This is a genomic window from Nesterenkonia lutea (assembly GCF_014873955.1).
GTDB lineage: Bacteria > Actinomycetota > Actinomycetes > Actinomycetales > Micrococcaceae > Nesterenkonia > Nesterenkonia lutea.
In genome coordinates, this window is sequence record NZ_JADBED010000001.1 from 2466457 (window position 1) to 2522500 (window position 56044).

Genomic DNA, 56044 nt, shown 5'->3' on the forward strand with positions numbered 1-56044 from the left:
GTGGGTGCCGTGAACTCTGGCAGCCCGAACCAGCCCGCGGAGCCCACGGTGGAGAAGTCCACCTCGCCGCGCAGCACGGCCACCACATACCCGATCACCACGCCGACCAGGATGGAGAGCCGCCCCAGCAGTCCCTTGAAGAGCACGCTGGCCAGCAGCATGGAAACGATCGTCACCGCGGCTGTGACGGGGGCTTCATTGACGTTGTTCCATGCGGCGGGGGCGAGGTTCAAACCGATCAGCGCCACGATGGCGCCGGTGACCACCGGCGGCATGATGCGCTGGATCCAATGACTGCCGGCGAAATGGACAAGGACGCCGACGCCGACCAGGCCGAGCCCCGCGAGGAAGATCCCGCCCAGGGCACCGGACATGCCGTACTGCGCGGTGGCGGCGCCCACCGGGGCGAGGAAGGCGAAGGAGGACCCCAGATAGCTCGGGATGCGCCCTGCGGTGATGATCAGGAACAGCAGGGTCCCGATGCCTGAGAACAGCAGAGTCGTGGAGGGCGGGAAGCCGGTGATCAGGGGGACCAGGAACGTGGCGCCGAACATCGCGACCACATGCTGCATCCCCACTCCGGTGGTCTGCAGCCAGCCCAGGCGCTCCCCCGGGGTCACCACTGCGCCGGGTCGTACAGTCCTGCCGTCACCATGGAGCGTCCACCCGAACCCGGGGAAGCGGCTCTTCCTCTGCGTAGTCATTCCAGCCACAGTAGCCGCAGCGGCGCACAGACACGCTGTGCGGCTGACGTGCCCAAGATCACCCGTCGTTCTTTACTCATTGTTTGATGAGATCACATGATGATTACATTCATGGCAATTGTGGGAAGAGAGCAGGACGATCGATGCTGTGCCCCGGCACGCATGGTCTCTGGCGGCACTGCTATCCCTGGCGCTAAACTCCAGAGGACACCGCTGACCGCTGTTTCACCGGGTATTCATGCAGTCCCCAGTTGAATCTGGGAACCAGCTCACTACTCTGGAGAACGATGCCTCACACTGCAGACACCCCTGCCCAGAACTCCGCCGAGTCCTCCCCGGCCTCGGAACGAGTTGAGATTCGCACGCCCACGGTCGCCGATGGCGCCTCTCTGTGGCGGCTCGCCGCCGGGACCGGCGTCCTTGATGTGAACACTCCCTACGCGTACATCCTGTGGACCCGAGATTTCGCTGAGACCTCGGTGATCGCCGAGGTCGAGGGGGAGCCTGCGGGCTTCATCTCCGGCTACCGCAGACCCGAGGACCCCCAGACCCTCTTCATCTGGCAGGTCGCCGTGGATTCTCGATTCCGCGGGCGACGCCTGGCCTCCCGCATGCTCACCACGCTGGTGGAAGCCGTGGCGCCGCAGCGGCTCGAGACCACGATCACCGCGGACAACGCCGCATCCATCGCACTGTTCACGGGCCTGGCCCGCGACAAGGGCGCCGAGATCACCACGACGAGGTTCTTCACCGAGAAGGACTTCCCCTCAGCCGAAGAATCAGGGGAGCAACACGCTCCCGAGGACCTCTACACCGTGGCCCCCCTGGGCCCGAACGCCGACTGAGCGTCGCAGCGAACTTCCAGCACGACTTCCCCGGAATCTAAGGACAGAAACGCACTATGCCGACAGACATCTTCGAAACACGCGAATCTCAGGTCGCCAGCTACTGCAAGAACTGGCCAGCCACCTTCGCCAAGGCCTCCGGCCCCTACCAGTGGACCGAGGACGGCACCCGCTACCTCGACTTCTTCTCCGGAGCAGGTGCGCTGAACTACGGCCACAACCACCCCGAACTGCGCGACCTCGTCGTCGACTACGTCGCGAACGACGGCGTCACCCATTCGATGGACATGAAGACCCCGGCCAAGCGCCACTTCCTGGAGACCTTCGAACGACTCATCCTCGAGCCGCGCAAGATGGACTACAAGGTCATGTTCCCCGGTCCCACAGGCACCAACACGGTGGAGGCTGCGCTGAAGCTGGCCCGCAAGGTGACCGGCCGGCAGCACATCCTCTCCTTCACCAATGCCTTCCACGGCATGACGCTCGGCGCACTCTCCGTCACCGGCAACTCCATGAAGCGTCGCGGTGCCGGCATTCCGCTGACGAACTCCTCGAAGATCCCCTATGACGATTACTTCGATGGGGACATGCCCGACTTCCTCTGGCTGGAGAAGATCCTCGAGGACTCAGGCTCGGGCGTGGACAAGCCCGCCGCCGTGATCGTGGAGACCGTCCAGGGCGAGGGCGGCCTCAACGCCGCACGCATGGACTGGCTGAAGTCCCTCTCTGCCCTGCTGCGTCGGCATAAGATCCTGCTGATCGTCGACGACGTCCAGGCAGGCTGCGGGCGCACCGGCAAGTTCTTCTCCTTCGAGGAGGCCGGCCTCTACCCCGACATCGTGTGTGTCTCGAAGTCGATCTCCGGCTATGGCCTCGCCATGGCGCTGACCCTGTTCAAGCCCGAACTCGACGTCTGGGAGGGCGGGGAGCACAACGGCACCTTCCGCGGGAACAACCTCGCGTTCGTGACGGGCGCGCGCGCCCTGGAGCTCTTCTGGTCGGATGACAGCTTCCAGAAGCAGCTCGGCGAACGGATCACAGAGCTCAAGGACGGTCTGGTCAAGATCGCCGAGCATGTCCCCGACTCCACCATCCGGGGACGAGGCTTCCTGACCGGCATCCACTTCCAGAACCCCGACACCGCCGGCAAGGTCGCTGCAGAGGCGTATAAGCGCAACCTGCTGGTGGAGACCTCGGGGCCCCAGGATGAGGTCCTGAAGCTCATGCCGCCGCTGAACATCGAGTCCGAGGACCTGCAGAAGGGACTCGGCATCATCGAGGAGTCCCTTCTGGCCGCCACGGGCCAGCTCGGCGAGCCCTCGCGTCTGCGCGCACCCCGCTGAACCTGTTCCTCAGTCACTGATTCCAGTCACTGATTCCCCCGCTACTGACAGCCACTGATCGGAGATCTGCGTGTACACCTTGAACATCGACGCCCTCAACGGCACTGACCGCGACATCCAGCAGGAGAACTGGCGCTCGCGCCGCATGGTGCTGGCCAAGGAGAAGGTCGGGTTCTCACTGCATGAGACGACCCTCTACACCGGCACCACCAACGAGTTCTGGTATGCCAACCACGTGGAGGCGGTCTACTGCGTCGGTGGCAAGGGCACGCTGACCGACCTCGAGACCGGAGAGAAGTACGCGATCACCGACGGCTTCCTCTACATGCTCGACGGACAGGAGAAGCACCGCGTGGAGGTCGAAGAGGAGATCCGCGTGGTCTGCGTGTTCAATCCTCCGGTGACCGGCCGTGAGGTCCACGACGACAACGGCGTGTACCCGCTGATCATCGAGGATGAGACCGCCTGATCGGCTAGCTCACGCAGCGCTCGACGGCGCCCGTTCACCTGTTGCTCCAGTCACCCTCTGGAGCAGGTGGACGGGCGCCGTTCTCGTCTCCAGACGCCGACTGCTGCAGCGACACCCGTGAAGCGGGGCGCGAGAGGTTTGGACTTCTGCGGTCGGCTGTGATGTGATCTCCATGACATGTGACCCACGGCACGCGGGCTCCATGTCACCACAATCACCTTCACAACGGATCGTCGGGCACGTACCTGCCCGTGAAAGGGACATATCACCATGGCCTCAGTGACCTATGACTCCGCCAGCCGCATCTACACCCCCGGCGCGCGGCCTGCCATCAACCAGCTTCACCTGGAGATCGCCGACGGCGAGTTCCTCGTCCTCGTCGGACCCTCCGGCTGCGGCAAGTCCACAGCACTGCGCATGCTCGCAGGCCTGGAAGAGGTCAATGAAGGGGCCATCCGAATCGGTGGCGAAGACGTCTCCCACGTCTCCCCCAAGGACCGCGACATCGCCATGGTCTTCCAGAACTACGCGCTCTACCCACACATGTCCGTGGCCGAGAACATGGGCTTCGCGCTGAAGATCGCCGGCGTCTCCAAGGAGGAGCGCGCCGAGCGGGTCAAGAAGGCCGCGGAGATCCTGGACCTGGTCCCCTATCTGGACCGCAAGCCGAAGGCTCTCTCCGGCGGCCAGCGTCAGCGCGTGGCCATGGGGCGCGCGATCGTCCGCTCCCCCAAGGTCTTCCTCATGGATGAGCCCCTGTCGAACCTCGACGCCAAGCTGCGCGTGCAGACCCGCACCCAGATCGCGGCACTGACGCGCGAGCTGCAGACCACCACGGTCTACGTCACGCACGACCAGGTCGAGGCCATGACCATGGGAGACCGGGTGTGTGTGCTCAAGGACGGCGTGCTCCAGCAGGTGGACTCCCCCCGCAACCTCTATGACACGCCCGCCAACGTGTTCGTGGCCGGCTTCATCGGCTCACCCGCGATGAACCTCTTCCACGCCAAGATCCAGGGCGAGGGTCTGGTGCTCGGAAATGACATCATCCCGGTCACCGGCGGCCACCTGGCCAAGAGCACCCGGGACGAGGTCGTCCTGGGCGTGCGCCCCGAGGACATGGAGCTCACCACAGACGGCACCGGGCTGCCGATGACCGTGGACCTGGTCGAGGAGCTGGGCGCAGACGCCTACATCTTCGGCTCCCCGGACGGCATCTCCACCTTCCAGCCGTTCATCGTCCGCGTGAACGGACGCCGTCCCCCCATGCGCGGCGAGCGGGTCTTCATCAAGCCGAACCCGGCGCATCTGCACCTGTTCGACATCGAGAACGGACTGCGCCTCAACGGCGAGGTCCCCGCCAACACCCCCCATGCATCGCTCTCCGACGTGGAAGCCCTGGCGGACTCCGAAGACTGATCACGGGCTGCATCACTGCAGGTCAGCGTTACGCAGAACCAGATTGAGCATGATGTGCTCGGCTTTCGTCCAGGAAGTGACCAGGAAGTCCCCCGTAGAGTGAAGAGCATCGCTGACGGGGACCTGTCAGCCCATGGCGGACTTGGTCTCTACGCGAAACAGACGTAACGACAGAAAGGTACGGGTACATCATGCATAAGTCAGTACTGCCAATCAGCTTGACCACAATTCTGCTTATCGTGATCATCGTCATCCTGGTGACCTGATTCGATAGACCAGCAAGAGGAGAGGGCGGGATCCGAGTATTCGGATCCCGCCGTCTCTCTGTGTCTCGCGCCGCGCCGTCTCGCACCCCGCGCGCCGGACGCGGGTCAGTCCGCGCTGGAGCGGGTCAGTCCGCGCTGGAGCGGGTCAGTCCGCGCTGAGTCCCGCGGCCGGCTCCACCCTGGAGAGCGCCCGCGCCGGGAGCAGCGCGGCGAGCGCAGCGGCGACCAGGGTCACCGCCCAGAGTCCAGCGATGCGCAGCCACGGCATCTCCAGCACCACGGTCCAGTCCGGGCGGGCCACGAGTGAGGCGACCCCCGCCCAACCCAGGAAGGCGCCCAGTGCGGTGCCGATCAGCAGCGCCACCCCGGCAAGCAGCAGCGCCTCGATGGTGATCATCTGTCCCACCGAGCGACGGTTCATGCCCACCGCCCGCAGCAGCGCAGCCTCGCGGCGACGTTCCAGCACCGAGAGGGAGAGCGTGTTGCTGACCCCGATGATCGCCACCAGGACCGAGGCCCCCAGGAGCACAAGGACGATCAGCAGCACCATGTCGATGGCCTCCGTGAAGCTGGCTCGCATCAGCGCGCCGGCGTCGTTGTACTCCTCGGAGTACTCCTCGAGCAGCGGCGCCAGACCGTAGGACTGGTCCGGACCGAGCCCCTCAGCGGCTCGGATCAGCGTGAGCCCGTTCTCCGGGCTGAAGGTCCATGGGGACTCACCCGGGGCCGTGGCCCCCTCCGGCAGTGAAGCCTCTGAGACCAGCACCATCCCGGCCGGCAGCCAGGAGACGACCGTGGCATCCACGGTGATCGACTGGTCTGCGGCCCCGGAGGTGGCGGTGCCGTAGGGCATCAGTTCCAGTTCAGCGTCATCGCCCTCGAAGATCGTGTCCTCTGCATTGAGCTGTGCCGCGGCTATCGCCTCACCGGCGCCCGGCGCCATGCCTTCGGTGCGCGCGACTGAGGCGAAGGTCCCTTCATCGACCAGGATCACACGTCCCTCGACGCTGCCCCGCTCCCCCGTGATGGTGGCAGAGGCGCCGGGGGCGGAGGAGAACGTCTCCACGAGCTCACTCTCGGAGAGCTCCGCTTCAAGGTCCTCGTCCATCGCGCTGACGCTGGCTTCCACCGGGTAGCTCTCGGCGAGCTCGTCGTAGAGCACCGTCTGCGCCGTGGCGGCTCCCACCATCATGGTTCCGACCAGGGTGACACCGACCAGCAGCGCTGAGGCGGTCGCCGTCGTGCGTCCCGGCACCTGCCGGGCGTTCTGACCGGCGAGCCGTGCATTGACCCGCAGCCCGGGCAGGAGCCCGAGCAGTCGTCCCCCACGGGCCACCAGCGGTGGCACGACCAGCCGTGCCAGCACCAGCACGCCGGAGAAGCCGAGGATCGCCCCGGCCACCCCGAGCATCGGAGCGGGCAGGGAGTACTGCTCGCCGGAGGCGGCCCACCGCGTCGCGCCGATGACCGCACCAAACCCGCCGAGCATCAGCACGGCCCCGATGATCAGCCGGGTCATGGAGACCCGCTGCGTGGCGGGGCCGAGCCCCGCGGGACGCAGGGCAGCCATCGGGGAGACCCTGCCCGCCTTGACCGCTGGGGCCAGCGCGGAGACCACGGTGACCACCAGCCCGAGGCCCAGTCCGATGAGGCTCGCCAGCAGCGTCGGGCCAGCCAGCGGCAGATCGGGTGCGAACGTGGCCCGGGCGATCAGCGAGAAGCCCAGTGCCACGCCCGTGCCCAGAAGCACACCGGCGGCCCCGCCGAGCAGCCCCAGCACCGCGCCCTCCTTCAGGGTGGCGCGCTGGAGCTGGGCGGAGGTGGCTCCCACGGCTCGCAGCAGCGCCAGCGTGCGCTGACGAGAGGCGACCAGGACCTGGAAGGTGTTGGAGATGACCAGCGTGGAGACGAACACGGAGATGGCGCCGAAGCCGATGGCGATGTACGCCAGGAAGTTCGCGTCTCCGGTCTGCTGAGCCAGCCGCGCCTCGACGATCTCCTCGGTGGTCTGCACCTGCAGGCTCTCGAGATCTGCCGCGCGGGTCTCGCTCAGCGTCTCAGCTTGGACCCTGATCAGATCCTGGATCCGTTCCTGGACCTCTTCGGCAGAGACGGTCGAATCGGGGTTGAGCACGATGCGAATCTCCGCCGGGCTCGCGTCGTAGGGAAGTCGCTCCACGCCTTCTGTGGTGAGAAAGGCCCGGGGCGGGCCCTGGCCCTGCACCACACCCACGACGGTGTAGTCCTCCTGCACGACGGTGGGTTCCGTGCCGGCACCTGCGTCCTCGTCGAAGACATAGTGCTCGGCGGTGAGCGTGGTCCCCAGCTCGATGCCCTGTCCGGTGGCCGCGGCAGAGCTCACCACGACCTCATCCGCGGCCTGCGCCTCGCGGCCTTCGCTGATCTCCCCGGTCCGAGTGCTGGACTGCTCACCGGCCTGGAGGCCGATGGTGGAAGAGCCGTCCTCAGCGATCTGGCTCAGGTAGCCGCTGCTGATCGCGTCCGCCACCGCTACACCGTCGAGCTGTTCGATCTCCTCCGCGAGGGGGATGTCATCGCGGAGGTAGTCCTCCGTGTCCTCATCCGAGCTGAGCAGCATGGAGGTGTCGATGATCAGGTCAGTGCCGGAGGCCTCGGCCTCCAGCTCCTGGGTCAGCCCGCGGTTGAAGGAGTCCACCATCAGCATCCCCGCGACGATGAACGCCACCGAGATCGCGACGGCGGCCCCCGCCGCGAACAGCTTCTTCCCGGCTGAGCGCAGGTTGACCTGGAGCACAGGATCACGCCTCATGAGCCGGCCTCGATCAGCGCGGCGGCGAGCTGGGACGCGGTCGGGTTCTCGATGGTCCCCGCGACACGACCGTCGGCCAGCAGCACCGTCCGGTCCGCCTGTGCGGCGGCGTTGGCGTCATGGGTGACCATGATGACTGTCTGGGCGAATTCATCCACGGCGGTGCGCAGCAGCCCCAGCACCTCGGCTCCAGAGGTCTGGTCCAGGTTGCCGGTGGGCTCATCGGCGAAGATCACGGCCGGTCTGGAGACCAGGGCGCGCGCCACTGCCACCCGCTGCTGCTGTCCGCCGGAGAGCTCGAAGGGACGGTGACTCAGCCTGTCTGCCAGGCCGAGGCGATCGATGACCTGCTGGTAGAAGTCCCGGTCCACGGCATCTCCGCCGAGGTTGGTGGGCAGCAGGATGTTCTCCTCAGCGGTCATCGCGGGGACCAGGTTGTAGGACTGGAAGATGAAGCCGATGCTCTCCCGGCGGACTCGGGTCAGCTGCTTCTCGTTGAGTCCGGTCAGCGTGGTCTCGCCGCGCGGGGAGGAGAGGGTGACCTCGCCGTCGTCGGCGGTGTCCAGGCCCGCCAGCACATGCAGCAGCGTGGACTTGCCGCTGCCGGAGGGGCCCATCACCGAGGTGAAGCGGGCCGCGGGGAAGTCGATGCTCAGCGAGCGCAGCGGGTGGACCGCAGCATCTCCGGATCCGTAGGTCTTGTTCAGGTCCCTGGCGCGCAGGGCGGGGGTCAGTTCAGTCATCATGCTCTTCAGCCTACGAAGGGGGCACACGCTCCCACATCGGTCCCCAGGCCGGTCTGTCCCTCATCCTGCAGGATGAGCTGACCTGCGGGAACCGGGTTCAGCCATGCGAGTCTGTGGGGGCGGCGCGGTCATCCACGGCGGTCGTGGTGGCGTCGATGCGTTCGATCGCGCGGTCCAGCTCTTCGACCGTGGCCCAGAGCTGCGGGTGCTGCTCGCGGACCTCGTCCAGCGTGGAGCCGGAGGACCTCAGCGCGGCGAGGTCGAAGCTCGCGTTCGTGCGGGCACCGGTCACGGCGGCCCGCAGTGCGCCGAAGGCGACGACGACATCGGCGATCAGCGCGCGATTGCCGTGCTCTGCCAGCCAGGACAGCGCATCGATCGCCTCGATCGCGTGCTCGCCCAGGACCGCCGATGACCTGGCGGCACCGAGCGAGGCGTCACGTATCGCCTCATCGCGCTCGGCTCCGCGCTCCAGAGCGAACGCCTCGCCGAAGGCGGCGGAGGCGGAGGCGTCCTCGTCGGCGAGCTGCAGGGCGATCCGGCGCAGCTCATGGGCGGAAGCGCTGATCCGGTCGAGATCCTCCTGCTGGTCCGCTCCGGTCTCGGTGTACCCGGCGACCATGGCGGTCAGCGCGGCGGCGATGGCCAGCATCACCCCTGCCCCGGCCCCGCCACCGGGGGCACCCACCGGTCTGCTCAAGGCATGCGTCCACTCCTCGAGCGTCGAGTCCTGGGTGGTGATCTCTGCTGAATCGGTCATGGACCAAGTCTGTCCTACACCGGGGAAGATCGGTACCGAGGTGGGCCGGACCGGGCCTCGCTCTGCCTGCTTCAGGCCACCAGCCCCGTCTCGTAGGCGAAGACGACTGCCTGCACGCGATCGCGCACCTCGAGCTTGGCCAGCACCTGGCCCACATGGGTCTTCACCGTGGCTTCGGAGACGAACAGCCGCGCGGCGATCTCGTTGTTCGAGTCACCGGTGGCCAGCTCCAGCAGGATCCCCCGCTCTCGGTTCGTCAGTCGGCTGAGCTTCTCCTGCTGCCGGGCGTCGGGAAAGCGTCGCCGAGCCCCGGCACCCCCGCCGAGTGTCGCATCGAGCAGGCGTCGGGTGGTGGTGGGCGCGATGACGGCACCGCCCGTGGTCACTGTGCGGATCGAGTCCAGCAGGGTCTCCGGCTTCACGTCCTTGAGCAGGAAGCCAGAGGCCCCGGCGCGGAGGGCCTCCAGGGCGTACTCGTCGGTGTCGAAGGTGGTCAGCACAATGACCCGGGTGTCGCTCAGCGCGGGATCCTCGGTGATCAGCCGGGTGGCTTCGAGTCCGTCCATGATCGGCATCCGGATGTCCATCAGGACCACGTCGGGCTGCTGCGCCCGCGCGGCGGCGAGTGCGTCCTGTCCGTTCCCAGCCTGATCCACGACCTGGAGATCGGACTGGGAGTCGATCACCATGGCGAAGCCGGCCCGCAGCAGCGCCTGGTCATCGGCGAGCAGGATGCGGATGGCTCGGTGTTCAGCGCTCACGCCGCCTCGCCTTCTCTCGTGGATTCGGCCGGCATCTGTGCGCCTGCGGTCGTCGTCTCGCCGCCCAGGGGGAAGCGCGCCAGCACATCGAATCCTCGCTCGTGGGCTCGGGTCTGGACCGTGCCGCCGTAGAGCCGGGCGCGCTCGACCATGCCGAGCAGGCCGGAGCCCCCGCCGTCGCTCGTCACAGCGGCCCCGTGGCCGGTGTCGCGGATCTCCAGCATCAGGGCCGGACCGGACTCGGCGGCCACCGCGACCCATACCTCGGCGCGGGCCTGCGGACCCCCGTGCTTGAGCGTATTGGTCAGGGCCTCCTGGACGATTCGATATGCGGCCAGACCGACTCCTTCGGGGAGCCGTGGAATGGACTCGCTGAGCATGTGCAGCTGCACCTGGAGACCCGAGGCGGTGACATCCTCGACGAGCTGCGGCAGATCCTGCACACCGGGTGCCGGCCGCTTCTGCAGGGCTCCGTCGCCCTCGCGCAGCACCCCGAGCATCCGGCGCATCTCGGTGAGCGCCTCCCGTCCGGTCTCACTGATGGTCTCGAACGCCTGCGCGGCGCGCTCCGGACTCTGCTGCAGGACATACCGTCCGCCGTCGGCCTGGGCGATCATCACTGACATGGAATGTGAGATCACATCATGCATCTCGCGGGCGATCCGCATGCGCTCAGCATCGGCTGCCAGCCGCGCCTCCTGGTCCCGTTCGCGGATCAGCAGCTGGTTGCGTTCGGAGATGGCGGCGATCTCTCGACGACGACGCCCGGCAAGGTGCCCCGCCAACCAGAACACCACTGCGATGGCTCCGGCGAAGCCTCCGGTGAGCGCGGCGCTCCCCAGCGTGCGAACAGGCAGGCCCCAGAAGGTCTCCTGGGTGACCCCGGCCTCCTGGTACTGGCTGGCATACGTGAGGTCGATGAGCACGAAGTACACACCCAGCGCCGCGGCTCCCAGCAGCGCCAACGCCAGACAGCTCCTGGAGACGCGGGGACTGCCGTATTTGGCACAGGCGTAGACCACGAAGGGCACCGAGAAGGCTGAGACCCCCGGAGCCGAGCCGGTGATCAGCTGCGCAGCGCAGAGGGCTGCCATGGTCCCTGCCGCGGCTCCGGGATTCGTCCGCGAGAAGGCCAGCGACGCCACGGTGAGCACCTCGATGAGCACTGCCACCGACCAGGGCACCGGCCAGCCGATCTCACCCATGGCTCGCTGCCCTCCGACGTGGGAGAACAGCAGCAATACGAGCAGCGGCAGAACCTTGACGAGGGTGTCGATCAGCCGCTGACGATTGCGGCTGCTGGCCTCACCGACATCGGTCAGCGCAGACATGCGCTACTGAGCCTGATCGGCATCGCGGACGTTCTGCTCCCCGCGCCTGGCGGCGTCCCGGTGCTCAGCGGCCTCCTCGGGAGCGTACTTCTCCACCGGGCCCTTCTCGTGGCGGCCGTGGGTGCGACGATGCTCGATGGTGCTCCAGCCGAGATAGGCGGCGGGACCGAGGATCGGCAGCGCGAAGACGAGGAAGCCCCAGAGCACCCGGCCGCGCCCAGACATCTCCGTGTCCTGGACCAGCACCATCAAGGCCGCGATCAGCAGTCCGATGGCGGTGACCGCGAGCGCCCAGGCCCAGACGGCATTGTCTTCGGCGAGAGGGCGGAGGACACCGGCGATGACTGAGGGATTCACGCCTCCAGTCTAGAAGCCGCTCTCGACCCTGTCCTCATACTGTGGGACCAGATGGCTCCACTCCTCCAGGGCAGTTGAGCTTTCCGGTGGGGACGTCGGGACCGGATTGCTCAACTGCCCAGGAGGGATCAGCGCTGCGGCCAGACTGAGCGCTGGCGCATGACCTCGGCGAGCGCCTCGGCGTCGTCGGTCATCAGACCGTCCACCCCCATGTCCAGCAGCTGGTGCATCTGGGCGGGCTCATCGACCACCCAGACATGGACCTGCAGGCCGGCCCGGTGGCAGCGCTGCACGAAGCGCGGGGTCACCACACGGATCCGCCCCTGAGAGATCGGCACCTGAACACAGTCGATCTCAGCGATCCGACCAGTGAGCCGATTCATCATTCCCAGCGGACCCAGGAGCAGGATCAGCGCCGTGGCCGCCCACCCTCCGGAGGTGGCGATCGGACGGCTGAGGCGCCCTCGGACCCGGTGTCGTCGCGCGTCGTTGAAGCTTGCGGCGAGCACGCGATCGTGGGCTTCGTGCTCTTCGACGAGGCGGACGAACTCGGTGACGGATTCTCCATCCTTGAGGTCCACGTTGAGGTGGACGTCGTCCCAGGCGGTCAGGAGCTCCTCGAAGCGCACCATCGGCTCGGTGAACTCCTCTCGGGCGCCGACCCGGAGCTGGGAGAGCTGCTCCCAGGTCTTCTCGCTGAGCTTCCCGGCGCCGGTGGTGGCGCGGTCCAGCTCCTCGTCATGGAAGACCACGAGCGTGCCGTCGGCCGCGGTGCGCACATCGATCTCCAGGTACCGGTAGCCCAGCTCCACCGCCCGTCGAAAGGCACCCATGGTGTTCTCTCGGCCCGGGTCCGCCCCGCGGTGGGCGAAGGCCAGCGGACTGTGGTGCAGCGGCCCGGCACGGGAGTTCAGCAGGTATGGGACCTCGCGGTAGACATGCCGCCGGTAGGGCCTGGTCATCAGAGCTCTCCGGCGAGCAGCTTCTCGATCACCTGCGCGACGCCGTCGTCGTCACACGAGGCGGCCATGTGATCCGCGGCGGATCGAGCCAGCGGATGTGCCGAGCCCACCGCCCAGGAGGTGCCGGCCCAGCGCAGCATCTCGATGTCGTTGGGCATGTCTCCGAAGGCGATGACGCGTTCGCGCGGAATCTGATGACCGGCTGCGTATCGGGCCAGCCCCGAGGCCTTGTTCACTCCGCTGGCGGAGAGCTCCAGCAGACTCACCCCGGGGGCGGAGTGCGTCACGGTGAGCAGATCCCCGACCTCATGCTGGACCCGGGCGAGGAACTCGTCTGGGTCCATGGCATCGGTCTTGCACAGCAGCTTGACCACGCGGTCGGTCACGTGGGCGCGGGTGACATCGCTGCCCGGTGTCTGCGCAGCGTTGGTCAGTCCATCGCGCTCCAGGGTCTCATCCAGCGGGCCGAGCCGCAGCTCCTCTTCGGTGACCCCGGCGGCACGCCGTCGATCTGCTTCGAAGAAGAGGGATCCGGCGATGAACGGCTCCTCCATGTGAAGGTGCTCGAGGGTCTCGGCGGCGAAGGATGCCTGCGGGTCGATCTCGGTGATGATGTCCTTCACGGTGAACAGGGCGGCGGAGTCCAGCGCGTTCTCATGCAGGACCCGGTCGGCGGCGAGATCGTAGGTCACCGCTCCATTGGAGGCGATGACGGTGCCCAGGGCACCGATCATCTCGCTGATGTGCTTGAGCCAGCGCACCGGTCTGCCCGTCACCAGCACCACGCGTATGCCCGCGGCCTGGGCAGCGTGGAACGCGTCCACCGTCCGAGTGGAGACGGACCCGCTCTCGGTGTGGGTGTAGCTGAGGATCGTGCCGTCGATGTCGCTGGCGATCAGCTGCACGGGACCGCTGGCGAGCGTGGGAGCCGAGGTGGGGGCGGAGAGCTCGGTCACGGGTCAGTCCCCGAGTGCGTGGTCGAGCTCATCCGCCGTCGGGGGCTGGGCACCGAAGCGGGAGGAGTTGATGGCGGCCGCTCGGGCCGCCGTGCGCAGCACCGTGGCCAGCTGTTCGGGGGTGATCTCGCGCAGCGCCGGGCGCCGGGAAGCGCCGAGGAGGTTCATCCCGCGCAGTGTGGAGAGTGTGGCCGCCATGAAGGAGTCCCCCGCGCCCACGGTGTCGGCGACCTCGATGGAGAAGGCCTCCTGCTCAGCGAAGCCTGCACGGGTCAGCCCCATCGCGCCGGAGGGCCCCCGGGTGACGGTGACCAGGGAGGGTCCCAGCTCGAGCCAGGCGTCCATGGTCTTTCGATGGCTGCGCTCCGGGTAGAGCAGGTCGAGGTCATCGGTGGAGGCCTGGATGATGTCGGCCCGGGAGATGAACTCCTCCGCCTGCCGCCGCGCGTCATCGCGGTTGGGCACCAGCGTGGGCCGGTAGTTCGGGTCATAGGAGATGGTGGCGACGGCGTGGGCGCGGTCGATCACGCCTTTGACGGTCTCGGCGCCCGGCTGCAGCATGGCGCCGATCGAGCCGGCATGCAGATGCTCCAGCGGACCGGAGCCGTCGACGCCGAGGTCCTGCTTGGCCTGTCCGGCAAGGGTGCAGAACTTCTCTTCGAGCTCATCGGCGCTGGGCAGCGTCCAGTCCAGGGTGAACTCGTAGCTGGCCTGTCCGGTGGGATCCAGCGTGGCGCGTGCCACGGAGGTCGGGGAGGCATCGGCTTCGAGCAGGGCGGTGATGCCCTGGGCCCGCAGGCTGCGCGCGATCATCCGCCCGTAGTCGTCGTCACCGCGGCGCCCCGCGAAGACGACGTCGTGCTCCAGCCGAGCCAGACCCACTGCCACATTGAACGGTGAGCCGCCGACGTGCGCCTTGGGGGCAGATGTCTCCGATTGGACGACATCGACCAGGCACTCGCCGATGACCGCTAGGTATGCACTCACCCCACTAAACTACCGCACCGCTCCAAGCTCAGAGCTGCTTATAGAGCTCGTATCCGCCGATGAGGTTGCGCAGCTCGGCCTCCGGGTGGCGCTGGCGCAGGGCTTCCAGCGCCCGGCGAGAGCGGACCCCGATCTTGCAGTACAGCACCACCGGCCTTCCGGAGTCCTGATGGAGTCCCGAGACGGCGGCGTCGTCCTCTCCGGGATTCCCCAGCAGGTCGCCCAGCGGGATGTTCACGGCGCCCTCGATGGTGCCCATCTGGTGCTCCCAGGGTTCCCGGACATCGACGATGCCGCCGATCAGCCCGGACGCCATGAGCTCGCGCAGCTGAGCAGGGGTGAGCTCGTCGTCGCGCTTGGGCTCCCCGGTGAACGGATTGAACTCGGGGTCCTCGACGACGGGCTCGGGTTCGGGAGTGAAGCCGCCGAGGCCGCTGACATCGGCACCGATGGTGGTGACCGGCGTGCGCTCGGGGTCCGGGTGCAGGGTGATCTCTCGGAAGCTGGAGTTCATCGCGTCATAGGTGAGCACCCGTCCCAGCAGGGTGCGGCCGATGCCGGTGAGGAACTTGATGGTCTCGGTGGCCATGATGGAGCCGATCACTCCGGGAAGCACGCCGAGCACCCCGGCCTGGGCGCAGGTGGGGACCTCGCCGGCGTCGGGCGCCTCCGGGTAGAGGTCGCGATAGGTCGGTCCGTGTCCGGCCCAGAAGAGGCTGACCTGCCCGGCGAAGCGCAGGATGGAGCCGGAGACCATGGGCTTGTCGGCGATCTCGCAGGCGTCGGCGACCACGTAGCGGGTGGCGAAGTTGTCCGAGCCGTCCACCACGATGTCTGCTTCGGCGATCAGCTCGAGCGCATTGGCGGCGGTGATCGGTTCCTGATGCTCGTGGATGATGATCTCGGGGTGCAGCCCGCGCATCACCGCGGCCGCGGAGGCGGTCTTGGGCTGCCCGATGCTGTCTTCGGAGTGGATCACCTGCCGGTGCAGGTTGGAGCGGTCGACCACGTCATGGTCGATCACATCGATGGTGCCCACGCCGGCGGCGGCCAGATAGGTCAGGATCGGCGCGCCGAGCCCGCCGGCGCCTATGACCACCACGCGGGAGTTCAGCAGCCTGGTCTGAGCCTCGATGCCGAAGCCGTCCAGGGAGAAGTGCCGCTGGAACCGCTCCATCTGGGAGCGGGAGTACTGGGAGAGATCGTTCATCGGTGCACAGGTCCTCAGGTGAGTTCGTCGATCGGGGAGATCCGTCCAGCAAAAGCGGAAGAGGCCTGGGCGTGTTCGCGCCGCGGGATCCGGCCGGCGCGTGCGGAGCGATAGCCTGCCTCGACCGCCAGGCGCATGGCCGTGGCCATATCGGTGGGGCGCTGGGCACGGGTCACTGCGGAGGCGACCAGCACGGCATCGCAGCCCAGCTCCATGGCCAGCGCGGCCTCGGAGGCGCTGCCGATGCCGGCGTCGAGCACCACCGGAATCCCGGCACGGGAGGTGATGAGTTCGATGTTGTGCCGGTTCAGGATGCCCAGGCCGGTGCCGATGGGCGCGCCCAGTGGCATCACTGCGGCGGCCCCGGCCTGTTCCAGGCGCAGCGCCACGGCCGGGTCGTCTGAGGTGTAGACCATGGGGACGAAGCCGCGATCGGCGAGCTGCTCGGTGGCCTCGAGCGTCTCGATCACGTCTGGGAGCAGCGTGTGCTCATCGGCGATGACCTCCACCTTGATCAGATCGGTCTCCAGCGCCTCGCGGGCCAGCTCGGCGGTGAGCACCGTGTCCTTGACCGTGTAGCAGCCGGCGGTGTTGGGCAGGATGTCGATGCCCAGGCGTTCCAGCATGGAGAAGACGGAGGTCTTCGTCTCGGGGCTGTACCGGCGCATGGCCACGGTGGTCAGCGTGGTGCCCGAGGCCACCAGGGCGCGTTGCAGCGCGTCGAGGTCAGTGATGCCTCCGGTGCCCATGATGAGCCGGTTGGCCAGGGTGTAGTCACCGATCTGCAGGGCGGGAAGCGCCTCTGTCTCGGTGCCGTGTGCTGGGTTCATAGGTCTCTCTTCTCAGCCGCCTTGGACGGCGGTGACGATCTCGATGTCCTCGCCGCCGGTGAGCGTGGTCGCTGACCAGCGGCTGCGCGGCACCACGGACGCGTTCAGGGCGACGGCGACGCCGAGCCTCCCTCCGTCGGCGGGGGTGCCGTCGGGGTTGAGGCTGCGACCGATGGTCTTCGCGACGGCGTCCACCACAGTGGCGTTCTCGGGCAGCTTCACGTGTTCTTCATTGATGCGGACGGTGAGCATGATTCTCCACGTCATCAGGTGCGGGTGGTCTTGGCACAACACGGCGCGGGCCGGGTGTGTTCCTGGTCCGATCCAGGCCTCGGGCCGGCGAGCGCGGCCGTGACCAGTCTAGTGAGTCGTCACCGGTGCCGGGTGAGACTCATCCGCCGCAGCAGCTGTCGATCTTCTGCGGTGAGGGCAGCCGTACCGGGTTCCGGGTCGGTCAGGGAGCTCTGCAGCAGAGCGGCACCGAGCCGGGCGCCCAGCGGGGCGAGCAGGATGCCGTGGCGGGAGTAGCCGGTGGAGACGACGAGTCCGGGCCGCAGCTCACCGAGGAAGGGGCGCTCGTCCGGGGTGCCCGGGCGCGCCCTGGTGGTGATCTCGATGAGTTCCATGTCCTTGACCCCGGGCAGCACGGTCACGGCATCGGTGAGCAGCTCCTGCACCGAACCCGCGTGGATGCCGCTGAGGCTGTCCTCCCGAGAGGAGGCGCCGATGACCAGGCCCCCGTCGGCACGGGGCACGAGGTAGACCGACCGGCCGTTGACCTTCGCGCGGACGGTGGCGTCGAGGATATGGGTCTCTGCGCCGCGGAGCTGGGCGGGAGTCACACGCAGCCGCAGCACGTCGCCGTGGATGGGCCGCAGGTCCAGCGGGCAGGTCTTGGGGAGGCCGCCGATGGCGGGGTAGCCGAGGCCCGGGACCAGCACCGCGGCGGAGAACCGGTGGGCGTCGTCGTCGGTGGTGATGATGAAGCGGTGAGCTGGGCCTGAATCGTGCGAGGCGGGCGCGGGGGCCTCTTCTCTCGGCGACTTGTCCTTCGGGAGTTCTTCCACGGAGGTGACGGTGGCGGTGAGCCATCGTGCGGGATCCCCGGCGCCGGGGAACTGCTGCGGGTCCAGCTCCGCGTCCAGGGCGGCACGGACGGCGAGCACGAGCTGGCGCGGGTCGATCTGGTGATCGCTGGGGACGTCCCAGCCCTTGGCGAGTCCTGGGGCCAGGGCCGGCTCACGACGTCGCAGGGTCGAGCTGGTGAGGGCGGTGACCTCCATGCCGTGCTCCTGCTGGATCGCCGCGAGCTCCGCGACGGCGTCACGGTCGGAGCGGTCGGCGGCGATCAGCAGAGTGCCGTTCTCGCGGTATCCGGTGGGGACCGCCGTGGCGCGGGAGAGGGTGGCGAGGAACTCCGGGTACTCGGCTCGGGAGGCGGTCATGATCGGCCAGAGATCCTCCTGGCCGTACTGGACCTCGCTGATCGGCGCGAGCATGCCGGCCGCCGCATAGGAGGCGTCCTGGGCGACGTCGGGGGCGATCAGGGTGACGTCATGGCCTGCCAGACGCAGCTGCCAGGCGGTCAGCAGCCCGACCACGCCCGCGCCGATCACTGCCGTGCTCGCGCTGGTGCTCACAGGAACTCCTCGTCAGCCAGGCGTGGCTCGAAAAACTGGACATCGACAGGATATCCGTTCGGCTTCGGGCAAGAAGAGCGTGACCCTCAGAGCTGGATCAGTGGTCCCCGGTCCCCAGGGCGGCGATCACGCCTCCGCGACGAGAGTCGAGCCCGGAGAACGATTCAATGACGTCGCACCGATCAGCTGTCGCACCGCATCCTCGCTGCCGGACACGCGGACGTTCGGAAGCCGCTCCAGGGCGACACCGCCGATCACGCAGGCTTTCCAGTCCTGCGTCGTGGCAGATACCTGGGCATCGGTCGGTTCCGGCTCCAGCGATCGAACCACCGTCGCAGCTCGCGTTGACATCCGCGCGACGTAGGTGACCGGCTGGGCCCCCTGACGGCGGGAATCCGTGAGGCTCAGCTCAACACGTCGTTCGCTCGTGCACTCTGGCACCGATCGTGCATGCGCGCGCATCGCCAGGACCACCGTGTCGGGGCTCATCCCCGCTTCAAACGGCATGGTTGGTGAACCTACGGCCCACAACGACAATGCAGTGTTCACGGCCTCCAGCCCGTAGCCCCATTCGGTGAGCTCGTAGACGTCGATGTGCCCGAGTCCGGGCAGGCGCCGTCGTCGTGCGATGCCATGGGACTCGAGGTCCTGCAGGCGCTGGGTGAGGACGGCGGGCCCGATGCCGATCACATCCCGCTGGACATCGGAGAAGCGTTTGGGGCCCAGGAGAAGCTCCCGCACGATGATCAGCGTCCACCGCTCACCGACGAGGTCAAGGGCGTGGGCAGCGGCGCAGCCATCGTCGTAGGAACCGTAGGACCGTCGAGACACCATTGACTCAGCCTACTATTCTCACAGTAGTATTCACTTCAGAAAGAATATCTCCATGGTCTGTCGGCTCGTCTGGCCGCGGACCCATGACCTCACCAGAGAACGGCCCGGTATGCGAACCTCATCAGGAGAGACCTGGCAGACCGTTCACGCCGAGAGGCGACGGCTGGCCGCAGATCTCTCGCAATTGCGCGCGGATGAGTGGTCTCTGCCTTCTCTGTGCCCGGGCTGGGATCTCCACGATGTGTTGGCGCATCTGGTCGACACCGCCCGGACCACTCGGCTTTCCTTCGTCCGTGACCTGCTCGGAGCACGCCTGGACTTTGATCGCGCGAATGAGAACGGCATCGCCCGACACAAGCACCGGGATCCGCGAGATACGCTCGCTGCCCTTGAGGCAGCGGCCGACCTGACCCGGACACCGCCGGCTGCCCTGGCAACACGTCTGGTGGAGGCCATCGTGCACGGAGAGGACATTCGACGGCCTCTGGGCATCGCCGCGACGTATCCGGAGTCAGCGATCCACCAAGCACTCGCCTACCAGCTGCGCACGCCCGTCTCCTTCGGAGGTGGACGCGAGCGTGCTGTGGGCCTGCGCCTGATCGACCGCAGGACCGGAGCGAGCAGAGGGCAGGGCGAGGACGTCGAGGGAGACGCCATCGATCTGCTGCTCGCACTCTCCGGGCGTCCCGTGGACCCGGAGAGGCTCACCGGAAGCGGAGCACCTCGCCTCGCCCGTGCCGCGACGTCCACTTCGGTCCCAGACAAGCCGCGTGACCCGTGAGGAAGCGACCGATCAACATGTCAACAAGTCAGGACTCCCGCCTGTGGTCATTGATGCACGACGAACGCCAGGCACTGGCAGATGACCTCTCGACCCTCAGCACAGAGCAGTGGGGGCACGACACCCTGTGCGGAGAGTGGGACGTCGAGCAGGTCGTCGCCCATCTCACAGCGGCCGCCAGCGTGAACCAATGGCAGTGGCTGCGCAGCATGATCGGCGCGCGTCTTCGTCCCCACGTGCACAACCAACGTCGGCTCATCGAGCACCTCGGTGCGACCCCCGAGGAGACGCTCAACCGGTTCCTTGCCGTGATTGGCAGCACTACCGCGCCGTCCGGACACACCCCGGCATACCTCGGCGAGGTCCTCGTGCATGCTCAGGACATCCGCTGCCCGTTGGGACTGTCCAGCACACCAAGCATTGAGGCACTGACACCCGTGGCCGCCTTCTTTGCCCGACGAGACTTCACCGTGGCCAGCCGCACGCATGTCATCGGACTCCACCTGTCAGCTGACGACGGACCCTTTGCAGCCGGCTCCGGCCCCAAGGTCACCGGTTCGACCCTCGCCCTGGTGATGAGCATGGCCGGTCGCGTCGCCTACCTCGACCAGCTCGACGGACCAGGGGTCCCGACCCTGCGGAGCCGCCTGCACAACACTGCATCTTGAAGCCGTCGCTGCTTCGGAACCTGTGATCCACGCAGGACCCAACAACCAGGAAGAACGCCATGACCGACCTGCCACAGAACCTCGACCACACCTTCACCGCGCCGATCGGAGTCGACGTCAAGGGCGAGATGTGGTCGTGTGTCGAAATTCCAGGCTCGGCCGAGCTCTTCGAGACCAGGAAGAGCGTGCGCGTGGACGCGACCGTGGATGACATAGCTATGCAAGATGTCGGGCTGCTGGTCACCGGTCGCGGCGGACATATGCTCTCGCTCAGCGCCGCTGTGCGAAAACGGCTCGGCGGCAAGGAGCTCGGAGACGAGGTCGTCGTCTGCCTCCAACGCCGCCTTCGCTGAGGCACCTGCCGCAGTCGCTGGAGCTTCGGATGACACAGATAGAGCCCCTGTTCCACGTCGGGGAGGGGCTCTGATCAGCGGTTCTGCGTCTTTGACGACCCAGGGTTCGACCAACACCAGTTCCGGTGTTCACGGAGCGGGCGACGGGAATCGAACCCGCGTCGTCTGCTTGGGAAGCAGAAGCTTTGCCATTAAGCTACGCCCGCATCTCGGCCTCCGGCTCAGTGCTGAAGGACCTGCCCCGAGATTACCAGGTGCGCTGGCCAGGGCAGGACACCGCAGAGGCATCAGACCGAGGGAGCGCCGGTGAAAAGCTAAAGTGACGCCATGAGGCATTCCCGGTCACACCGCCAGCGGCGTCGCAGACGACTGCTCCCACACACCCTTCCTGCACTGGCCGGGGCGGTGGCGGCCGTTCCGACCGCGGCGGCCGTCTCCGTGGTGGCGGTGGACCTGATCAAGCGACGGGGGCGCAGGACGCGCCGCGCGCCCCGGCCGGGAACGTTCCAGGCGCGGGCCGAAGAGTCGCAGCTGAGCATCTACACCGATGGCTCCTCGCTGTACGACGACATGATCGAGGCCATCGACTCGGCGCAGCACTCCATCTTCATGGAGACCTACATCTGGAAGAACGACGAGGTGGGGCAGCGGTTCATCGACGCGTTCAACGCCGCCGCTCGCCGCGGCGTCGACGTCTGGATCATCTATGACGGCTTCGCCAATCTGGTGGTGCCCAGCTCCTTCTACCGGCAGCTGAGCGACTCCGTCCACGTCTTCCGGCTGCCCGCGATCGGACGGAAGGTCTGGAAGGGGCCGCTGCGCTACACGGGGATGAACCATTCGAAGGTCATGGTGGTCGATGACACGACCGGGTTCGTCGGGGGGTACAACATCGGCGCCCTCTTCGCCAGTGAATGGCGCGACACCCACCTGCGCGAGACCGGACCCGCCGCCTGGGGTCTGCGACAGACCATCGCGCGGAAGTGGAATGAGGACCGGTCGGCCGAGGAGCAGATCCCGTGGATCCCGCCGACCAGCTGGAACCCCACGGTGCGGGTTGCGGCCAACCTGCCGGTCGATCTGGTCTACCCGATTCGGAACATGTACCTGAAGGCCATCGAGAGGTCACAGCGTCACGTGTGGATCTCCACCCCGTACTTCATCCCGGATCAGCAGATCCTGCGCGCGCTGAAACTGGCCGCCGAGCGGGGCGTCGACGTTCAGGTGATGGTGCCCAAGGCGTCCAATCACGTCCTGGGCGACTGGGTCTCCCGGGGCTTCTATGGACAGATGCTCGACTCCGGGATCTCGATCCTGCTCTACGCCACATCCATGATGCACTCGAAGACGGCAACGATCGATGGCGAATGGTCCACCATCGGCACCGCCAACATTGACCGGCTCTCCCTCTCGTTCAACTACGAATCCAATGTGGAGATCGTCGACGAGGGATTCGCCGCGGAGATGGAGAAGGTCTTCCGCAGCGATGCCGAGCACTGTGAAGCGGTGGACCCCCGCCGGTGGCGGGACCGCAATCCCATGGCTCGGGCGACGGAGTTCGCGCTCATCCCGTTCCGGCCCGTGCTCTGAGGCACGTCCCTCGCCGCGCGGGAAGATCGCCAAGGTTGACGGTGTTGGCCTGGAGGGACGTGACCCACCGCCTTCGGGCGCTGATCTACTGCGAACAAGGAGCACCTATGCCGACAGCGACCGCCACTGTGGACCGCGAGACGATGCACCAACTCTTCGAGGGTCGGCACACCACGAACCTCTTCTCGGCCGGTGAAGTGGATCTGGAACTCATCCAGCAGGCCTACGAGGACGCACGCTGGGGACCCACCTCTATGAACAGCCAGCCGATGCGCCTGACAGTGCTCAGGCCCGGGCCACGCCGCGACGCCGTCGTCGAGCACTTCAAAGGGGACAACGGCAAGAAGACCGCGGCCGCGCCGATGACCGTGGTGGTCGCCTATGATCCGGACTGGCATGAGCACATGCCTACGCTCTTCCCCCACGTGGAGGGCCTGCGCGAGAAGTTCTCCGGAATGGAGGAGTTCCGCAGGAGCATGGGTCGCGACAACGCCTTCCTGCAGGCGGGCTACCTGATCGTGTCGCTCCGGGCGCATGGGCTCGACGTCGGCCCCATGGCGGGCCTCGACGCGCCGGGCGTGGACGCCGAGGTTCACGCCGAGACCGGATGGAAGACACTCATGGTGCTCAATGTGGGCCACGGTCCCAGCGAGCATGAAGGTGCCCAGTACCCGCGTGGCGCGCGATTCTCGTTCGACGAAGCGGCGCAGGTCCTCTGACGCCCCTCGGTTGCGGCGGCGGTCCAGCCCACGTCAAGGAAGCGCCACGGCAATCTTCAGCGCCCCGCCCTAGATTCGACGGGTGCACACGGCCCTAAGGGCCCGTCCTCGATGACAACGAACAGGAGCATCATCATGGCTGAGAACTTCCCCCAGATCACCGGAAAGACCATCGCAGTGCTGGTCACCGACGGCGTCGAGCTCCCGGAGCTCACGGAGCCCCTCGCCGCCATCAGCAGCGCGGGCGGGACAGCGAAGATCATCTCCCCCAACGAGTCCTCGCTGCAGGCCATGGAGGGCGATTGGAAGCACTCCGATCATTTCGACGTGGATGTGCAGCTCAGCTCCGCGTCAGCCGGCGACTTCGACGCTCTGGTCCTGCCCGGCGGCACGCTCAACGCCGACAAGCTCCGGATCAACGAGGACGCGCAGAAGTTCGTCTCCGCGTTCTTCGCCGCGGAGAAGCCCGTGGCCGCCATCTGCCACGGACCGTGGATCCTCACCGAGGTGGACCAGGTCAAGGGGCGCCGCGTGACGAGCTTCCCCTCGCTGAAGACCGACCTCACCAACGCCGGCGCTGAGTGGGTCGATGAGGCCGCCGTGGTCAGCAACGGACTGGTCACCTCCCGGACCCCGGATGACCTGGACGACTTCAACCACGCGTTCCTGACGCTGGTGTCGCAGGGCTGACCCAGCCCGAACCGCAGAATGAGGCGGCCAGGACCTGTTGAACAGGTCCTGGCCGCCTCTTCGTCCGCTCCGTATGGAGTCCGAGATCCAGCGTGAGCAGCACTCGTCACCCGCGCCTATACTCTCCATAAGCTGAGCAGCTCAGCCTCCAGAGGGTTTCGACGCCGCCTGACGAGCATAGGATTTCAGGCTGAAGCCCGGAGCGGCAGCCTCGTCCGGCGTAGGTCCAAGGCCTCCGCCCAGCAGCTTGCGGGCAGACATGTGATCGGCGGGAGAGTTCACGGACTCGACCGCCGCCAGCTGCCCCCCGCGGAAGCTCAGCACGGAGAACTTCCCTGCCCCGGGGTCTCCAGTCGCCACGGTCCAGTCATCCTTCGACGACAGGCCGGCGATCTGAAGCCGAAAGGACCCCTGCGTGCTCCAGAACCAGGGAAGATGGGTGTAGTCCGTGGTCTCCCCCAGTATTGTTCGGGCCGCATGCTTTCCCTGATCCGTGGCGTTCTGGACGGACTCCAGCCGGGTTCTCGTGCCGGAATGCACATTGGGGAAGTTTGCGCAGTCGCCGACGGCAAGAACGGCGGGATCCGAGGTGCGCAGTGAAGCGTCGACCACGATCCCGTTCTCCGTCTTCAGCTCAGCGGCGGCCGCCAGGGCGTCGTTGGCGACGACACCGATGCCCACGACGACGAGATCGGCGGGGTATCGGCTGCCGATGGTGGAGACTGCTGCCCGTACACGTCCCCGTTCATCGCTCTCGAAGTGCTCGATGCCTTCACCGAGTCGAAGCCGAACACCGAGCTCAGCGTGCGCGGAGGTGAACCAGGCTCCCGTCTCCTCACTCACAGCGCGCCCCATGGGCTGCGCTGCGAACTCCAGCACGGTGACACCGCAACCGTGTGCTCGCGCAGCCGCGGCGAACTCAAGTCCGATGAATCCAGCCCCTACGACGACGACGTCCTGCGCAGCGGCAAGCTCACGGTGGAGTCGCTGCGCGTCGACAAGGGTCTTGAGCCCGAAGACCCCGTCGAGATCAGCGCCGGTGCAGCTCAGCCTGCGATTGCGGGCTCCGGTGGCGAACACCAGGTGGTCGTAGGTGAGCTCGGTCCCGTCGTCGAGCGCCACGGTTCGGGCGGATCGATCCACGGCGAGCGCCGTCGTGCCCTGGCGCAGGTCGATGTTCTTCTCCGTGAAGAACGTCTCCCCGCGCAGAGGAAGCGGAACGGGATCGGCCCCCGGGGTGAGATAGTCCTTCGAGAGGGGAGGACGCTGGTAAGGGAGCCCGTGTTCCTCAGAGATCACGGCAATGGGTTCTTCATAGCCGCCGCTGCGCAGCGAGTCTGCGACCTGCAGGCCTGCTTGACCTCCGCCGATGATGACAACTCCCATGGGTCAGACCTGATCGCTGGGAACGTCGACGACCATGCCGTCCAACTCGGGCGTCGCAGGTATCTGACAGCCCAGGCGTGAACGCTCTGTGCGTTCCGCCGTGGTGCATTCGAGCATCTCCTCTTCGTCGTCGGCGATCTCCGGAAGCGCCGCAGCGAACTCGGGACGCACGTACACGTGGCAGGTCGCGCACATCGCCTGGCCCCCGCACTCTCCCACGATCCCCTCGACGCCGTTGGTCACGGCCGCTCGCATCAGCGACGTGCCCTCCTCGACAGTGATCGCGTCGGTGGTGCCCGAGGGCTGGGTGAAGATGATGGTACTCATAGTTCTCCTCTGATCAGGTGAAACACGTTCAGTTCCAGCGGACCGGCATCTTGGTCATTCCGCGGAAGACCCACCCTGCGTCGACAGCAGGATCGGCCGGGTCCAGGCGGAGTCCGGGCAGGCGCTTGAAGACGCTCGGCAGGGCCACCTGGGCCACCTGAGCGCGAGCGACCCACGTGCCGGCACAGAAGTGGGCTCCGCCGCCGAAGCTCAAGTGGGGCTTCTTCACTCGATGGATGTTGAAGGCCTCTGGATCCTCGAAGACGTCGGGATCACGATTGGCCGCTCCGATCACCACGCCTAGCCGAGCACCCCTGGGAAGCTGGACGCCCTCCAGGACGGTGTCCCGAGTCGTCTCCCGCGGATACATGCCGATGGGAGCGACCCAGCGCACAGACTCCTCGAACGCCACCGCATACCGCCTGGGGTCCTCCTCGACAGAGGCCAGCTGTTCGGGATGGTTCAGCAGGGCCCAGACTGTGGTGGCCAGGACGTCGCGCGGCTCGTTGAGGCCTCCTCCGATGGTCATCTTGAGGTTGGCGCGGATGGCTTCCAATGGAATGGGCATGGAGGCCAGCCCGGAGAGCAGAGAGTGGTCTGGATTCTCTGCGAGCAGCGGCAGCATCTCGTCGATGGCCGCGTCGACCTCAGCAGAGGACTGTGCGCTCTTGGCCCACACCTCGGCGTCATCGGCGTAGTTTCCGGTCCCGTCGATCATCGTCTGGCTCCAACGCTGCATGTCCTCCTGCGTAGCGTTGTGGAAACCGCAGATCAGGCGCAGATTCTCGGCCGCATAGGGCGCTGCATAGTCCCAGACGAAATCGGCCCCGGGGCCCTTGGCCTGCAGTTCACTCAGGTACTTCTCGTTATTGGCCTCGAAGATGGCGTTCCAGTGCTTCTTGATCGTGCCAGGGCGCAGCGTGCTGCCATAGGAGTCACGGTCAACCTTGTGCTCAGGGTCATCCTTGCGCAGCATCGAATGGCCCATGGACCGCTTCATCAGGGAATCTGTCTCATCGGCCGAAAAGGTCTCCGCGTCCTGTTCGATCGTGTGACAGGCGGTGTAGCTCGTGACCATGTATCTGTTCACCGCCGGCACCCAGTGCACCGGTGCCTCTCGGCGCATCTGCTGGTAGATGGGAAACGGGTCCCGGTGCAGGTCGGGAATGGTCACCCATGCCGCGTCCGGCACTGCGCGGGGGAAGGTCCCCTCACTCACGGTGTCTTGTGCTCCCACAGTGGTCATCGCCGATACCTGCTTCCTCTGAATGTCTGCGTGTGCCACCACAAGTGTGTCTGCAGTCACATACTCGGGTAAAGTACATTAACCCGTCCTATATCCACGTTTTCATCGAGGTACAAGTGGCAAGCTACACATTGCGGCAGCTCGAATCTTTCGTGGCAGTCGCGGAGAACGGCAGCATCGCCGGGGCCGCCGAGGCCCTGCGCGTCTCCCAGTCCTCCATCGCTGGGGCTCTCAACAATCTGGAACGTGTCTTCGACGCTCAGCTGACCATCAGACGGAAGGCTCACGGGGTCACTCTCACTCCGAACGGCCGCTTCGTGTTGGAGCGCGCCAAGAATCTGCTGAACCAGGCAGAGGACCTCGAGCTGCATGCCGACGCCGCCGGAACCGAGCTCCGAGGTTCGCTGAAGCTCGGCTGCTACCTGACGCTCGCCCCGACCGTGCTCTCCCGCCTCATGGACCACTACGGGAGGCGATACCCCGGGGTCGAACTGGACTTCTTCGACGGGGCTCAGACAGAAGTGCACCGAAGGCTGGCATCGGGCGAGCTCGACGCCGCGATCGCCTATGACATGGCGCTGCCCTCGGGGCTGAGTCGAAGACGGCTCTATCACGCTGAGCCCACCATCGTGCTGGCGGCGGATCATCCGCTCGCACCGCGGGCCGAGCTCAGCCTCGCTGACGTCGCTGCGGAGCCCATGATTCTCCTGGATGTCGACCCCAGCCGGGAGAACACCACCACGATGTTTGAAGCCGCAGGCCTGGAGCCCAACATCCGATTCCGCACGACGGACTACGAGGTCACCCGATCCCTGGTGGGGCGAGGGATGGGCTACGCCATCCTCGTGCAGCAGCCTGCCGGTGATCAGTCCTATGAAGGGCGCCGTCTGGCGGTCAGACCAATCTCCCCCTCGGTGCGCCACGTACCGGTGTCGATCGTCTGGCCGGAATCCGTTCGGCTCTCCCAGGCGACCACCGCGCTCATCGACCTCGCCAGCGAACTTTATCCCGCGAAGCCCAAGGCCTAACCACGATCAAACCGTGGAGTATGGCCGGAATAATGTACTTTACCCGGACATGTGATGCAGGACACACTGAGGTCTGGTTGAGCGCTCACTGAGGCCCCCACGGCCGGCTCCCTTCACAGCGGTCCCACCTACGACTTCGCACCGATCTGCAACGAAGAGGAATGGAAGTCCCGTGATGCACACTCTGGTTGATCATGCTTCAACGACTGAGGCCGTCCACTGCGACCGTGCGGACTCTCTGGAGGAGTGGCGCCAGGTGGCGGCGAACAGGATCACCCCGGTCAGAGTTGCGGCCGCAGAGGGGTTCAGCGGCCTCATCCGATGGCGAACCATCGAGCAGACGTGCCTGAGCGAGATCACCGCCGACGCACACACCGTCCGGCGCTCCCGGGACTTGATCGACAAGGACAGTCGGCAATACATCAAGCTCAGTCTCCAGCTGGAGGGAACCGGAACCGTCAGCCAGGGGGGTCGCCTCGCGACGCTCCAGCCCGGTGATCTGGCGATCTACGAGACGTCTTACCCCTACACCCTCGACTTCCCAGAAGCGCTGCGATGCATGGTGATGGCCTTCCCGCTGAAGAGCCTGGACGTTCCTCTCGCATCGGTGCGCCGCGTGACCGCCGTCTGTCTCCCGGGGGACAGCGGACTGGGGCAGATGGTGTCCCCGTTCATGCGCCACTTGTCCGAGAACCTGGACCAGCTCTCCGGAGTCACGGGAGCGCGGATGCTGCGGAGCACCTTTGACCTGTTGACAGCGTTCGTCTACACGCACCTTCCCGATGAAGACGACCAGAGGACAGGTGCACGGCGAGATGAGCTGCAGGCTCTGAAGCTCTACATGGATGAACACCTGCACGATCCTGAGCTCAACGCCGACGCCATCGCGCGTGCCCACTTCGTCTCAGTGCGCTATCTGCAGTATCTGTTCAGCCAAGAAGACATCACTGTCTCCGGATACATCCGAGCTCGTCGCCTGGAGAGGTGTCGTCTGGATCTCCTGGACCCAGGTCAATCGTCACTCTCCGTCCTGCATATCGCCCAAAGGCGCGGTTTCACTGACGCGAGTCACTTCAGCAAAGTCTTCAAGCTGCAATTCGGCGTGGCCCCCCGAGACTTTCGCGCCGCACACCTGCCCGTCTGAGCCTCCGTCGACCTTCTGGTGACCATGCGCTGGTGACCGAGTGGGGTGCACCTCAGCACAAGGCCCTCACGTGCTGCGAGGGCAAGACTGGCACGTGACAGTCCGGACGAGGCTGGATCAGCGAGTGCTGTCGGCCCAAGGCATCAGCACCTATTGAAAGGACACCCGCACCATGGTTCTCAAAGATGAGCTCTATACCGCCGGGATCGAGCAACGACGTCACATGTTTGGTCAGGCGGGTGCCGAAGACCAGACCGACCATACGACCCCGCTCAATGACAAGATCCAGGACTTCGTGACCAGATACTGCTTCGGTGACATCTGGCAGCGGCCGGAACTCTCCAAATCCGACCGCAGCAAGGTCACCTTTGCGATGCTGGTCGCCACGGGCAAACCTCATGAGACACGCATTCATGCCCGCGGTGCACTCGCCAACGGAGTGTCCGCCCTGGAACTGCGCGAGATCGCGGTGCACGCGGCTCTTTACTGCGGGATTCCCACTGCGGTCGAAGCGCTGCAAGCCCTCGATGAAGTCTTCACCGAGAAGGGCGTCACGCTTGAGCCCCTCGCCGAATCCGCCGGAGAAGCTCGATGATGCGCGCAGGAACAGAGAAGGTCGCCTTCATCGGCCTGGGCACCATGGGCGGACCGATGGTCGCCAATGTCGTCAAGGGCGGTTTCGAGGTCTACCTCTATGACGCGGACCCGGAGCGGGCCTCCATTCTTGCAGACCAGCTGGACACAGGTGCTGAGACACGAGTCCACGCGGCTCGGACCCCGGGAGACCTCCAGGACTGCACGGTGGTGGTGCTCATGCTCCCGAACAGTGCGATCGTTCGGTCAGTTCTTCTCACGCAGGACGGTGGGCTGCAGCTTCCGCTGCAACCGGGCAGCGTCATCATCGACATGAGCTCCTCCGACCCCACTGAGACGGTGAGCACAGGAGCAGCTCTCTCGACCCACGGCCTCTCCATGATCGACGCCCCGGTCTCAGGTGCGAAGGCGCGAGCCCTGGATGCAACATTGGCGATCATGATGGGCGCCGACGACGAAGCCGCTGCGCAACGCGCGATTCCGGTGGTCGACACCATGAGCCGCAGCATCTATCGGACGGGAAAGCTCGGCACCGGACATGCCATGAAGGCCCTGAACAACTTCGTCGCCGCGGCATCGTTCGCCGCAGCCTCGGAAGCGGTCACGGCCGGCGAACGATTCGGACTCGATCCCGCGCTGATGGTGGACATCCTCAACGATTCGACGGGCCAAAGCTTCATCACCAGTCACGTCCTCGGGCCTCACGTGGTGGAGGGACGATTCGCCAGCGGCTTCGCCCTTCCGCTGCTGACCAAAGACGTCCGCATCGCCGAGAGCCTCCAACGCTCCGTCCACCACGAGTCGCCGGTCTGTGACGCGGTGAGCAGACAGTTCGGAGCCGCACTCGAGGAGCTGGGGGACGTCGACCACACCGAGGCCTTCAGCTACTGGAACACCAACTGACGTGACGTCGACACAGGCGGTGCCCACGCATTCGCGTGGGCCGAGAGGAGCTTGACATGGAGCGTTTGGTTGTAAATCTGAGTCGCGTGATGGGGGTCATCGCCGCCCTGGCGATAGTCGTGCTCATGGCCGCGATCGTGACCGATGTGGTCACGCGATACCTGACCGGTTCGAGCATGCCGGCCATGGTGGAGCTCTCAGAATCCGCGCTCGTGGTCTCCATCTTCTTCGGGCTGGCGTGGGCGGGCGCCTCCGGGGCGCATGTGTCAGTCACCCTGGTCACCGACCGCCTCTCGGCGCGGTTGAACCGGCTCCTGGCTGTCACGGTCTGGGTGCTCACCACCCTCTTCGTCAGCTGGTTGACCTTTGCGACCGCCGGCAGGGCGATGAACGCCACCGGCAGGGGTGAGACACGCATGGGCATCGTGGAATGGCCGACGTGGCCGCTTCGGTGGGTGATCGTGGCGGGCTTCCTGGCGCTGCTGCTCGTGTCCCTCGCCAATCTCGTGCGGGCCCTCCGTGGCCGTGACATCCTCCCGGCCCAGATCGACGAACTCCCCCGACGTGACACGGTCGCTGAGACCGGCGAGCACGCGAGCCTCTGACCGGAAGAGAAACTGCCCAATGGAGATCTATCACGTCGTCCTGCTCACCCTGGTCCTGCTGGTGGGGCTGCTGTGCATCAAGATGCCCGTAGCCCTGGCACTCGGTCTCGCCGGTGCTGTCGGACTGGTGCTGCTGCGCGGGTTCGACTACAGCACGAGCACCCTGGGTTCGGTTCCTTTCGCTGATACGGCGAGCTTCACCCTCACCATCATCCCCATGTTCATCCTGATGGGGATGTTCGCGGTGCGGGCCAATATCGCCGTCAATGTCTTTGCAGTGGCGCACTACTTCACACGAAGGGCCCCTGGAGGCATAGGAGTCGCGACCGTGATGGCCTGTGCCGGGTTCTCCGCCGTGTCCGGCTCCTCCATCGGAACCGCCGCGACCGTCTCACGCCTGGCAGTGGGTCAGATGCGAGCCTCTGGGTTTCCCGCGAGTCTCGCCACCGGAATCGTCGCCATCGCCGGCACGCTCGGCGTCATGATCCCGCCCTCCACCTTTCTCGTCCTCTATGCGGTGCTGGCTCGCGAGTCTGTGGCCGCACTGCTGGCGGCAGGAATCATCCCCGGGATCCTCTCCGCGCTGAGCTATATCACCTACATCATGATCTTCGGTCAGCGTTCTGTGCGGAAGGAGCTGGCGCGACGCGAAGGTGCTGGCGGTGACAGCGGCGTCGACGGTGACGGTGAACGGCTGGGCGAGGCTGTGGAGCAGGCGCGCAGGGAGCTGGCCAGCAAGACCGTCTCCCTCCGTGAGCTGCCGTGGCGGGGGGTTGTGCATGTAGGCATACTCTTCCTCGTCGTGATGGGAGGGATGTACACAGGCGTCTTCACATCGACGGAGGGCGCTGCCATCGGTGCGCTCACCGGACTCGTGATCCTTGTCATCGAGAACCGGCGGCGGGGAGGGCGCCACATCTTCGCCGCGTTCAAGGACTCGCTCCTGGACACCGCGCAGTCGACCTCGATGGTCTTCCTCATCATCGTCGGTTCCGGCATCTTCTCCGCCTTCCTGGTGACGGCCGGCGTCACGCAGGACATCACGGTATGGGTCACAGGCCTGTCGTTCCATCCGATGTTGATCATGGCGATGCTTCTCATCTGTCTCATCCCGCTCGGCATGTTCCTGGAATCGATGTCGATACTCGTCCTGGCTGTTCCGCTGCTGTACCCCATCGCCGCGGACCTGGGATTCGACGGCATCTGGCTCGGCATCATGATCGTCAAACTCATCGAGATCGGGATGGTCACTCCTCCAGTGGGGATCATCACCTTCGTGATCGCGGGCACCGCGAACGTCAGATCAGAGACAGTCTTCCGCGGCGTCCTTCCTCTGCTCGTCATGGACGTCATCACGACGACGCTGCTGTTCCTGGTCCCAGGAATCACCCTCTTCCTGCCATCTCTCATGACGTAGCCGGCCCCTCGGAAACGCTTCGTCGCTGGAGCACAGGTCATGCACCGCTGGACCACCAGTGACGCTCCCTACCGCGGACAGTGGTAGCAACGAACTACAAGGAAGGAACAACGATGTTCACGATTTCCAAGAGACGCAGAGTCGCAACAGCAGCTGGGGCGATCGGCGCCCTGGCGCTGCTTGCGGGGTGTTCAGAAGGCGTGGTGCAGGGCGAGGATGGTGGCGGTGAAGATGTGGCCGCGGAGGAGACCCTGACGCTGGTCACCGCCGCAATGGACGGGACACCCAACGCGGCAGTCCAGGACTGGTTCCTGACTGAAGTTGAAGAACGCAGTGAGGGTCGTATCGAGTTTGAACGCACGGAGGCCTACTCCCTGTGCGACGCTCCCGAGATCGCCGACTGTGTCCGTGACGGTCGAGCGGAGATCGGGGTCTCGATTCCGGACTACACGCCCGTCTACTTCCCCTCGACCTCGGTCGTCTCTGTCCCCTTCGTGGGGCAGAACTGGCAGGGGATCACACATTCCCTGCATGAGCTGCATCGGAACAACGCCGATGCAGAAGCCGTCATGACCGACAACAACCTGCATTTCGTCGGCACCTGGCCGGTCGGTCGGATGCTCATCGGCACTCATGAGCCGCTGGAGTCCCCGGAGGATCTCGATGGACTCTCAACCCGGGTCTCGGGACCGTTGGCGATCAATCTCTTTGAAGGGGAGGGAACCAATGTCGTCTCCCTCGCGGCCAACGAGGTGTATGAGGGCCTCGAACGAGGTGTCGTGGACTCTGCTGCGGCCAGCATCGACTTCCCGGTCAACTACCGCCTCAATGAGCTTCTGCCCTATTGGACCGATCCCGGGGTGGGCGAATATTCGTCCTTCGGCATGTGGATGAATCTCGACACATACGAGGAGATGTCGGAAGACCTCCAGCAGGTCATCGATGAAGTCGCAGCTGACCTGGCTGCAGGGGCCGGCGCCGAGGCCTTCTATGCTCAGGCGACGGAGCAGTGCCCCTCGATGCTGGAGGCGGAGACGCTGGAAGGCTTCACGCGCTGGGACGAGGACATCACCGCGGCCTGGGAGGAAGAGACCGGAGACAGCCTGCAGAGCGCCTGGGTCGACCTCGCCACAGAGCAGGGACTCGAGAACGCCGAGTCAGTGCTCGATGAATACATGGCCGGTCTTGAGGAACTGTCCGACCCTGAGGCACAGGACGCGACCCTGACCTGCATCGAGGAGTTCAGCAACCAGTGATCTGCACAGCACGGTGAGCACCCTCAGCGGGAGATCGGAATGATGGACCCCCAAGGGATTCATCATGAAGGTCTCCCGCTGGTCGCTCAGGTGAATCTCGACCGCCGTGGCCTACCCTGGAGGCATGAGCGAGACTTTGCCGACCACGCCTGAACCCACCCACCTGGGCCATCTGCGCCGGGAGCGACTGCTATCCGCCAGGCTCTACGTCTGCACGGACCTGCAGCGGTTCATCACCCGCCCCGAGGCCGGACCCGTGGACGAGCTGGACTTCGATGCGCTGCGCGAGTTCTTCGTCGCGGCCTACACCGGGGGCGTGGACATCATCCAGGTCCGGGACAAACAGGTCACGGTGCAGACCGAGATCGCCGCGCTGGTCCTGCTGCGCCAGGTCGCCAATGAATACGGCGGCCTCTCTGCGGCGAATGACCGCGCCGATGTCGCAGCGATCGCGGGAGTCGATGTCTTCCACGTGGGCCAGGAGGATCTCTCCACGGAGGAGGCACGGCTGGTCCTGGGCGACGACGTGGTCATCGGTCGCTCCTGTCACAGCATCGAGCAGGTGCGTGAAGCCGATTCAGACATCGGCCTGGACTACTTCTGCACCGGACCGATCTGGGAGACCCCCACGAAACCTGGCCGAGCCGCCGTCGGACTCGAGCTCCCCGCACAGGCAGCGGCGCTGGAGAGTTCCAAGGTCTTCTTCGCCATCGGCGGCATCGACGAGACCAACATCGCGCAGGTCACCGAGGCCGGCGCCGACCGCGTGGTGGTTGTCCGCGCCGTGACCCAGGCTTCGGACCCTGCCGCGAGCGCCCGGGCGCTTCGCGACCAGCTCCCGGCTTAGCGTTCGCTTTGGCGGGCTTGGTCTTCTCCGGCGCGGCCGTAGCGATCTCACTGCGGCCGCTGCCGGGCCTCCTGCCTCGGGCCACCCCGATGAACTCCTGGATCACCGGGCCGTCCGCCTCACGCAGCCAGGCCAGTCCGACGTCATAGCCCGGGGCGCCCTCGACCTGGCGGATCACCACGTCGCGGCGCGAGAGCATCCGGGCCACCGAGTTCGGCAGGATCACCAGCCCTGCGCCCGAGGCGACGACCTCCAGGGCCAGGCGCTCCCCCGCCGCCAGTTCGGCACCGAGCTTCGGCGTGTGGACGTCACCGCTGGGATCTGTCTCCACCGGGTCTGGCCCGACCGGACCCGACCCCGCGGCATCCGCCACGCCCGCGGCACGCGCGGATTCTGCGAGCATCCTCGCCGGATCGAAGAAGGGCTCGGAGGCGATCTCCTCCCAGGTCACTGACTCCTCCGCCGCTGCGACCCAGTGATCGCGGGCCGCGCAGACCACCGGGTGCTCGCGATAGAGCCAGACCCGGTGCAGATCGTCTCCAGTGCCGGTCTCCGCGTCCTCGGGGAAGCGGATATACCCCACGTCCACCGTCCCCGCGCGCAGACGCTCGAGCTGACCGGCCTCGTCGTAGTTCTCCACGCTCAGCGCGAAGTCCGGATAGCGCTGCCGCCAGCGGGTCACCCATTTGTCCGGTGTGGCACCCGGAACAGTCCCCAGCTTCATCGTTCCAGTCTACGGATCGCTAGGCCACCGGCACCTCCGCAGTGCTCAGGTAGGCGGCGGAGCTGTCATCCAGCGCTTCGATCCACGGGGTGTGGTGCGGCACCGCCTCGGTCTGGGTCATCACGGAGCGGTAGCAGCGGTCGCGGTAGGTCAGGATGTCTGCCTGCTTGTCATGCTTCCACTCCAGGAAGATCTCGACCACTGCATCGAGATCGAACATCGGATAGTCCGTGAGCTCGATCAGGTCACGGATGTAATCCGCCTGGAACTCGACATCCTCACGGACCGTCTCGATCGCGTGCATCCGGTTCAGCCACCTCTGGATGTCCCTGCGCCGCACCTCGGCGGCGGGGATCGCGAAGCGGTCCAGGATCATGTCGCGCACGAGCCATGCCTGGGCGTCGAACATGTTGAAGGTGAACCACTGGTCCTGCATGCCGAGGAAGTACAGATGAGGTGTCTCCTCGGCGGCCACACCCTTATAGAGCCTGTCGGGATAGAGCGTATTGGCTGTGCGCAGCCTGAGCTCCTGCGGCAGGAAGGGAAAGTGGTGCCGATACCCCGTGGCCAGGATGACCGCGTCGAATCCTCGGGTCCTCCCGTCACGGAAATACGCCGTGCGCCCCTGAAAACGCCGCACCAGCGGCCATTCCTCGAGAGAGGCTGGCCAGCCAAAACCCATCGGTTCGGTGCGATAGCTGAAGACCACGGAGGCCGCACCGAGCTTGTGCGCCTGGATGCCGATGTCTTCCGCAGAGTAGCTTGATCCGATCACCAGCACGTCCTTGTCGGCCAGCTCCTCCGCCCCACGAAAGTCGTGGGCGTGCATCACTGGGCCGGGGAAGCTCTCGATACCCTCGAAAGCCGGCACATGGGGGAACGAAAAATGCCCGGTGGCCACCACGACGTCGTCGAAGTGCTCCGTGGACTCGGACTGACTCGGAAGATGTTCTGAGGTCACGAGGAACCCGCTGATCGGGTGCGGGGTCACGGTGCGTACAGCGGTGGAGAACCGCACCCAGTCTCGGAGCCCCGTTCCCTCCACCCGCCCATTGATGTAGTCCCACAGCACAGCGCGCGGCGGGTAGGAGGAGATAGGACGGCCGAAGTGCTCGTCGAAGGAGTAGTCCGCGAACTCGAGGCACTCCTTGGGGCCATTGGACCACAGATGCCGGTACATGCTGCTGTGCACCGGTTCGCTGTGTTCATCCATTCCCGTGCGCCAGGTGAAGTTCCACTGACCACCCCATTGTGACTGCTTCTCGAAGCAGACGACCTCTGGAATGTCGGCTCCCTGCGCGGCGGCAGAGGCGAAGCCGCGAAGCTGTGCCATGCCACTCGGACCTGTTCCGATCACGGCAATGCGGGCAGTCATCTCTGGCTCGTTGGGCATCGGTTGACCCTACGCCACGAAGTCCCGGTCCCCGGTGAAGAATCCGAGGGCGTAGTCGTCGGTCTCGAACCGGACTGGCGTGCCCTTGGGGAAGAACAGGATCTCTCCCTCCTCGGCGAGGACCTGTTCCCCGGTCTTCATGTCTGTGAGTTTGAACTGTCCTTTGACGACGTACTTCATCTCGTCATAGGTGTACTCGTACTCCAGCGGTTCCCCGGCCTTCAGTTCGAAGAATCCACTGCACATGCGGGCGCCCTCGGGATTCATCAGAGCATCACCGATGAACGCCTCGACTCCTGGCACGTTCATCGAGGGAATGTCCTTCTTGGCACCGGTCACCTTGTGGATCGATCCGGTCTTCGTCATCGTGCCGAGCAGCTGCTTTTCCATGGTTCCTCCTGGGTGGGGTGGTTCTTCTCGGTTCTCAGAGGTTCTCCGCGGGATCCTTCCCGGTGGAGAACCTCGCAAGGGCTTCATCGGCGGAGAGTCGTCGATAGGTCTGTGCGGTGATGCCGGCTTCTCTGCAGGCTCGGCGGCAGGCGAGCATCTGGGCTCTCGTGGCGGGGTCCACCTCATCCAGACGCGTCCCGAAGATCTCGAGCCACTGCCGCAGATCGCTGACGGAGCTGGGGCCCGCCCCTATCTCCAGCAGCGCCGCGTCCTCGCGGCGGGCGAACTTCTGATGACAGCGATGGGGCTGAAGGACATCTTCGACCATGGCCTCACACTCCGGGTCAGAGCTGCTCAGGACGGTCTCACCCACAGCGGTCCCACCCCGGGGCGCGTAGAGGTAGGCCGAGGCGAGCTGCTCACAGAAGCTGGAGCCGTCGGTCCATCCGCTCGGGGAGCGACAGATCCAGTCTCTGCCCCTCCATGGCGCCGGGGAGGCGGCCGGGCCCTCCGGAGCCTCTCCGACTCCCTGAAGCCCGGACTCAGGGAGCCCAGTGTCGGCCAGCCCAGTCTCGGGCAGCAGCAATCGTGTGATGCCCCGGTCGTTGAGCGCACCGAGCAGAACATAGGGATCTGCGGGAACGAAGACCTCTCGCCGCGGAGGCCAGACGTCCATGGGAGAGAAGTCCCCGAACCTGCCGCCGACATGGAAGAGGAACACCGGCGGATACTGGTCCTCGCGACGCCTAGGCTCCGCGTCATAGGAGAGCCCCATTGCCAGCTGAATCATCAGGCTGGCTCCCACCGCCCCCAGGGGTGAGCTCATCACCACCCCCAGCCGATCGTGCCGGTCCCAGTCGGGGAGGATCATCCGCGGGTCGCAGGGTCCGCCTCCGATCTGAGCCTTGAAGAGCTCGGAGCGGCAGAGCACGGAGACGTGCATCCGGGGCCTACCCTTCCTGCGGTGCACGGGCGGAGAGCCACTGCACGGCGCGGTCGCGGTAGGCGATGAACCCTTTGTAGTCCGCCATGTCCTCGGGGAGCTCCGCGAGGACCGCATGCAGCCGGGCCCGCCAGGGCTCGATGCCTGCGATGGCCTCCAGGGGCAGCAGATAGGTGCGGATCAGGAACATGACGCTGCCGGACTCGGGAAGGCGCACCAGGTGCTGGACCTCCACACGAAGGTGGACTTCAGCCCCGAACGCGTCGTCGTCCACGGTGAGGATCCGGGTCCGATCCGGGCCCCATTCCGGGTAGGTCTCTGTGGAGACGTCCAGCCGGCGTCCGACGGTCAGCGACCAGTTGGTCCGGCGGTGGGGCGCATCGGCCTGCAGGCGCATCAGGAACTTCTGTGCGCGGGCGATCACTCCCGTCTGGTGCACACGGGGCACAGGGCCGTGGATCTCCAGGAAGCTCATCCCCACGTCGAACCCGAAAGACCAGTCGGCGGCGAAGGTGACCAGTCCCGCGTCCACGAAGAGCTGACCTTCACGCTGATCCAGCAGCGCGATGTCCTCCTGCACCTGGGCGCCGATGAATGTCAGCGGCTCATCCGGGAGGGTGTCCTCGTCGCCGTAGCTGAATCGCTGTTCGATGCCCAGCAGCCGGTTGGTCCAGAGGAAGGTCTCGCCCTCGCCCTCGCGCTCCAGCACCATCTGCTCGGGATGGGCGAGCGCGAGCGCCTGCATGATCGTGAGCATCGCGTCCCAGGCGGAGGCCCGCATATGCGGCAGCACCTGCATCCGGGAGGGATCCCTGCCGAGGATGGCCTGGCGCTCCCCGAGCTCGTGGGCGTACTCGCTGTCGATGTGCACGACGCTCTCGCCCCACTGGCCGGCAGGGGTCTCCACGGCAGCGCCGGCGCGCTCGACGTTGGTGGAGTATCGGTAGATGTCCTGGGGGAAGGGGAACGGAAAGGTCCTCACCAGGTCAGGTGCCAGATCAGACGCCAGGTCGGATGCCAGGTCGATGTTCATAGCGGAACCTCCAGAGAGTCGGTCTGCGCCCGGGAGACGCAGCACATCAGGGAATCGTCTGCCGCCTTCTCCTGGTCTTCCAGGTAGTGGTCTCGGTGCAGCGGCGTCCCGGCGGTGACCGGGATGCGGCACTCACCGCAGAAGCCCTGGCGGCACAGATTGGGGACGGAGATGCCGGTCTCTTCGAGCACCTCCAGCAGGCTGCGCCCCGGCTCCACGGTCACGGTGCGCTGGGAGTCGCGGAGGACCACTTCGAAGGGCGCTCCGGGATCGAGTGCATCCGCTCCGAAGCGCTCGGTGTGAATGCGACCCTCCGGCCACCCGAACTCCTCAGCGCTGCGACAGACTGTGTCCATGAAGGACTCCGGGCCGCAGCAGTAGAGATGGGTGCCGATCGGCTGACGGCCGAGGCTCTCCTGCAGCGCGGCGTGAAACTCGCTCCGTCGGGTGAAGCACCGCAGAGACTCGGGGGCGAGCTGGCGCAGCTCGTCGAGGTGGGTGCCGTGTCCGGGTCGATGCGAATAGAGGACCTCTGTCTGGTGTCCCCAGCGGGCCGCTGCGCGTAGGTGGGACAGGATCGGGGTCACTCCGATGCCGCCAGCGATGAGCAGGTGCTTGCGCGCCTTCTGCATGGGCGGAAACATCGAGCGAGGGGGTCGGACGGTGACCATGTCCCCCGGGCTGCGCTCGTGCAGCCAGCGCGAGCCGCCCCGACCGGCGCCGAGCTTGAGCACGGAGATCGTGTAGGCGCTCGGCATCCGTGAGTCCCCCAGCAACGAGTAGGCGTTGACACTGGGACCGCACTCCAGCACCAGGTGGCTGCCGGGGGTGAAGGACGGCAGCGAAGCTCGGTCCGGTCGCGCCAGGGTGAGTGTGCGCACTTGCGGGGAGGCCTCGGTGATCTCCGTGACTACGAGTTGCAGCATGGTCATTCGACTGCCTCCCCCTCTGGAGCCCATTCCTCGGCATCGTTCTTGAATCCCAGGAAGCTGCCACGGCGTCGGGAGACGTGGTGGTGGACCAGCAGCTCCTCCTGACAGCCGCGACAGCTGATCACCTCCGCGATGGCTGCGGAGGTGATCATCGTGGTCTCGCAGTGCGCGCAGGTGACCGGGAGGGCCTCCACACTGGTGGTTCCTACGATGATCTCGGCATCAAGGAGGCCCGCCCCCAGGGCGAGTGACCGGGTGCCCAGCACGTCGAGCAGCGCTCCGGCGATCAGCAGCCTCCATCCGACGACGGCGTCGCGAAGCTCGGCGTCCACCCTCCGACGCTCGTCCGGCGAGGCTTGTTCCCGGGGCGCAAGCTCGAGCGTTCGGTGGGGGATGGAGAGCTCATCAAGACCGTCGGTCCAGCGCGCGGCGACCGGGGCAGCGGCGTAGGAGAGGATCGTGCAGCGCGAGGCCCGGGGATCAAGCGGCTGCACCAGGGGCTCCAGCGCCCACTGGGGAACGCTGGTGTGTTCCATCACCGGTGACATCTGTCCTCCAGGAGCGCCTCAAGAAACGATTCCCATGCGGAAACGTTGTCTTCCCATGGTGGACCCAGGCAGGTTTCAGGCGCGTGACGAATGCGCAATGATCGCGTAAAAGCCGAAATTTCTCCGTTTTACTCAAAGCTTTCTCGTCCGTCACGCGGACGAAACACCAGGCTGTTTACTGTCGTAATACGCTGTTTAATACGGCGATACTACCGATTGCCCTGAATAATCACTCGCCCGTGAATGGAGATCTGCACTGATGGCCGAAATGCAGGAATTGGCAGATGTAGCGTGGGTTCTGGCCGCTATGACAGTGGTCCTTCTGATGTTTCCCGGCCTGGCCCTCCTCTACGGAGGCATGGCTGGGACAAAGAACGTCCTCAATATGTTCGCGATGGTGATGACCACTCTGGGCACCGTCACCATCATCTATGTGCTCTACGGCCATGGCATGGTCCTGGGTGAATCCCTGGGCGGCGTCATCGGCAATCCGCTGGACTACTTCGGCATGGTGGGCCACGACCAGGTCGGGGTCGACGGCGGCTTCGCCGAGACGCTGGACCTGGCGTTCTACACCTTGTTCGCCTGCATCACAGTCTCGATCATCGCCTCGGGCGCCCTCGGTCGGATGAAGTTCTCAGCCTGGATGGTCTTCTCGGTCGTCTGGGCCACGCTGGTGTACTTTCCCCTGGGACACTGGGTCTTCGGTGACGGGTGGCTCGGGGCCAACGTCAACTTCCACGACTACGCCGGCGGGACAGCGGTCCACATGGCGTCCGGCTTCGGCGCACTTGCACTCGCTGTAGCCCTGGGCCCGCGGCGGAACCTGTCGGCGCGTCCACACAGCCTGCCGCTGGTCCTTCTCGGCACCGGCATCCTCTGGATGGGGTGGCTGGGCTTCAACGGCGGCACCGCAGCAGGGGCGAACTACGTCGCGCAGTACACCACGATGACCACGCTGTTCGCCGGGGGCACAGGCATGCTGGGCTTCATGGCCTTCGAGAAGTTCCGCGATGGGAAGGCGACAGTCCTGGGCATGTGCTCAGGCATCATCGCCGGGCTGGTGGCTATCACCCCTGCAGCTGACGCGGTCGACCCCTTCGGTGCGCTGGCGCTGGGTTTCATCGCCGGAGCCTTTGTGGCCTGGGCCTGCACCTGGAAGACGAAGCTGGGCGTGGACGAGTCACTGGATGCCTTCGCCGTGCATGGCATGGGCGGTATCGTCGGCGCCATGTTCGTCGTGTTCTTCGGCTGGGCCACGTACACCAATGACGAGCCGATTCGCGGCATCTTCTTCGGCGGCGACATCTCTCTGCTCTGGGGCGAGCTGATCGCCATCGGCGTCACCTGCATCTACGCCTTCGGCGTCACCTGGATCATCGCCAAGGTCATGGACAAGACCATGAACATCCGGGTCAGCGAAGAGGACGAGGAAGACCTCGACTTCAAGCTCCACGGCCAGACCGCCTACGACTACAACTGAGGAGCACCCCCATGAAACTGATCACCGCGGTCATTCAGCGGAACAAGCTCGATCCTGTCACCAAGGCTCTGGCCGAGCGGGGTGTCGGCGGGCTGACCGTGATGGATGTGATGGGCTACGGCACGCAGAAGGGGCGCAAGGAGGTCTTCCGCGGAAAGACCTACGAAGCCGGCTTCCTTCCCAAGACCAGAATCGATGTGATCGTCCCGGCCGCCGAGGCCGAGGGCGTCATCGACACCATCGTGGCGGCTGCCAAGACCGGCTCCATCGGTGACGGCAAGGTCTGGGCGACGCCCTTGTCCGGCATCGTGCGGGTCCGCACCGGAGAGCATGGCGAGGACGCAATCTAACCGGCAGCGCCAGAAGACCTCCCTTTCAGGACGATGTCCAGGGAGGGTCCCTCCAGGGTGGGGATGCATGCTCCGCGCATGCATCCCCACCTTTTTCCTTTCCGAGACCGGGGGTTCACATCGCGGAAACAGAAGCGGTGTTTACTACAGGTGTACGCTGATTCATGACAGTGAAAGGACTCTCGATGGCCTCCCCGTCCTTGAAGGAACTCACCGAGCAGCACAAGACGAGATTCATCCTCGCGCTCTTCGTCGACCTCAACGGCAAGCCCTGCGCCAAGCTCGTGCCCGTGGAAGCCGTCGACCAGCTGATCGAAGAAGGGGTCGGCTTCGCCGGCTACGCGGCCGGAGCGATGGGCCAGGAGCCCAAGGACCCAGACATCATGGCGATGCCCGATGCTTCTTCCTTCACCCCCGTCCCCTTCATCCGCGAGGGTCTGGCCATCGTGCATTGCGACCCCCACGTGGAAGGCCGGCCCTGGGGCTACGCCCCCCGTGTGATCCTCAAAGACATGATCGCCAAAGCCGCGGAAAAGGGCTACGAGCCCCAACTGGGAGCCGAGGTCGAGTACTTTCTGCTCAAGAAGGACGCCGAGGGCAGACTCGTCACCGCCGACGACGGCGACAACCACGCGCAGCCCTGCTACGACGCCCGCGGGGTGACCCGGATGTTCGGTCATCTCTCAGAGATCTCCGAGGCGATGAATGCGCTGGGCTGGGGGAACTACGCCAACGATCACGAGGACGGCAACGGACAGTTCGAGCAGAACTTCCACTATGACGAAGCTCTGATCACCGCTGACCGGGTCGTGACCCTGCGCTATCTGATCACCATGATCGCGGAGAAACGCGGGATGATCGCCACATTCATGCCCAAACCTTTCGCCGACCGGACCGGCACCGGGCTGCACTTCCACATTTCGCTGACCTCCCAGGGGAAGCCGATCTTCCCGGGGGGCAGCGCGCCGGAGGTCCCCGATGCCCACGGACTCGGTCTCTCTGAGGACGCCTACCACTTCGTCGGCGGCCTGCTCGAACACGCCAACGCGCTGCAGGCGCTGCTGGCCCCGACTGTGAACTCCTATAAGCGCACCGGGGCGGTGGCCACCACCTCGGGGGCCTCCTGGGCGCCGCGGACGGCGACCTACGGCGGCAACGACCGCACCCACTACATCCGGGTCCCCGACGCCCACCGCGTCGAGCTGCGAGGCGGTGACGGAGCGGCGAATCCCTACCTCGCAGCCTCTGCGCTCATCGGCGCAGGCCTGGACGGGATCGAGAAGAAGAGGGACCCGGGCACGCCCGGTGATGGGCGGGAGCATGAGCCCTGTCTGCCGCTGACCCTCGTCGACGCCGTCGAAGCACTGGAGGCAGACCAGACCATCCTGAACGTGCTCAACACCGTCGATCCCGGCGTGGGCAGGTATTACAACAACCTCAAGCGTGAAGAGTTCCACCAGTACCATGCGCAGGTCACCGAGTGGGAGATCCAGCGCTACCTCACCGCCGTCTGAGCCTCACCGCCTTCTGGCACCTCACGGCCCTACAGCCAGCGCCTCACGGCCGAATAGAAGAAGGGAACCCGCCATGTGTGGAATCGTCGGACTTCATCTGCGAAACCCAGACCTGTATCCGCGGCTCGGCGAGATGCTGAGCAGCATGCTCTGCGAGATGGAGGAGCGCGGAGCGGACTCTGCAGGGGTCGCCGTCTACGGGGACCCGCAATGGTGCCCTCCGGGCACGGTCACCGTCTCGGTGCTGGAGTCCCAGCAGAGCTCGCTGGAACTGAGCACTGCCGTCACTGCCCGCCTCGGAACCTCGGTGAGCATCGCCCAGGTCGGAGAGACCCAGCTCATCAGCGCTCCCGTCGACGTCGAGGAGCTCAAGCAAACCATCCGCGACGTTGCCCCTGGGTCTCTGGTCGCCGGGTTCGGCCAGGACCTCGCCGTGCTCAAGGGCGTGGGGCACCCTCGTGATCTCGCGGCGGAGTTCGGACTCGCCTCGGCGCAGGGCTGGCAGGGCGTGGGGCATACCCGAATGGCCACGGAGTCCGCGGTGACCCCTGGCGGCTGCCACCCCTATGCCGTGGGTGACGGCCAGTGCATGGTGCACAACGGCTCCTTCTCCAACCATGCGACCCTGCGTCGGGAGCTCATCCGCGACGGGGTCACGTTCGATTCGGAGAACGACACCGAGGTCGGCGCCCGCTACATCGCCGAGCAGATGCGCCGGGGAGCGACAGTGGAAGAAGCCGTGCACTCGCTCAGCGAGGAGTTCGACGGCTTCTACACCCTGCTGGTCTCCAACCGCGACTCCTTCGCCGTGGTCCGCGACGCCATCGCCTGCAAACCTGCGGTCATCGCCGAGACCGAGGACTGGGTGGCCATGGCCAGCGAGTACCGGGCGCTCACCGACCTGCCCGGCATCGAATCGGCCCGCCTCTATGAGCCCGAGCCCAACCGGATCTACGCCTGGTCCCGCAAGGAGGTCTCCGCGGCATGAACACACTGACTGACACCACCACCTTCGATCTCCAGAGCAGCACGCTGCGCGAGGTCAATCGGGCCCTGCATGTGCCAGGCGTCGCCGGGGCCTTCAGCATCCGCAATCCTCGGGGCGCCCACGCCCTGGCGGCGGGAGTCAATGCGGAGCTGGAGATCTCGATCGAGGGACATGTCGGTTACTACGCCGCCGGCATGAACCAGCAGGCCGCCATCACCATCGCCGGCAATGCCGGCGTGGGCGTCGCCGAGAACATGATGAGCGGCTCCGTCCGTGTCACCGGAAACGCCTCCCAGTCTGCGGGCGCCACCGCCCACGGCGGCCTGCTGGTGGTCGAGGGAGACGCGGCGGCACGCTGCGGGATCTCGATGAAGGGCGTGGACATCGTCGTCGGCGGCGACGTCGGTCATATGAGCGCCTTCATGGCTCAGGCCGGGCGGCTCGTGGTGCGCGGCGATGCCGGCGAGGCGCTCGGGGACTCGATCTATGAGACCCGCATCTACGTCCGGGGCTCGGTGGCCTCCCTCGGCGCCGACTGCACGGTCAAGGAGATGCGCCCGGAGCACCATGAGGAACTCGCCGCGCTGCTGGCGGCGGCCGGATACCTCGAGGACGACACCCATGCCTACACCCGCTATGGATCGGCCCGTCAGCTCTACCACTTCACCGTCGACAACGCGGACAGCTACTGAGCGTCCTGCAGTCCCTTCCGGAAGGAACACCACCGTCATGACTGAACAGGCCACCGCCCATGGGCTCCGCGAATCGGCCACCTTCGACCAGAGCACCATGGCCGAGATCCGCCGCGCCGCCGCCACCGGCGTCTACGACATCCGCGGCGGGGGCTCCAAACGCCGACTCCCCCACTTCGATGATCTGCTCTTCCTGGGCGCCTCGATGTCCCGCTACCCGCTGGAGGGATACCGTGAGCGCTGCGGCACCGACGTCCTGCTGGGGACCCGCTTCGCAGAGCAGGGCGTGAAACCCATGCATCTCGACATTCCGGTGACCATCGCCGGAATGAGCTTCGGCGCGCTCTCCGGCCGCGCCAAAGATGCGCTGGGCCGCGGCGCCTCGGCAGTGGGCACCTCCACCACCACCGGCGACGGCGGGATGACCGATGAGGAGCGCGGCCAGTCCAAGCACCTGGTCTATCAGTACCTGCCCTCGCGCTACGGGATGAACCCCGATCACCTGCGCATGGCCGACGCCATCGAAGTGGTGCTCGGCCAGGGCGCCAAGCCTGGCGGCGGCGGCATGCTGCTGGGTCAGAAGATCACCAGTCGGGTGGCGAAGATGCGCACCCTGCCCGAGGGGATCGATCAGCGCTCTGCCTCCCGCCATCCCGACTGGACCGGCCCGGACGACCTGACCATCAAGATCCAGGAGCTGCGCGAGATCACCGACTGGCAGGTGCCCATCTACGTGAAGGTGGGAGCCTCCCGGACCTATTACGACACCAAGCTGGCCGTCCATGCCGGGGCCGACGTCATCGTCGTCGACGGCATGCAGGGCTCCACGGCCGCGACCCAGGAGGTGTTCATCGAGCATGTGGGCATCCCGACCCTGGCGGCGATCCCGCAGGCGGCACAGGCCCTGCGTGAGCTCGGGATGGAGCGCGAGGTGCAGCTGATCATCTCCGGAGGCATCCGTCACGGTGCGGATGTGGCCAAGGCCATGGCGCTCGGGGCAGACGCCGTCTCCATCGGCTCGGCGGCGCTGATCGCGCTGGGTGACAACGATCCGCGCTACGCGAAGGACTATGAGGCGCTGGGTTCGGCTGCCGGGTACTTCGACGACTATCAGGACGGCACCGATCCCTCCGGCGTCACCACACAGGATCCGGAGCTGCAGATGCGGCTGGACCCCGAGGCCGGCGGGCGCCGACTGGCGAACTTTCTGCGCGTGATGACCATGGAGGCCCAGACGATCGCCCGGGCCTGCGGCAAATCGCATATCCAGCACCTCGAGCCGGAGGACCTGGTGGCGCTGACCGTGGAGAGCTCGGCCATGGCACGGGTGCCGCTGGCCGGGACCAGCTGGATCCCTGGGTCCGCGACCGGTTACTGATCCGACCGGCGACGGATGAGACCTGCCGAGGACCAACTCGGCGCGGACCAGTGAGCACAGACGCCTCCCGCGCCCCGCGCCCGACCCCGCGGGCTGAGGTCCGAGCGCTCTCCAGCCTGCCGGCGAGCCCCTGGCGCAACGGCGGCGGGACGACCCGGCAGCTCGCTGTGGCAGCTGCCGACGCCGGCCCGGGGTTCAGCTGGCGACTGAGCCAGGCAGAGCTGATCGGCGATGCAGAATTCTCGCCATTTCCAGGGGTGGGGCGGGTCTTCACGCTGCTCTCCGCGGGTCCCGTCCGGCTGGCGGTGGATGGGGAGAGCCGGACGGTTCCCCGAGGTGAGCCGCAGAGGTTCTCCGGGGAGACCGAGGTCTCGGTCAGCCTCAGAGCAGGCACACCGGAGAAGGCGCTGAACCTGATGCTCGCCCGCGGGCTTGCGCGGGGAGACGTGCAGGTCATTCGCGGCTCTGGCCGGCTCGTCCTGCCCGCTGATCACCTTGTGGCAGTGGTGGTCATCGACGGAGCGCTGGTGCTGCGCGACGGCAGGACAGTGAACGCGCTGGAGGCGATCCTGCCCTCCCCGCGGGCGCACTCCGGGACCCCGTCCCACGGCGGCCCGGCCCCCGGCGGCGGGCTCCACGACGGTCTGATCCAGGAGCTCGACTCCGCACGGGCGGGCGGCGCCGGGTCGGTCACCGTGGCAGCAGTCCAGGTGTTCCCCGGTGGCGCGGAGGCTATCGGCTGAGATCCTCCAGCACTGTGACCAGCGCCTGGACACCTTCCTCGATGTCTGCATCGCCAGCATGCTCCGCCGGGGCGTGGGAGACGCCTCCGGGGTTGCGCACGAACAGCATGGCCGAGGGCACATGGGCGGCGAGCACACCGGCGTCGTGTCCTGCTCCCGTGGGCAGCAGAGGCGCACCCGGGAGCAGCTCCTGCATCCGCTGTTGCAACGCCACATCGAAGGTGACCGTGGGTGAATAGGAGTTCTCGGCCAGAGTGAAGCGACACCCCTCCGCGGCGGCGATCTGATGGGCTCGCGTCTCGACGGCGCTCACCAGTCGGCGGACCACCGCGTCGTCAAGGTGGCGCACGTCCATCCACATGTCCACCGCGGAGGCGATCACATTGGTGCCCCCCGGCACGGGGATGAGGTTGCCGATGGTTGCCCGCGCCTCCGGGATCTTCTCGGCCTCCTCGCGGATGGCGAGGATGATCTGCGCCGCGGCGACCACGGGATCGCGGCGGTCATCCATCGGGGTGGTCCCGGCATGATTGCCCTCCCCCTCCAGCCGCAGCTGCCAGCGACCGTGGCCCAGGATGCTGGTGGCCACTGCCACGGGCGCATCCAGGTGGACGAGCCCTTTGCCCTGCTCCACGTGGAGTTCGACGAAGGCGGCGATGGACCTCATCCGCTCCGGATCTGCGCCGATGCGTTCCGGGTCCAGGCCATGCCGAGCGGCGAGCTCGGCGAAGGTCACGCCTGCCGAGTCGGTCAGCGCCCGGGCCTTCTCCGGGGCCAGCTCTCCGACCATGAGCCGGGAGCCCAGGCAGGCCTGGTTATAGCGAGAGCCCTCCTCCTCCGGAAAGACGACGACGGCGAGGGCCCGCCTCAGCCGGTGGCCGCGCTGTTTGATCCGGTCCAGCGCATCCAGTCCGGAGACCACTCCGAGGGGGCCGTCATAGGCTCCTCCGCCGGGCACCGAGTCGAGATGGCTGCCGGTGATCACGACTTCTTCGCGCTCTCCGTGCGGGGCGTCCAGCCAGGCCCAGAGGGCGCCGTTGCGGTCCACCTCCACGTCGAGGCCGCGCGCAGCGGCCGCTGCGGTGAACCAGGCGCGGAGTTCCAGCTCGGGTGCGGAGAAGACCGGACGGCTGTATCCGCCTCGCTGCGGGTCTCGGCCGATCTCGGCGATCTCTGCAAGCAGCTTGACTGCGGTCATGGGGCTGGGTCCTCTCCGGGAGTACTCGTCCACGGTGTCAGGAAGCGCTCCGGCAGCAGGGCGCGGCCGGCGTCGTCGGTCTCTGCTGCTGCTGCGGCAGCGGCGAGCTCACCGATCAGCGGCGCGAACTTCGCCCCGTGTCCCGAACAGGGAGAGACCACGGTGATGTTCTCACAACGGTCGAAGACGAAGTCCTCCGTGGGGGTGTTGGTGAAGATGCAGGTGGTCTCGGCATAGGGCTCAGGCACCACCCCGGGAAGGTGGCGCTCGACGTATTCCACCACGCGCTCTCGGTTGGCGGCGTCGACGACGCCGTCCTGGTCGGCGGCGGAGTGCAGGATTCTGCCGCCGTTGAACTCTGCGATCTTGTGGCCGCGGAAGTCGGCATCGCGCCCGCCGGGAAGTCCATAGGTCTGGATGGCGTCGGTCTTGTGCACCAGCACCGGCCACGCGAGTGTGGGATCGCGGTAGGGGAAGTGGTAGGCCTGCTCCTGCCGGACCTGAAACTCCGGAAGGGCCCTGCGAAAGCTCTCAGGCAGCTCCAGCGCGGCCAGCAGCGACGGCAGCCACCCGCCCGCGGCGACGACCACACGTTCGGCGTCCACCTGCTGGCCGGAGACGCTGCTGATCCGGTAGCCCCGGGCGGACCGGGCGACCGAAGACACCTCCCAGGAGAGGTTCACCGTCGCTCCCGCCTCGGTGGCCAGACGGACCATCCCCTCCACCGTGCGTTCGGCGTCGATGACGCCGGCCTGGGGCTGCCAGAGCACGTCGGAGTCGAAGGACAGCTGGGGCCAGCGCTGTTCGGCCTGGGCGGCGGTGAGGAGCTCGTTCTCGATCCCCTGCTTCTCCAGGATCTCGGAGAGCAGCGCGGGGCTGCGCCTGGCACCGAAGTCGACTCCCCCGGTGGGGGCGATCAGCTGTTCATCCAGCTGAGACTCCAGCTCGGACCAGAGCCCTGCGGAGCGTTTCACGAGTCCCACATAGTGCGGATCCGGGTAGGGGTACCGAAAGATGCGCGCGGAGCCGTGTGAGCTTCCGCGCGCCCCCGCGGGGGAGTCCTGCTGCTCGAGAAGAGTGACCTCGTGTCCGGCGGAGGCGAGCTTCCAGGCCACGGCGGATCCGGCGAGACCAGCGCCGATGACGGCATAGCGGGAGAAATCCATGGTTCCACGCTACGAACTCACTGTGCTGTGGTCCAATACCAATATCCGCACAACTAAGCTGTAAACCAGGATAATTAGAACTGTCAGGGCGCCCAGGACAGTCAGGGCAGTCAGCACAGTCAGGACAGTCAGGACAACCGGGGAGGACCATGGAACTCAGACAGCTGCGATACTTCGTCGCCGTGGCGGAGGAGCTGCACTTCGGTCGGGCCGCGAGGCGCCTGCACCTCTCACAGTCTCCGCTGAGCGCGCAGATCCTGAAGCTCGAACAGGAGATCGGTCACCAGCTGTTCCACCGGACCACACGGCAGGTCACGCTGACCGGTCTGGGCAGAGAGTTTCACCGCCGGGTGATCGAGGTGCTCCAAGCGGCCGATGAGCTCAGCTCCGGCCTCGGCGGGGCTGCGGAGGGGACGGCCGGCCAGCTGCGCCTGGGGTTCGTCAGTTCCGCCAGCTATGCGCTGCTGCCGCGCGCCATCCGGCGCTTTCGGGAGGTCGCGCCTCAGGTCTCGCTGCAGCTGGAACCGCTGACCAGCAGTGAACAGGCCGAGGCGCTGCGCGAGGGGCAGTTGGACCTGGGAATCGTCAGAGGTGCTGACAGCGCCCCGGAGCTGCGGACGGAGGAGCTCCTCGCGGAGGAGATCATCGTCTGCCTGCCGGAGGATCATGATCTCGCGGGCCGAGCGGAGGTCTCTGCCCGGGAACTCGTGGAGGGTCCGCTGATCTTCTTCCCGCCGCGGGAGATGCCGGGATATGCCGCGGAGATCCGGCCGATCTTCGAGGGGCTGCGCTTTCCTCCGGTCTACGCCAGGATCATCCAGCAGGAGACGGCCCTGGGCTTTGTGGCGGCGGGGCTGGGATACACGCTGCTGCCGGCCTCGGTCACGGCCTTCGCGCCGCCCACCATCTGCCTCGCGAGCCTCTCGGGCCGACCACGCACCAGGGTCTACGCGGCCTTCTCCGAGCACCAGGTCTCCCCCGCCGCAGAGCTGTTCCTGAGCGTCCTGCGTGAGGTGAGTGCTCAGCTGCGCAGCTGAACGGGATCTGAGCTGAGCGGGATCACCACTCGGCTCCCGCTCGACAGATACGCTGTCTCATGCCAGGAAACGTTCAGTAGTATGGGCTCCATGAGTCCTGAGTCATCCCCCGAAGGGCAGCGCGCTCGGCACGGCGAGGACCCCGGGCCGGGCCCCAGGCCGGGCCCTCGGTCGGATCGTGGGACGGATCCTGCGCCGAAGACCGGACCAGATCCTGGACCGGCTCCCGAGTCGCTGCTGCGCAACCGCGCGGGCAGCGCGTGGGACCGCGAACGTTCGGAGCCGCTGGCGGCAGACAACCTGGCGGAGGTGATCGGGTTCAACGTGCGGGCGCTGCGGACCCAGCATGGGTTCTCCGTGTCCGACATGGCGACGAACATCGGCCTGTCCAAGGCGATGCTCTCCAAGATCGAGAACGCGCAGACCTCCTGCAGCCTCTCCACGCTGGCGCTCCTGGCGCAGGGGCTCGATGTGCCGGTGACCTCGCTGTTCCGTGGTGCTGACGCTGAGCGGGAAGCGGTGTACACCGAGGCCGGTGCCGGACCCATGATCACCCGCAACGGCACCAAGGCCGGGCACGCCTATGAGCTCCTGGGATCTCTGCGCGGTCAGCACAAGCGTTTGGAGTCCCTGCTGGTGACGCTGCGGCAGGACAGTGACGCCTATCCGCTGTTTCAACACCCCGGCACCGAGTTCATCTACATGCTCGAAGGGCAGATGCAGTACGGACACGGAATGTCCACCTACACCCTGCGCCCCGGCGACTCCCTGCAGTTCGACGGCGAGGCTCCCCACGGTCCGACGGCCCTGCTCACCCTGCCGATTCGATTCCTCTCAGTCATCGCCTTCCCGGACAACACCCCGCTCTGACCCGCGTCTGCTCATCCAGACGGCGCCGAGTACCTCTGCCACGGCGATCGCGGTGGCGGTGATCATGAGGCCGGGGTGGTCCAGGGGCAGGATCCCCGAGTACACAGTGGCAGCGCCGCCGTGATGCGCGGAGATGGAGACGCCGGCCGCGACCCCCACGGAGTGCGTCCCCGCGCTTGCCATCATCACCAGATGGATGACCACCATCGACGCGTTCATCATTGCGGTCATGCCCAGCGTGCGGGGCGAGGGACCACGCCACAGCCGCCCGGCACAGAACAGACACCCGAAGGCGAGGGCGGCCATCATGATGCTCAGCCAGAACGAGCCATGGCCGAGCATCATGATGTGCAGCGCGGCAGAGATCCCTGCCAGCACGGCCAGCCCACGGCGGGCGCGAGATGAGGATCCGAGACCCTCCGCAGGGACGATCTCGAGCAGGAGGGGCTGTGCCCGCGCAGTCATCTCGGCACCTCTCTAATGACAGCTGGAGGGCTGTTCCGCCGGCAGGTCCAGCATCGGGTTGCCGTCGAAGAATCCGGAGGGCTTCAGGTGCAGCCCCACTGTGGCCACCGGCATCACCGGCCAGTCCTCCGGGCGCACCACGTGGTGTGCGCAGAGAATGGGCCAGAGCACGAGATCCTCGCCCGCGAGGGACCGGTCCTGCTGGACATATTCCGGCAATCCTCCGGAGCTGGGGTTCTGTGGAACGTATTCTCCGGCGGCGTAGCGTTCCCGTTCGGCGAACTGGGTGGCCCAGAGATGCTTGCGGGCGAAGGCTCCCCGAGCGTGCTGCTGCGAGCCCGGCTGGGCCATCGGGAGTGCGAGCGTGCCCCCGAGCTCCACCTTGTAGCCGATGTCTCCGCCGAGCCGGTTCTTCTTCTCGGCGTTGGTGACCACCCATGAGCGTCCTCGCAGGGGATCCGCAGTGCGCTGGGCCGCCGACTCGGAGGCCAGCAGGGTCTTGGACTCATACCAGGCGTTGCCCCAGGGGTTGTCCTCCGGGGCCGCCACCTCGGACTGCAGCTCGTAGAGGTTGTTCCGGGGGCCGTCGACGTTCATGTCCAGGCGGACGGCGAAGAAATGCTGGTGGTTGGGGCCGTAGAGGCCCGGGGCGATGACCTTTCCGTACCTGGGGTCCTCCCCCTCCTCCAGGGCGCCGGTGGAGAGGACGCCGGTGAGCTTGGATTCGAACTCGATGGATCCGTCGAGGTAGAGGTACCAGTAGAAGCCGTAGTCGTAGTTGCCCACGGTGGTGAAGAAGGACACCACCAGGCGTCGATTGCGGCGGACCTCGCCGAGGCCGGTGCGGAAGTCGGTGTGCTTCCAGCCGATGCCGGAGTCTTCCTCGTGGATGCAGATGGCGTTGCTGATGCTGGTGGGCTCACCGTCCTGATTGCTCAGCACGGCATCGAGGTAGGTGATCTCACCGAGGCAGTCACAGCCGAGCTCCAGCGAGTTGGCGAGTCCACCCAGCCCGTACTCGCCCTCGTCGAAGACGTTCTTGTTCCAGTGGGTGTCCGCGGGGTCCCCGTAGGGGACATACATCTCAGCCAGTGAAGCCCGGTAGAGCACCGGACGTTCGGTGCCGCGGTCGTTGTAGCTGATGCTGTGCAGCACCACTCCCTCGCGGGCGGTGAAGCCGACCTGCAGCTTCCAGTTGGCCCATTCGATGCCGTGTCCCTCCACGCGGAAGGAGGGGCCCTCGGGCTGGGTGATGTGGATCGGCTTCATCCGGTCGCGGACCTTCTCGAAGTGCGGGGAGTTCTCCGGATCCGTGATGCGATCGGCGGTGTAGTTGCCCTTCTTGCTCGGCAGCGGCACCACCCCGGTGTCCTTGACGTCGACGATCTGGTTGTTGTCCAGGTCCACGGTGATGATCAGGTTCTCCACCGGACGGGCGTAGGCGTTGGCGTCATCCTCGCCCTGGATGAAGACGATCGGACGAGCAATTCGACGCTGGCTGGGGGCGTCGTCCTCCATGACGTAGCCTGCCGCCCATTTGTCCACCATGGCCCTGGAGAAGTCCTGGACGCCGCGCTTGCGCAGTGCCTCCTGGACCAGCGGATCCTGACGGATCATCTCCTCGCAGGCGAAGAACTCCTCCTCGGTCATCGGTGGCTGAGCATCCGGGATCTCGGTGTAGCTGGTCACCGCTTGGCTGCGGAGGTTGACCACGGCCTCCAGGGTCCGGTGCCGGGCATGGTCGCGAAGCAGGATGAATGCTTCACGGTCCCAGGGGGAGGACTCGGCGTCGAAGGCCCGGACTGTCGCCTTGGACGGCTCGCGGAGTTCGATGAAGACGAACCGCTGCTCCGCGGTGAACTCGGGATGCTCCTTGAGGATGGCCGAGGCGCTGCTGATCTCCTCGGCCCTCAGCGGCTCCAGTGGATGTGACGCCGTCGGCGTCTCGAGCTCGTGCGGTGCGGTCTGCTGCGTCATGGGATGCTCCTGCTCGGAGTGGATACGGTGTTTCTGCCTAGTTGTCACTGTTTACTATCCGTGAATTTCCCGCGGGCCGGAAGGGCTTCGGTCAGCTTTTACCTCTCCGCTCCGCAGGTTTTACGTGGGGGTTACCTCGGCGCCTCTGTCCTGGAGAGTCCTTGGACTCATGAAGTGCCCGCGGCGAGGCGCCCGGCCAGGCCACAGATCAGTCCACCAGCCAGGTCGGGGAGTCCAGGTACCTCTGGGCGACTTCCACGGCGCCGGGAAGCTGCGCGTCCCAGATCGCCGGCGGCAGGGCGTCCCTGCGGTGGGTGGTGGTCCACCCGAGCATGGTCAGTCGGCGCACCATGCTGAGGGCACATGCGTGGCGGAGATCCCGTGCGGAGAGACTCCGCACGCCCTGGTAGCCGGCGAGCCACTCTCTGGCGATCTGCGGGGTGTAGGGCTCGTGCTCGATGAAGGACAGTGCCGCGGCGAAGTCGTAGAGGTACCAGCCGTAGCCGCAGTCATCGAAGTCGATGACCGTGAGGCTGTCCTCGTGCATCATGATGTTCGAGGGACGCAGATCCGCATGGATCAGTCCCCAGCCCTGGTCCCCGGGCTGCAGTCCGTTGAGGTGCTGCACAGCGGCCGCCTCCGCAGACTCCAGGGTCTGCTGCTGCTGTGGGCTCATCTCGGCGGCGCGCCAGTCTCCCCAGCGACTGGAGTCCCAGAGCATGTCCTCCAGCCGCCACTGGAACCGGTCAAAGCCGACTGGTCGCTGCCACGAGTCGGCATGCTGATGGAACTTGGCCGTCGCCTCCCCGATAAGTCGGTAGTAGGAGGCCGGATCTGGCAGCGCGCCGATGATGTCTTCCAGCACGGCACCCTGGACGAAGGCGAAGGCCACCACGTGCCACGGCTCTTCCTCAGGGGCCGCGCCCTCCTGGGCACCGCGCTGAAAGGTATGCACCAGAGACCCGTCAGTCAGCGGCACCACTTCTGGGACGCTGACATCGATCTCCTCCCCCAGCGCCTGTACCCACTGGAGCTCGGAGCGGATCTGCAGAGAGTCGACATAGCTCGGACGGTGCACCCGCAGCACGGCGTAGGGAGCGCCGTCGACCTCAATGCGGAAGGTCGCGTTCTCGGAGACCGCGATCAGGCTCAGGACAGTTCGAGCGGGATCGAGGCCCCAGGCGGAGATGATCTGTCGACTGAGCCAGTCGGGGGCCGGTTCGCCCCTGTGCAGGCTCGCGAACGCGATGAACGGTTCGGCCGCCGACGCCATGGTCTGCGTCGACTCGGTCGCGATGGGCTCGTTGTGCAAAGCAATCTCCTCGTCAAGATGCAAGGAGGGCTGGGTGCCGATCTCACTGTGCCACGGGTTCAGGTCTTCTGCCGCTGGCACGGGCCGTTCTCGGGCAGGTTTTACAGGCCCTTCACGCAGGTGCCGGGGCGTAACGAACCATT

At 66.3% G+C, this 56044-nt stretch carries 57 protein-coding genes and 1 tRNA gene (1 of these 58 cut by a window edge); 27 read left to right on the forward strand and 31 right to left on the reverse strand.

The window, feature by feature from the left end; translation table 11 throughout:
• Positions 1–704: the 5' portion of a uracil-xanthine permease family protein gene (locus H4W27_RS11215; RefSeq protein WP_192596003.1), read on the reverse strand. It extends 673 nt beyond the left edge of the window; only the first 704 of its 1377 coding nucleotides appear in the window; it begins with the start codon at positions 702–704; its stop codon lies off the left edge, out of view.
• A 287-nt stretch (positions 705–991) separates the two neighbouring features.
• On the opposite strand from H4W27_RS11215, the gene ectA reads away from it, so the two are divergent.
• The 4 genes from ectA to H4W27_RS11235 all read left to right on the forward strand — a co-directional run bounded on the left by ectA (position 992) and on the right by H4W27_RS11235 (position 4780).
• Positions 992–1549: a diaminobutyrate acetyltransferase gene (gene ectA / locus H4W27_RS11220; RefSeq protein ID WP_192596004.1), complete on the forward strand. Its 558-nt coding sequence runs from the start codon at positions 992–994 to the stop codon at positions 1547–1549.
• A gap of 56 nt (positions 1550–1605) precedes the next feature.
• Positions 1606–2892 carry a diaminobutyrate--2-oxoglutarate transaminase gene (gene ectB / locus H4W27_RS11225; protein WP_192596005.1) on the forward strand — a complete coding sequence of 429 codons (1287 nt, stop codon included), beginning with the start codon at positions 1606–1608 and terminating at the stop codon, positions 2890–2892.
• A 70-nt stretch (positions 2893–2962) separates the two neighbouring features.
• Positions 2963–3361, forward strand: a complete 399-nt coding sequence (locus H4W27_RS11230; protein WP_192596006.1) for an ectoine synthase — start codon at positions 2963–2965, stop codon at positions 3359–3361.
• A gap of 270 nt (positions 3362–3631) precedes the next feature.
• On the forward strand, positions 3632–4780 hold the full coding sequence (locus tag H4W27_RS11235) for an ABC transporter ATP-binding protein (RefSeq protein ID WP_192596007.1): 1149 nt from the start codon (positions 3632–3634) through the stop codon (positions 4778–4780).
• Between the two features lie 411 nt (positions 4781–5191).
• On the opposite strand, the gene H4W27_RS11240 is transcribed toward H4W27_RS11235, so the two are convergent.
• From H4W27_RS11240 to H4W27_RS11300, 14 genes are all read right to left on the reverse strand, one after another.
• A complete protein-coding gene (locus H4W27_RS11240; protein WP_192596008.1) occupies positions 5192–7837 on the reverse strand; it encodes an FtsX-like permease family protein in 2646 nt (881 codons plus the stop codon).
• A complete protein-coding gene (locus H4W27_RS11245) occupies positions 7834–8583 on the reverse strand; it encodes an ABC transporter ATP-binding protein (protein WP_192596009.1) in 750 nt (249 codons plus the stop codon). Before H4W27_RS11245 ends, H4W27_RS11240 begins: the two co-directional genes overlap by 4 nt.
• A 97-nt stretch (positions 8584–8680) precedes the next feature.
• Positions 8681–9343 (reverse strand): cyclodeaminase/cyclohydrolase family protein, encoded by a 663-nt coding sequence (locus H4W27_RS11250; RefSeq protein ID WP_192596010.1) that lies wholly within the window; start codon positions 9341–9343, stop codon positions 8681–8683.
• A 71-nt stretch (positions 9344–9414) separates the two neighbouring features.
• A complete protein-coding gene (locus tag H4W27_RS11255; RefSeq protein WP_404821868.1) occupies positions 9415–10032 on the reverse strand; it encodes a response regulator in 618 nt (205 codons plus the stop codon).
• Between the two features lie 68 nt (positions 10033–10100).
• Complete coding sequence (locus H4W27_RS13695) at positions 10101–11435, reverse strand: sensor histidine kinase (protein ID WP_225939095.1); 1335 nt, start codon at positions 11433–11435, stop codon at positions 10101–10103.
• Positions 11436–11438: 3 nt separating this feature from the next.
• On the reverse strand, positions 11439–11792 hold the full coding sequence (locus H4W27_RS11260; protein ID WP_192596012.1) for a PLDc N-terminal domain-containing protein: 354 nt from the start codon (positions 11790–11792) through the stop codon (positions 11439–11441).
• A gap of 128 nt (positions 11793–11920) precedes the next feature.
• A complete protein-coding gene (locus H4W27_RS11265; protein ID WP_192596013.1) occupies positions 11921–12754 on the reverse strand; it encodes a glycerophosphodiester phosphodiesterase in 834 nt (277 codons plus the stop codon).
• On the reverse strand, positions 12754–13710 hold the full coding sequence (locus H4W27_RS11270; RefSeq protein ID WP_318782324.1) for an HAD family hydrolase: 957 nt from the start codon (positions 13708–13710) through the stop codon (positions 12754–12756). The genes H4W27_RS11265 and H4W27_RS11270 overlap by 1 nt, the downstream gene beginning before the upstream one ends.
• 3 nt (positions 13711–13713) lie before the next feature.
• Positions 13714–14697, reverse strand: coding sequence for a carbohydrate kinase family protein (locus H4W27_RS11275; RefSeq protein ID WP_192596014.1), 984 nt, complete (start codon positions 14695–14697; stop codon positions 13714–13716).
• Positions 14698–14725: 28 nt separating this feature from the next.
• Entirely contained in the window at positions 14726–15907 is a 1182-nt protein-coding gene (gene moeB / locus H4W27_RS11280; RefSeq protein WP_192596015.1) for a molybdopterin-synthase adenylyltransferase MoeB, read from the reverse strand.
• Between the two features lie 14 nt (positions 15908–15921).
• Positions 15922–16737, reverse strand: coding sequence for a thiazole synthase (locus H4W27_RS11285; RefSeq protein ID WP_192596016.1), 816 nt, complete (start codon positions 16735–16737; stop codon positions 15922–15924).
• A gap of 12 nt (positions 16738–16749) precedes the next feature.
• A complete protein-coding gene (thiS, locus tag H4W27_RS11290; RefSeq protein ID WP_192596017.1) occupies positions 16750–16989 on the reverse strand; it encodes a sulfur carrier protein ThiS in 240 nt (79 codons plus the stop codon).
• A gap of 119 nt (positions 16990–17108) precedes the next feature.
• Positions 17109–18377 carry an FAD-dependent oxidoreductase gene (locus tag H4W27_RS11295; protein ID WP_192596018.1) on the reverse strand — a complete coding sequence of 423 codons (1269 nt, stop codon included), beginning with the start codon at positions 18375–18377 and terminating at the stop codon, positions 17109–17111.
• A gap of 126 nt (positions 18378–18503) precedes the next feature.
• Complete coding sequence (locus tag H4W27_RS11300) at positions 18504–19211, reverse strand: winged helix-turn-helix transcriptional regulator (RefSeq protein WP_192596019.1); 708 nt, start codon at positions 19209–19211, stop codon at positions 18504–18506.
• Positions 19212–19320: 109 nt separating this feature from the next.
• Between H4W27_RS11300 and H4W27_RS11305 the strand changes: the two genes are divergently transcribed.
• Genes H4W27_RS11305 through H4W27_RS11315 form a run of 3 tightly spaced genes read left to right on the forward strand, consistent with a single transcriptional unit; the run spans position 19321 to position 21013 of the window.
• On the forward strand, positions 19321–19992 hold the full coding sequence (locus tag H4W27_RS11305) for a maleylpyruvate isomerase family mycothiol-dependent enzyme (RefSeq protein WP_192596020.1): 672 nt from the start codon (positions 19321–19323) through the stop codon (positions 19990–19992).
• A gap of 17 nt (positions 19993–20009) precedes the next feature.
• Positions 20010–20660 carry a maleylpyruvate isomerase family mycothiol-dependent enzyme gene (locus tag H4W27_RS11310; protein WP_192596021.1) on the forward strand — a complete coding sequence of 217 codons (651 nt, stop codon included), beginning with the start codon at positions 20010–20012 and terminating at the stop codon, positions 20658–20660.
• A 59-nt stretch (positions 20661–20719) separates the two neighbouring features.
• A complete protein-coding gene (locus tag H4W27_RS11315) occupies positions 20720–21013 on the forward strand; it encodes a DUF1905 domain-containing protein (RefSeq protein WP_192596022.1) in 294 nt (97 codons plus the stop codon).
• Positions 21014–21148: 135 nt separating this feature from the next.
• Here H4W27_RS11315 and H4W27_RS11320 read toward each other — a convergent pair.
• Positions 21149–21219: transfer RNA gene (locus H4W27_RS11320), tRNA-Gly, on the reverse strand.
• Between the two features lie 121 nt (positions 21220–21340).
• Between H4W27_RS11320 and H4W27_RS11325 the strand changes: the two genes are divergently transcribed.
• The 3 genes from H4W27_RS11325 to H4W27_RS11335 all read left to right on the forward strand — a co-directional run bounded on the left by H4W27_RS11325 (position 21341) and on the right by H4W27_RS11335 (position 24012).
• The gene (locus H4W27_RS11325) at positions 21341–22603 is read left to right on the forward strand and encodes a phospholipase D-like domain-containing protein (RefSeq protein WP_192596023.1); all 1263 of its coding nucleotides are present in this window, start codon (positions 21341–21343) and stop codon (positions 22601–22603) included.
• 107 nt (positions 22604–22710) lie between these two features.
• On the forward strand, positions 22711–23322 hold the full coding sequence (locus H4W27_RS11330; RefSeq protein ID WP_192596024.1) for a malonic semialdehyde reductase: 612 nt from the start codon (positions 22711–22713) through the stop codon (positions 23320–23322).
• 135 nt (positions 23323–23457) lie between these two features.
• Positions 23458–24012: a type 1 glutamine amidotransferase domain-containing protein gene (locus H4W27_RS11335; RefSeq protein WP_192596025.1), complete on the forward strand. Its 555-nt coding sequence runs from the start codon at positions 23458–23460 to the stop codon at positions 24010–24012.
• A gap of 141 nt (positions 24013–24153) precedes the next feature.
• Here H4W27_RS11335 and H4W27_RS11340 read toward each other — a convergent pair whose 3' ends face one another.
• The 3 genes from H4W27_RS11340 to H4W27_RS11350 are packed head-to-tail and all read right to left on the reverse strand — an operon-like array spanning position 24154 to position 26944.
• Positions 24154–25398: an NAD(P)/FAD-dependent oxidoreductase gene (locus tag H4W27_RS11340; RefSeq protein ID WP_192596026.1), complete on the reverse strand. Its 1245-nt coding sequence runs from the start codon at positions 25396–25398 to the stop codon at positions 24154–24156.
• Between the two features lie 3 nt (positions 25399–25401).
• A complete protein-coding gene (locus H4W27_RS11345; RefSeq protein WP_192596027.1) occupies positions 25402–25725 on the reverse strand; it encodes a 2Fe-2S iron-sulfur cluster-binding protein in 324 nt (107 codons plus the stop codon).
• Between the two features lie 28 nt (positions 25726–25753).
• Positions 25754–26944 (reverse strand): cytochrome P450, encoded by a 1191-nt coding sequence (locus tag H4W27_RS11350; RefSeq protein ID WP_318782326.1) that lies wholly within the window; start codon positions 26942–26944, stop codon positions 25754–25756.
• 143 nt (positions 26945–27087) lie between these two features.
• On the opposite strand from H4W27_RS11350, the gene H4W27_RS11355 reads away from it, so the two are divergent.
• From H4W27_RS11355 to thiE, 8 genes are all read left to right on the forward strand, one after another.
• Positions 27088–27999 (forward strand): LysR family transcriptional regulator, encoded by a 912-nt coding sequence (locus tag H4W27_RS11355; RefSeq protein WP_192596029.1) that lies wholly within the window; start codon positions 27088–27090, stop codon positions 27997–27999.
• Between the two features lie 175 nt (positions 28000–28174).
• On the forward strand, positions 28175–29143 hold the full coding sequence (locus H4W27_RS11360) for an AraC-like ligand-binding domain-containing protein (RefSeq protein WP_225939097.1): 969 nt from the start codon (positions 28175–28177) through the stop codon (positions 29141–29143).
• A gap of 172 nt (positions 29144–29315) precedes the next feature.
• Positions 29316–29738, forward strand: a complete 423-nt coding sequence (locus H4W27_RS11365; RefSeq protein WP_225939098.1) for a carboxymuconolactone decarboxylase family protein — start codon at positions 29316–29318, stop codon at positions 29736–29738.
• Positions 29738–30640: an NAD(P)-dependent oxidoreductase gene (locus H4W27_RS11370; protein ID WP_192596031.1), complete on the forward strand. Its 903-nt coding sequence runs from the start codon at positions 29738–29740 to the stop codon at positions 30638–30640. Before H4W27_RS11365 ends, H4W27_RS11370 begins: the two co-directional genes overlap by 1 nt.
• A 56-nt stretch (positions 30641–30696) precedes the next feature.
• Positions 30697–31245, forward strand: coding sequence for a TRAP transporter small permease (locus tag H4W27_RS11375; RefSeq protein WP_192596032.1), 549 nt, complete (start codon positions 30697–30699; stop codon positions 31243–31245).
• 19 nt (positions 31246–31264) lie between these two features.
• Complete coding sequence (locus H4W27_RS11380; RefSeq protein ID WP_192596033.1) at positions 31265–32662, forward strand: TRAP transporter large permease; 1398 nt, start codon at positions 31265–31267, stop codon at positions 32660–32662.
• 113 nt (positions 32663–32775) lie between these two features.
• Positions 32776–33918, forward strand: coding sequence for a TRAP transporter substrate-binding protein (locus H4W27_RS11385; RefSeq protein ID WP_192596034.1), 1143 nt, complete (start codon positions 32776–32778; stop codon positions 33916–33918).
• Positions 33919–34042: 124 nt separating this feature from the next.
• Positions 34043–34765: a thiamine phosphate synthase gene (thiE, locus tag H4W27_RS11390; RefSeq protein ID WP_192596035.1), complete on the forward strand. Its 723-nt coding sequence runs from the start codon at positions 34043–34045 to the stop codon at positions 34763–34765.
• Here thiE and H4W27_RS11395 read toward each other — a convergent pair.
• The 7 genes from H4W27_RS11395 to H4W27_RS11425 are packed head-to-tail and all read right to left on the reverse strand — an operon-like array spanning position 34662 to position 40716.
• Positions 34662–35489, reverse strand: a complete 828-nt coding sequence (locus H4W27_RS11395; protein WP_192596036.1) for a LysR substrate-binding domain-containing protein — start codon at positions 35487–35489, stop codon at positions 34662–34664. The genes thiE and H4W27_RS11395 overlap by 104 nt on opposite strands.
• 19 nt (positions 35490–35508) lie before the next feature.
• Positions 35509–36882 carry an NAD(P)/FAD-dependent oxidoreductase gene (locus tag H4W27_RS11400; protein ID WP_318782330.1) on the reverse strand — a complete coding sequence of 458 codons (1374 nt, stop codon included), beginning with the start codon at positions 36880–36882 and terminating at the stop codon, positions 35509–35511.
• 9 nt (positions 36883–36891) lie between these two features.
• Positions 36892–37272 carry a cupin domain-containing protein gene (locus tag H4W27_RS11405; RefSeq protein WP_192596037.1) on the reverse strand — a complete coding sequence of 127 codons (381 nt, stop codon included), beginning with the start codon at positions 37270–37272 and terminating at the stop codon, positions 36892–36894.
• A gap of 34 nt (positions 37273–37306) precedes the next feature.
• The gene (locus tag H4W27_RS11410; protein ID WP_192596038.1) at positions 37307–38215 is read right to left on the reverse strand and encodes a hypothetical protein; all 909 of its coding nucleotides are present in this window, start codon (positions 38213–38215) and stop codon (positions 37307–37309) included.
• A 7-nt stretch (positions 38216–38222) separates the two neighbouring features.
• The gene (locus H4W27_RS11415; protein ID WP_192596039.1) at positions 38223–39248 is read right to left on the reverse strand and encodes a heme-dependent oxidative N-demethylase family protein; all 1026 of its coding nucleotides are present in this window, start codon (positions 39246–39248) and stop codon (positions 38223–38225) included.
• Positions 39245–40174 carry a PDR/VanB family oxidoreductase gene (locus H4W27_RS11420; RefSeq protein WP_225939099.1) on the reverse strand — a complete coding sequence of 310 codons (930 nt, stop codon included), beginning with the start codon at positions 40172–40174 and terminating at the stop codon, positions 39245–39247. The genes H4W27_RS11415 and H4W27_RS11420 overlap by 4 nt, the downstream gene beginning before the upstream one ends.
• Before the next feature lie 2 nt (positions 40175–40176).
• The gene (locus tag H4W27_RS11425; protein ID WP_192596041.1) at positions 40177–40716 is read right to left on the reverse strand and encodes a dimethylamine monooxygenase subunit DmmA family protein; all 540 of its coding nucleotides are present in this window, start codon (positions 40714–40716) and stop codon (positions 40177–40179) included.
• A gap of 280 nt (positions 40717–40996) precedes the next feature.
• Here H4W27_RS11425 and H4W27_RS11430 point away from each other — a divergent pair, with 280 nt between their 5' ends.
• The 7 genes from H4W27_RS11430 to H4W27_RS11460 all read left to right on the forward strand — a co-directional run bounded on the left by H4W27_RS11430 (position 40997) and on the right by H4W27_RS11460 (position 47876).
• Positions 40997–42211 (forward strand): ammonium transporter, encoded by a 1215-nt coding sequence (locus H4W27_RS11430; protein WP_225939473.1) that lies wholly within the window; start codon positions 40997–40999, stop codon positions 42209–42211.
• A gap of 11 nt (positions 42212–42222) precedes the next feature.
• Positions 42223–42561, forward strand: coding sequence for a P-II family nitrogen regulator (locus H4W27_RS11435; RefSeq protein ID WP_192596043.1), 339 nt, complete (start codon positions 42223–42225; stop codon positions 42559–42561).
• A gap of 164 nt (positions 42562–42725) precedes the next feature.
• The gene (glnT, locus tag H4W27_RS11440; RefSeq protein ID WP_225939100.1) at positions 42726–44075 is read left to right on the forward strand and encodes a type III glutamate--ammonia ligase; all 1350 of its coding nucleotides are present in this window, start codon (positions 42726–42728) and stop codon (positions 44073–44075) included.
• Positions 44076–44148: 73 nt separating this feature from the next.
• Positions 44149–45063, forward strand: a complete 915-nt coding sequence (locus tag H4W27_RS11445) for a class II glutamine amidotransferase domain-containing protein (RefSeq protein ID WP_192596044.1) — start codon at positions 44149–44151, stop codon at positions 45061–45063.
• Entirely contained in the window at positions 45060–45755 is a 696-nt protein-coding gene (locus H4W27_RS11450) for a GltB/FmdC/FwdC-like GXGXG domain-containing protein (RefSeq protein WP_192596045.1), read from the forward strand. Before H4W27_RS11445 ends, H4W27_RS11450 begins: the two co-directional genes overlap by 4 nt.
• Positions 45756–45792: 37 nt before the next feature.
• Positions 45793–47133 (forward strand): FMN-binding glutamate synthase family protein, encoded by a 1341-nt coding sequence (locus tag H4W27_RS11455; protein WP_192596046.1) that lies wholly within the window; start codon positions 45793–45795, stop codon positions 47131–47133.
• Positions 47134–47183: 50 nt separating this feature from the next.
• On the forward strand, positions 47184–47876 hold the full coding sequence (locus tag H4W27_RS11460) for a HutD/Ves family protein (RefSeq protein WP_192596047.1): 693 nt from the start codon (positions 47184–47186) through the stop codon (positions 47874–47876).
• Here H4W27_RS11460 and H4W27_RS11465 read toward each other — a convergent pair.
• Together H4W27_RS11465 and H4W27_RS11470 are read right to left on the reverse strand one after the other, a co-directional pair.
• On the reverse strand, positions 47866–49074 hold the full coding sequence (locus H4W27_RS11465; protein ID WP_192596048.1) for an allantoate amidohydrolase: 1209 nt from the start codon (positions 49072–49074) through the stop codon (positions 47866–47868). The genes H4W27_RS11460 and H4W27_RS11465 overlap by 11 nt on opposite strands.
• Positions 49071–50240, reverse strand: coding sequence for an FAD-dependent oxidoreductase (locus H4W27_RS11470; RefSeq protein WP_192596049.1), 1170 nt, complete (start codon positions 50238–50240; stop codon positions 49071–49073). The genes H4W27_RS11465 and H4W27_RS11470 overlap by 4 nt, the downstream gene beginning before the upstream one ends.
• Positions 50241–50389: 149 nt before the next feature.
• Between H4W27_RS11470 and H4W27_RS11475 the strand changes: the two genes are divergently transcribed.
• Both H4W27_RS11475 and H4W27_RS11480 read left to right on the forward strand, forming a co-directional pair.
• Positions 50390–51277: a LysR family transcriptional regulator gene (locus H4W27_RS11475; RefSeq protein WP_192596050.1), complete on the forward strand. Its 888-nt coding sequence runs from the start codon at positions 50390–50392 to the stop codon at positions 51275–51277.
• Positions 51278–51367: 90 nt separating this feature from the next.
• Positions 51368–52147: a helix-turn-helix domain-containing protein gene (locus H4W27_RS11480; protein ID WP_192596051.1), complete on the forward strand. Its 780-nt coding sequence runs from the start codon at positions 51368–51370 to the stop codon at positions 52145–52147.
• Here the strand turns inward: H4W27_RS11480 and H4W27_RS11485 are convergent.
• The 3 genes from H4W27_RS11485 to H4W27_RS11495 form a co-directional block, all read right to left on the reverse strand.
• Complete coding sequence (locus tag H4W27_RS11485; protein ID WP_192596052.1) at positions 52112–52612, reverse strand: hypothetical protein; 501 nt, start codon at positions 52610–52612, stop codon at positions 52112–52114. The two genes, H4W27_RS11480 and H4W27_RS11485, sit on opposite strands and share 36 nt — an antisense overlap.
• 12 nt (positions 52613–52624) lie before the next feature.
• Positions 52625–54589: a primary-amine oxidase gene (locus tag H4W27_RS11490; RefSeq protein WP_192596053.1), complete on the reverse strand. Its 1965-nt coding sequence runs from the start codon at positions 54587–54589 to the stop codon at positions 52625–52627.
• Positions 54590–54797: 208 nt separating this feature from the next.
• Positions 54798–55982, reverse strand: a complete 1185-nt coding sequence (locus H4W27_RS11495) for a phosphotransferase enzyme family protein (protein WP_192596054.1) — start codon at positions 55980–55982, stop codon at positions 54798–54800.
• Positions 55983–56044: the final 62 nt, after the last annotated feature.

Coding starts and splice junctions, on each gene's coding strand:
- ectA (WP_192596004.1), top strand. CDS start 992: ATGCCTCACACTGCAGACACCCCTGCCCAGAACTCCGCCGAGTCCTCC.
- ectB (WP_192596005.1), top strand. CDS start 1,606: ATGCCGACAGACATCTTCGAAACACGCGAATCTCAGGTCGCCAGCTAC.
- H4W27_RS11235 (WP_192596007.1), top strand. CDS start 3,632: ATGGCCTCAGTGACCTATGACTCCGCCAGCCGCATCTACACCCCCGGC.
- H4W27_RS11240 (WP_192596008.1), bottom strand. CDS start 7,837: ATGAGGCGTGATCCTGTGCTCCAGGTCAACCTGCGCTCAGCCGGGAAG.
- H4W27_RS11245 (WP_192596009.1), bottom strand. CDS start 8,583: ATGATGACTGAACTGACCCCCGCCCTGCGCGCCAGGGACCTGAACAAG.
- H4W27_RS11250 (WP_192596010.1), bottom strand. CDS start 9,343: ATGACCGATTCAGCAGAGATCACCACCCAGGACTCGACGCTCGAGGAG.
- H4W27_RS11255 (WP_404821868.1), bottom strand. CDS start 10,032: ATGGTGATCGACTCCCAGTCCGATCTCCAGGTCGTGGATCAGGCTGGG.
- H4W27_RS13695 (WP_225939095.1), bottom strand. CDS start 11,435: ATGTCTGCGCTGACCGATGTCGGTGAGGCCAGCAGCCGCAATCGTCAG.
- H4W27_RS11265 (WP_192596013.1), bottom strand. CDS start 12,754: ATGACCAGGCCCTACCGGCGGCATGTCTACCGCGAGGTCCCATACCTG.
- moeB (WP_192596015.1), bottom strand. CDS start 15,907: ATGAACGATCTCTCCCAGTACTCCCGCTCCCAGATGGAGCGGTTCCAG.
- H4W27_RS11285 (WP_192596016.1), bottom strand. CDS start 16,737: ATGAACCCAGCACACGGCACCGAGACAGAGGCGCTTCCCGCCCTGCAG.
- thiS (WP_192596017.1), bottom strand. CDS start 16,989: ATGCTCACCGTCCGCATCAATGAAGAACACGTGAAGCTGCCCGAGAAC.
- H4W27_RS11300 (WP_192596019.1), bottom strand. CDS start 19,211: ATGGTGTCTCGACGGTCCTACGGTTCCTACGACGATGGCTGCGCCGCT.
- H4W27_RS11305 (WP_192596020.1), top strand. CDS start 19,321: ATGCGAACCTCATCAGGAGAGACCTGGCAGACCGTTCACGCCGAGAGG.
- H4W27_RS11310 (WP_192596021.1), top strand. CDS start 20,010: ATGTCAACAAGTCAGGACTCCCGCCTGTGGTCATTGATGCACGACGAA.
- H4W27_RS11315 (WP_192596022.1), top strand. CDS start 20,720: ATGACCGACCTGCCACAGAACCTCGACCACACCTTCACCGCGCCGATC.
- H4W27_RS11325 (WP_192596023.1), top strand. CDS start 21,341: ATGAGGCATTCCCGGTCACACCGCCAGCGGCGTCGCAGACGACTGCTC.
- H4W27_RS11330 (WP_192596024.1), top strand. CDS start 22,711: ATGCCGACAGCGACCGCCACTGTGGACCGCGAGACGATGCACCAACTC.
- H4W27_RS11335 (WP_192596025.1), top strand. CDS start 23,458: ATGGCTGAGAACTTCCCCCAGATCACCGGAAAGACCATCGCAGTGCTG.
- H4W27_RS11340 (WP_192596026.1), bottom strand. CDS start 25,398: ATGGGAGTTGTCATCATCGGCGGAGGTCAAGCAGGCCTGCAGGTCGCA.
- H4W27_RS11345 (WP_192596027.1), bottom strand. CDS start 25,725: ATGAGTACCATCATCTTCACCCAGCCCTCGGGCACCACCGACGCGATC.
- H4W27_RS11360 (WP_225939097.1), top strand. CDS start 28,175: ATGCACACTCTGGTTGATCATGCTTCAACGACTGAGGCCGTCCACTGC.
- H4W27_RS11365 (WP_225939098.1), top strand. CDS start 29,316: ATGGTTCTCAAAGATGAGCTCTATACCGCCGGGATCGAGCAACGACGT.
- H4W27_RS11370 (WP_192596031.1), top strand. CDS start 29,738: ATGCGCGCAGGAACAGAGAAGGTCGCCTTCATCGGCCTGGGCACCATG.
- H4W27_RS11375 (WP_192596032.1), top strand. CDS start 30,697: ATGGAGCGTTTGGTTGTAAATCTGAGTCGCGTGATGGGGGTCATCGCC.
- H4W27_RS11380 (WP_192596033.1), top strand. CDS start 31,265: ATGGAGATCTATCACGTCGTCCTGCTCACCCTGGTCCTGCTGGTGGGG.
- H4W27_RS11385 (WP_192596034.1), top strand. CDS start 32,776: ATGTTCACGATTTCCAAGAGACGCAGAGTCGCAACAGCAGCTGGGGCG.
- thiE (WP_192596035.1), top strand. CDS start 34,043: ATGAGCGAGACTTTGCCGACCACGCCTGAACCCACCCACCTGGGCCAT.
- H4W27_RS11395 (WP_192596036.1), bottom strand. CDS start 35,489: ATGAAGCTGGGGACTGTTCCGGGTGCCACACCGGACAAATGGGTGACC.
- H4W27_RS11400 (WP_318782330.1), bottom strand. CDS start 36,882: ATGCCCAACGAGCCAGAGATGACTGCCCGCATTGCCGTGATCGGAACA.
- H4W27_RS11405 (WP_192596037.1), bottom strand. CDS start 37,272: ATGGAAAAGCAGCTGCTCGGCACGATGACGAAGACCGGATCGATCCAC.
- H4W27_RS11410 (WP_192596038.1), bottom strand. CDS start 38,215: ATGCACGTCTCCGTGCTCTGCCGCTCCGAGCTCTTCAAGGCTCAGATC.
- H4W27_RS11415 (WP_192596039.1), bottom strand. CDS start 39,248: ATGAACATCGACCTGGCATCCGACCTGGCGTCTGATCTGGCACCTGAC.
- H4W27_RS11420 (WP_225939099.1), bottom strand. CDS start 40,174: ATGCTGCAACTCGTAGTCACGGAGATCACCGAGGCCTCCCCGCAAGTG.
- H4W27_RS11425 (WP_192596041.1), bottom strand. CDS start 40,716: ATGGAACACACCAGCGTTCCCCAGTGGGCGCTGGAGCCCCTGGTGCAG.
- H4W27_RS11430 (WP_225939473.1), top strand. CDS start 40,997: ATGCAGGAATTGGCAGATGTAGCGTGGGTTCTGGCCGCTATGACAGTG.
- H4W27_RS11435 (WP_192596043.1), top strand. CDS start 42,223: ATGAAACTGATCACCGCGGTCATTCAGCGGAACAAGCTCGATCCTGTC.
- glnT (WP_225939100.1), top strand. CDS start 42,726: ATGACAGTGAAAGGACTCTCGATGGCCTCCCCGTCCTTGAAGGAACTC.
- H4W27_RS11445 (WP_192596044.1), top strand. CDS start 44,149: ATGTGTGGAATCGTCGGACTTCATCTGCGAAACCCAGACCTGTATCCG.
- H4W27_RS11450 (WP_192596045.1), top strand. CDS start 45,060: ATGAACACACTGACTGACACCACCACCTTCGATCTCCAGAGCAGCACG.
- H4W27_RS11455 (WP_192596046.1), top strand. CDS start 45,793: ATGACTGAACAGGCCACCGCCCATGGGCTCCGCGAATCGGCCACCTTC.
- H4W27_RS11465 (WP_192596048.1), bottom strand. CDS start 49,074: ATGACCGCAGTCAAGCTGCTTGCAGAGATCGCCGAGATCGGCCGAGAC.
- H4W27_RS11470 (WP_192596049.1), bottom strand. CDS start 50,240: ATGGATTTCTCCCGCTATGCCGTCATCGGCGCTGGTCTCGCCGGATCC.
- H4W27_RS11475 (WP_192596050.1), top strand. CDS start 50,390: ATGGAACTCAGACAGCTGCGATACTTCGTCGCCGTGGCGGAGGAGCTG.
- H4W27_RS11480 (WP_192596051.1), top strand. CDS start 51,368: ATGAGTCCTGAGTCATCCCCCGAAGGGCAGCGCGCTCGGCACGGCGAG.
- H4W27_RS11485 (WP_192596052.1), bottom strand. CDS start 52,612: ATGACTGCGCGGGCACAGCCCCTCCTGCTCGAGATCGTCCCTGCGGAG.
- H4W27_RS11490 (WP_192596053.1), bottom strand. CDS start 54,589: ATGACGCAGCAGACCGCACCGCACGAGCTCGAGACGCCGACGGCGTCA.